General features: G+C 67.8%; 56 protein-coding genes (1 of these 56 running past the window's edge). 29 read left to right on the plus strand and 27 right to left on the minus strand.

Annotated features, from left to right (window positions below):
* Positions 1 to 428 precede the first annotated feature (428 nt).
* The 6 genes from tyrS to ACWF9G_RS24950 form a co-directional block, all read right to left on the minus strand.
* Entirely contained in the window at positions 429 to 1715 is a 1287-nt protein-coding gene (gene tyrS, locus ACWF9G_RS24925) for a tyrosine--tRNA ligase (RefSeq protein ID WP_379306856.1), read from the minus strand.
* A 70-nt stretch (positions 1716 to 1785) separates the two neighbouring features.
* Positions 1786 to 2634, minus strand: a complete 849-nt coding sequence (locus tag ACWF9G_RS24930; RefSeq protein ID WP_452518241.1) for an alpha/beta hydrolase — start codon at positions 2632 to 2634, stop codon at positions 1786 to 1788.
* Positions 2635 to 2822: 188 nt separating this feature from the next.
* Positions 2823 to 3251 carry a DoxX family protein gene (locus ACWF9G_RS24935; RefSeq protein WP_452518242.1) on the minus strand — a complete coding sequence of 143 codons (429 nt, stop codon included), beginning with the start codon at positions 3249 to 3251 and terminating at the stop codon, positions 2823 to 2825.
* A gap of 73 nt (positions 3252 to 3324) precedes the next feature.
* Complete coding sequence (locus ACWF9G_RS24940) at positions 3325 to 3960, minus strand: DNA-3-methyladenine glycosylase (protein ID WP_452518244.1); 636 nt, start codon at positions 3958 to 3960, stop codon at positions 3325 to 3327.
* 46 nt (positions 3961 to 4006) lie between these two features.
* Positions 4007 to 4885: an RNA polymerase sigma-70 factor gene (locus ACWF9G_RS24945; RefSeq protein ID WP_452518246.1), complete on the minus strand. Its 879-nt coding sequence runs from the start codon at positions 4883 to 4885 to the stop codon at positions 4007 to 4009.
* An 89-nt stretch (positions 4886 to 4974) separates the two neighbouring features.
* Entirely contained in the window at positions 4975 to 6153 is a 1179-nt protein-coding gene (locus tag ACWF9G_RS24950) for an NAD(P)/FAD-dependent oxidoreductase (protein ID WP_452518248.1), read from the minus strand.
* Between the two features lie 212 nt (positions 6154 to 6365).
* Here ACWF9G_RS24950 and ACWF9G_RS24955 point away from each other — a divergent pair, with 212 nt between their 5' ends.
* From ACWF9G_RS24955 to ACWF9G_RS24970, 4 genes are all read left to right on the plus strand, one after another.
* Positions 6366 to 7880 (plus strand): multicopper oxidase family protein, encoded by a 1515-nt coding sequence (locus ACWF9G_RS24955; RefSeq protein WP_452518249.1) that lies wholly within the window; start codon positions 6366 to 6368, stop codon positions 7878 to 7880.
* 73 nt (positions 7881 to 7953) lie between these two features.
* Positions 7954 to 8682: an ABC transporter ATP-binding protein gene (locus ACWF9G_RS24960; protein ID WP_452518251.1), complete on the plus strand. Its 729-nt coding sequence runs from the start codon at positions 7954 to 7956 to the stop codon at positions 8680 to 8682.
* A 5-nt stretch (positions 8683 to 8687) separates the two neighbouring features.
* The gene (locus tag ACWF9G_RS24965; RefSeq protein WP_452518328.1) at positions 8688 to 9446 is read left to right on the plus strand and encodes an ABC transporter permease; all 759 of its coding nucleotides are present in this window, start codon (positions 8688 to 8690) and stop codon (positions 9444 to 9446) included.
* A 21-nt stretch (positions 9447 to 9467) separates the two neighbouring features.
* Positions 9468 to 10097, plus strand: a complete 630-nt coding sequence (locus ACWF9G_RS24970) for a TetR/AcrR family transcriptional regulator (protein WP_379306872.1) — start codon at positions 9468 to 9470, stop codon at positions 10095 to 10097.
* Between the two features lies 1 nt (position 10098).
* Here ACWF9G_RS24970 and ACWF9G_RS24975 read toward each other — a convergent pair whose 3' ends face one another.
* The 4 genes from ACWF9G_RS24975 to ACWF9G_RS24990 form a co-directional block, all read right to left on the minus strand.
* Positions 10099 to 10905, minus strand: coding sequence for a class I SAM-dependent methyltransferase (locus tag ACWF9G_RS24975; protein WP_452518253.1), 807 nt, complete (start codon positions 10903 to 10905; stop codon positions 10099 to 10101).
* Positions 10906 to 11021: 116 nt separating this feature from the next.
* Positions 11022 to 11246 (minus strand): Trm112 family protein, encoded by a 225-nt coding sequence (locus ACWF9G_RS24980; RefSeq protein ID WP_378857006.1) that lies wholly within the window; start codon positions 11244 to 11246, stop codon positions 11022 to 11024.
* 9 nt (positions 11247 to 11255) lie between these two features.
* Entirely contained in the window at positions 11256 to 11699 is a 444-nt protein-coding gene (locus ACWF9G_RS24985; protein ID WP_452518256.1) for a GtrA family protein, read from the minus strand.
* Positions 11696 to 13930, minus strand: a complete 2235-nt coding sequence (locus tag ACWF9G_RS24990; protein WP_452518257.1) for a hypothetical protein — start codon at positions 13928 to 13930, stop codon at positions 11696 to 11698. The genes ACWF9G_RS24985 and ACWF9G_RS24990 overlap by 4 nt, the downstream gene beginning before the upstream one ends.
* 255 nt (positions 13931 to 14185) lie before the next feature.
* Between ACWF9G_RS24990 and ACWF9G_RS24995 the strand changes: the two genes are divergently transcribed.
* Both ACWF9G_RS24995 and rffA read left to right on the plus strand, forming a co-directional pair.
* The gene (locus ACWF9G_RS24995) at positions 14186 to 15220 is read left to right on the plus strand and encodes a glycosyltransferase (protein ID WP_379306880.1); all 1035 of its coding nucleotides are present in this window, start codon (positions 14186 to 14188) and stop codon (positions 15218 to 15220) included.
* Positions 15217 to 16353: a dTDP-4-amino-4,6-dideoxygalactose transaminase gene (gene rffA, locus ACWF9G_RS25000; RefSeq protein WP_452518259.1), complete on the plus strand. Its 1137-nt coding sequence runs from the start codon at positions 15217 to 15219 to the stop codon at positions 16351 to 16353. Before ACWF9G_RS24995 ends, rffA begins: the two co-directional genes overlap by 4 nt.
* 86 nt (positions 16354 to 16439) lie before the next feature.
* Here the strand turns inward: rffA and ACWF9G_RS25005 are convergent, their stop codons facing one another.
* Both ACWF9G_RS25005 and ACWF9G_RS25010 read right to left on the minus strand, forming a co-directional pair.
* A complete protein-coding gene (locus ACWF9G_RS25005) occupies positions 16440 to 19457 on the minus strand; it encodes an AMP-binding protein (RefSeq protein WP_452518260.1) in 3018 nt (1005 codons plus the stop codon).
* Positions 19458 to 19594: 137 nt separating this feature from the next.
* Complete coding sequence (locus tag ACWF9G_RS25010) at positions 19595 to 19759, minus strand: hypothetical protein (RefSeq protein ID WP_379306886.1); 165 nt, start codon at positions 19757 to 19759, stop codon at positions 19595 to 19597.
* A 336-nt stretch (positions 19760 to 20095) separates the two neighbouring features.
* Here ACWF9G_RS25010 and ACWF9G_RS25015 point away from each other — a divergent pair, with 336 nt between their 5' ends.
* From ACWF9G_RS25015 to ilvA, 9 genes are all read left to right on the plus strand, one after another.
* Positions 20096 to 21502, plus strand: a complete 1407-nt coding sequence (locus tag ACWF9G_RS25015) for a family 2B encapsulin nanocompartment shell protein (RefSeq protein WP_379306888.1) — start codon at positions 20096 to 20098, stop codon at positions 21500 to 21502.
* A 13-nt stretch (positions 21503 to 21515) separates the two neighbouring features.
* Positions 21516 to 22778: a family 2 encapsulin nanocompartment cargo protein terpene cyclase gene (locus ACWF9G_RS25020; protein WP_452518263.1), complete on the plus strand. Its 1263-nt coding sequence runs from the start codon at positions 21516 to 21518 to the stop codon at positions 22776 to 22778.
* Complete coding sequence (locus tag ACWF9G_RS25025; RefSeq protein ID WP_379306892.1) at positions 22775 to 23650, plus strand: geranyl diphosphate 2-C-methyltransferase; 876 nt, start codon at positions 22775 to 22777, stop codon at positions 23648 to 23650. Before ACWF9G_RS25020 ends, ACWF9G_RS25025 begins: the two co-directional genes overlap by 4 nt.
* Positions 23647 to 24216 (plus strand): isopentenyl-diphosphate Delta-isomerase, encoded by a 570-nt coding sequence (gene idi / locus ACWF9G_RS25030; RefSeq protein ID WP_452518265.1) that lies wholly within the window; start codon positions 23647 to 23649, stop codon positions 24214 to 24216. Before ACWF9G_RS25025 ends, idi begins: the two co-directional genes overlap by 4 nt.
* Before the next feature lie 180 nt (positions 24217 to 24396).
* Positions 24397 to 24765, plus strand: a complete 369-nt coding sequence (locus ACWF9G_RS25035) for a hypothetical protein (RefSeq protein WP_379306896.1) — start codon at positions 24397 to 24399, stop codon at positions 24763 to 24765.
* Between the two features lie 109 nt (positions 24766 to 24874).
* The gene (locus tag ACWF9G_RS25040; protein ID WP_379306898.1) at positions 24875 to 26053 is read left to right on the plus strand and encodes a serine hydrolase domain-containing protein; all 1179 of its coding nucleotides are present in this window, start codon (positions 24875 to 24877) and stop codon (positions 26051 to 26053) included.
* 227 nt (positions 26054 to 26280) lie between these two features.
* Positions 26281 to 26787 (plus strand): ATP-binding protein, encoded by a 507-nt coding sequence (locus ACWF9G_RS25045; protein ID WP_452518267.1) that lies wholly within the window; start codon positions 26281 to 26283, stop codon positions 26785 to 26787.
* Complete coding sequence (locus ACWF9G_RS25050) at positions 26768 to 27103, plus strand: STAS domain-containing protein (RefSeq protein WP_379306902.1); 336 nt, start codon at positions 26768 to 26770, stop codon at positions 27101 to 27103. The genes ACWF9G_RS25045 and ACWF9G_RS25050 overlap by 20 nt, the downstream gene beginning before the upstream one ends.
* A gap of 36 nt (positions 27104 to 27139) precedes the next feature.
* Positions 27140 to 28354 (plus strand): threonine ammonia-lyase, encoded by a 1215-nt coding sequence (gene ilvA / locus ACWF9G_RS25055; RefSeq protein ID WP_452518269.1) that lies wholly within the window; start codon positions 27140 to 27142, stop codon positions 28352 to 28354.
* Between the two features lie 69 nt (positions 28355 to 28423).
* Here the strand turns inward: ilvA and ACWF9G_RS25060 are convergent, their stop codons facing one another.
* The 3 genes from ACWF9G_RS25060 to ACWF9G_RS25070 form a co-directional block, all read right to left on the minus strand.
* Positions 28424 to 28747: a DMT family transporter gene (locus ACWF9G_RS25060; RefSeq protein ID WP_379074623.1), complete on the minus strand. Its 324-nt coding sequence runs from the start codon at positions 28745 to 28747 to the stop codon at positions 28424 to 28426.
* Positions 28748 to 28779: 32 nt separating this feature from the next.
* The gene (gene argH / locus ACWF9G_RS25065) at positions 28780 to 30198 is read right to left on the minus strand and encodes an argininosuccinate lyase (RefSeq protein WP_452518271.1); all 1419 of its coding nucleotides are present in this window, start codon (positions 30196 to 30198) and stop codon (positions 28780 to 28782) included.
* A 230-nt stretch (positions 30199 to 30428) separates the two neighbouring features.
* Complete coding sequence (locus tag ACWF9G_RS25070; protein WP_379306908.1) at positions 30429 to 31631, minus strand: argininosuccinate synthase; 1203 nt, start codon at positions 31629 to 31631, stop codon at positions 30429 to 30431.
* Between the two features lie 282 nt (positions 31632 to 31913).
* Here ACWF9G_RS25070 and ACWF9G_RS25075 point away from each other — a divergent pair, with 282 nt between their 5' ends.
* Positions 31914 to 32054, plus strand: a complete 141-nt coding sequence (locus ACWF9G_RS25075; RefSeq protein WP_189034092.1) for a hypothetical protein — start codon at positions 31914 to 31916, stop codon at positions 32052 to 32054.
* Positions 32055 to 32088: 34 nt separating this feature from the next.
* A complete protein-coding gene (locus ACWF9G_RS25080; protein ID WP_378854309.1) occupies positions 32089 to 32223 on the plus strand; it encodes a hypothetical protein in 135 nt (44 codons plus the stop codon).
* On the opposite strand, the gene ACWF9G_RS25085 is transcribed toward ACWF9G_RS25080, so the two are convergent.
* Positions 32224 to 32835 (minus strand): GNAT family N-acetyltransferase, encoded by a 612-nt coding sequence (locus ACWF9G_RS25085; protein ID WP_379306911.1) that lies wholly within the window; start codon positions 32833 to 32835, stop codon positions 32224 to 32226. It lies immediately after the preceding gene.
* 223 nt (positions 32836 to 33058) lie between these two features.
* On the opposite strand from ACWF9G_RS25085, the gene ACWF9G_RS25090 reads away from it, so the two are divergent.
* The 6 genes from ACWF9G_RS25090 to ACWF9G_RS25115 all read left to right on the plus strand — a co-directional run bounded on the left by ACWF9G_RS25090 (position 33059) and on the right by ACWF9G_RS25115 (position 40501).
* Entirely contained in the window at positions 33059 to 33214 is a 156-nt protein-coding gene (locus ACWF9G_RS25090) for a hypothetical protein (protein WP_379306913.1), read from the plus strand.
* 51 nt (positions 33215 to 33265) lie between these two features.
* Positions 33266 to 34069 (plus strand): aldose epimerase family protein, encoded by an 804-nt coding sequence (locus tag ACWF9G_RS25095; RefSeq protein ID WP_452518273.1) that lies wholly within the window; start codon positions 33266 to 33268, stop codon positions 34067 to 34069.
* Between the two features lie 51 nt (positions 34070 to 34120).
* Positions 34121 to 34966, plus strand: a complete 846-nt coding sequence (locus ACWF9G_RS25100) for a DUF4184 family protein (RefSeq protein WP_452518274.1) — start codon at positions 34121 to 34123, stop codon at positions 34964 to 34966.
* Complete coding sequence (locus ACWF9G_RS25105) at positions 34939 to 35409, plus strand: hypothetical protein (RefSeq protein ID WP_379306919.1); 471 nt, start codon at positions 34939 to 34941, stop codon at positions 35407 to 35409. The genes ACWF9G_RS25100 and ACWF9G_RS25105 overlap by 28 nt, the downstream gene beginning before the upstream one ends.
* A gap of 419 nt (positions 35410 to 35828) precedes the next feature.
* A complete protein-coding gene (locus tag ACWF9G_RS25110; RefSeq protein WP_452518277.1) occupies positions 35829 to 36029 on the plus strand; it encodes a hypothetical protein in 201 nt (66 codons plus the stop codon).
* A 74-nt stretch (positions 36030 to 36103) separates the two neighbouring features.
* Entirely contained in the window at positions 36104 to 40501 is a 4398-nt protein-coding gene (locus ACWF9G_RS25115; protein ID WP_452518278.1) for a WD40 domain-containing protein, read from the plus strand.
* Between the two features lie 8 nt (positions 40502 to 40509).
* On the opposite strand, the gene ACWF9G_RS25120 is transcribed toward ACWF9G_RS25115, so the two are convergent.
* The 8 genes from ACWF9G_RS25120 to ACWF9G_RS25155 all read right to left on the minus strand — a co-directional run bounded on the left by ACWF9G_RS25120 (position 40510) and on the right by ACWF9G_RS25155 (position 48953).
* Complete coding sequence (locus ACWF9G_RS25120; protein WP_452518279.1) at positions 40510 to 41718, minus strand: Fic family protein; 1209 nt, start codon at positions 41716 to 41718, stop codon at positions 40510 to 40512.
* Positions 41719 to 41828: 110 nt separating this feature from the next.
* Positions 41829 to 42335 carry an arginine repressor gene (locus ACWF9G_RS25125; protein ID WP_379306921.1) on the minus strand — a complete coding sequence of 169 codons (507 nt, stop codon included), beginning with the start codon at positions 42333 to 42335 and terminating at the stop codon, positions 41829 to 41831.
* Between the two features lie 34 nt (positions 42336 to 42369).
* Positions 42370 to 43302 (minus strand): ornithine carbamoyltransferase, encoded by a 933-nt coding sequence (argF, locus tag ACWF9G_RS25130; protein ID WP_452518281.1) that lies wholly within the window; start codon positions 43300 to 43302, stop codon positions 42370 to 42372.
* Entirely contained in the window at positions 43299 to 44537 is a 1239-nt protein-coding gene (locus tag ACWF9G_RS25135) for an acetylornithine transaminase (RefSeq protein WP_452518282.1), read from the minus strand. Before ACWF9G_RS25135 ends, argF begins: the two co-directional genes overlap by 4 nt.
* The gene (gene argB / locus ACWF9G_RS25140; RefSeq protein WP_379306927.1) at positions 44534 to 45421 is read right to left on the minus strand and encodes an acetylglutamate kinase; all 888 of its coding nucleotides are present in this window, start codon (positions 45419 to 45421) and stop codon (positions 44534 to 44536) included. The genes ACWF9G_RS25135 and argB overlap by 4 nt, the downstream gene beginning before the upstream one ends.
* On the minus strand, positions 45418 to 46644 hold the full coding sequence (argJ, locus tag ACWF9G_RS25145; protein WP_379306929.1) for a bifunctional glutamate N-acetyltransferase/amino-acid acetyltransferase ArgJ: 1227 nt from the start codon (positions 46642 to 46644) through the stop codon (positions 45418 to 45420). Before argJ ends, argB begins: the two co-directional genes overlap by 4 nt.
* Positions 46641 to 47699 carry an N-acetyl-gamma-glutamyl-phosphate reductase gene (argC, locus tag ACWF9G_RS25150; RefSeq protein ID WP_379306931.1) on the minus strand — a complete coding sequence of 353 codons (1059 nt, stop codon included), beginning with the start codon at positions 47697 to 47699 and terminating at the stop codon, positions 46641 to 46643. The genes argJ and argC overlap by 4 nt, the downstream gene beginning before the upstream one ends.
* Before the next feature lie 27 nt (positions 47700 to 47726).
* Complete coding sequence (locus tag ACWF9G_RS25155; RefSeq protein ID WP_452518285.1) at positions 47727 to 48953, minus strand: cation:proton antiporter; 1227 nt, start codon at positions 48951 to 48953, stop codon at positions 47727 to 47729.
* A 152-nt stretch (positions 48954 to 49105) separates the two neighbouring features.
* Between ACWF9G_RS25155 and ACWF9G_RS25160 the strand changes: the two genes are divergently transcribed.
* Both ACWF9G_RS25160 and ACWF9G_RS25165 read left to right on the plus strand, forming a co-directional pair.
* A complete protein-coding gene (locus tag ACWF9G_RS25160; protein WP_379306935.1) occupies positions 49106 to 49444 on the plus strand; it encodes a YciI family protein in 339 nt (112 codons plus the stop codon).
* Positions 49445 to 50680: an RNA polymerase sigma factor gene (locus ACWF9G_RS25165; protein WP_452518287.1), complete on the plus strand. Its 1236-nt coding sequence runs from the start codon at positions 49445 to 49447 to the stop codon at positions 50678 to 50680. It begins immediately after the preceding gene.
* A gap of 124 nt (positions 50681 to 50804) precedes the next feature.
* On the opposite strand, the gene ACWF9G_RS25170 is transcribed toward ACWF9G_RS25165, so the two are convergent.
* Positions 50805 to 51872, minus strand: coding sequence for an ABC transporter substrate-binding protein (locus tag ACWF9G_RS25170; protein ID WP_452518289.1), 1068 nt, complete (start codon positions 51870 to 51872; stop codon positions 50805 to 50807).
* An 84-nt stretch (positions 51873 to 51956) separates the two neighbouring features.
* On the opposite strand from ACWF9G_RS25170, the gene ACWF9G_RS25175 reads away from it, so the two are divergent.
* From ACWF9G_RS25175 to ACWF9G_RS25185, 3 genes are read left to right on the plus strand one after another with little or no spacing between them, the layout of a single operon-like run.
* Positions 51957 to 52985 (plus strand): FecCD family ABC transporter permease, encoded by a 1029-nt coding sequence (locus ACWF9G_RS25175; protein WP_379306941.1) that lies wholly within the window; start codon positions 51957 to 51959, stop codon positions 52983 to 52985.
* Positions 52986 to 52990: 5 nt separating this feature from the next.
* Positions 52991 to 54064 carry a FecCD family ABC transporter permease gene (locus ACWF9G_RS25180; RefSeq protein WP_452518330.1) on the plus strand — a complete coding sequence of 358 codons (1074 nt, stop codon included), beginning with the start codon at positions 52991 to 52993 and terminating at the stop codon, positions 54062 to 54064.
* Complete coding sequence (locus tag ACWF9G_RS25185) at positions 54064 to 54849, plus strand: ABC transporter ATP-binding protein (protein WP_379306943.1); 786 nt, start codon at positions 54064 to 54066, stop codon at positions 54847 to 54849. The genes ACWF9G_RS25180 and ACWF9G_RS25185 overlap by 1 nt, the downstream gene beginning before the upstream one ends.
* Positions 54850 to 54856: 7 nt before the next feature.
* On the opposite strand, the gene ACWF9G_RS25190 is transcribed toward ACWF9G_RS25185, so the two are convergent.
* Complete coding sequence (locus ACWF9G_RS25190; protein ID WP_379306945.1) at positions 54857 to 55348, minus strand: pyridoxamine 5'-phosphate oxidase family protein; 492 nt, start codon at positions 55346 to 55348, stop codon at positions 54857 to 54859.
* 63 nt (positions 55349 to 55411) lie between these two features.
* Between ACWF9G_RS25190 and ACWF9G_RS25195 the strand changes: the two genes are divergently transcribed.
* Positions 55412 to 56386 carry a helix-turn-helix transcriptional regulator gene (locus ACWF9G_RS25195; RefSeq protein WP_452518291.1) on the plus strand — a complete coding sequence of 325 codons (975 nt, stop codon included), beginning with the start codon at positions 55412 to 55414 and terminating at the stop codon, positions 56384 to 56386.
* Positions 56387 to 56461: 75 nt separating this feature from the next.
* Here the strand turns inward: ACWF9G_RS25195 and ACWF9G_RS25200 are convergent, their stop codons facing one another.
* Positions 56462 to 56489: the 3' portion of an FAD-dependent monooxygenase gene (locus tag ACWF9G_RS25200; protein WP_452518293.1), read on the minus strand. The gene runs 938 nt beyond the window's last position; the window shows 28 of its 966 coding nt (coding positions 939-966); its start codon lies beyond the right edge, outside the window; it ends in the stop codon at positions 56462 to 56464.

Consider the following 56489-nt stretch of genomic DNA (forward strand, 5'->3'; position numbering starts at 1 on the left):
CCTCAACCGGGGGGTATGAGAAGCGGAACCAATAATAATATTGGCACTGACATTCATCGACACACTATTGAGTTCTCAAAGAACACACGCACAAGGAGGACCACCGGCTCTCGTCCGATCTCCTCCAGGGCAACTGTTCCAGCCTAACCGTGCTTCCAGGCGATGTCAATCGTAACGCTGGTCACCCGATGAGGCAATGCCAGGCGCACCCCGTCCTACCTCGTTTTCCCTACGCCCGCTCGCCCTGAGGGCCAGCGTCTCGGCTCCGGGTTGGTGTCCGTGTCGCTCTGACTTCCAATAAGTTACGCGCCGGATAACTCCGCGTCAAATCGCCTGGACAGCACGGGATCTGCGCAGGTCAGCGCGTCGGACCCGGCCGCTGCGCCGGCCTGAATCACACGAATGTGATTCAGGCCTCCGCCGCGAGGTCAGGCTATCCGCCGGACGCCTGCCATGTTCTTCTTGCCCCGTCGCAGCACCAGCCACTCTCCGTGCAGGTAGTCGGCGTCGGACGGGGTCCACTCGATGTCGCTGATGCGCTCGTTGTTCACCGACGCACCGCCTTCGTTGACCACGCGACGCGCCGCTCCCCTGCTCTCGGCCAGACCGGACGCGACGAGCAGATCAACGATCGTGTTCGGTTCGCCCGGCACGACCTCGGCGACCTTGCCGTCGATCGCGGTTTCGCGCAGGGCGGCACCCAGCGTCGACTCCGGGAGTTCCCGCAGGTCACCGCGGCCGAACAGGGCCTGGCTCGCCAGTTCCACCGCGTGGGTCTCGGCTTCGCCGTGCACCAGTGTGGTCATCTCGGCGGCCAGGCGCTTCTGCGCCTCACGGGCGAACGGGCGTTCCGTAGTGGCCTGTTCGAGCTCGTCGAGTTCTTCCCTGCCGAGGAAGGTGAACCAGCGCAGGTACCGCACGACATCGGCGTCGGCGGTGTTCACGAAGTACTGGTACCAGGCGTAGGGGCTGGTCAGCTCAGGGTCGAGCCACAGGCTGCCACCGCCGGTGGACTTGCCGAACTTCTTGCCGTCGGCCGAGGTCACCAGGGGAACGGTGAGCGCGTGCACGTGCGCGCCGTCGACGCGGCGGTTCAGCTCGACGCCGGCGATGATGTTGCCCCACTGGTCGGAGCCGCCGACCTGCAAGGTGCAGCCGTATTCGCGGCGCAGCTGCAGGTAGTCGTTGGCCTGCAGCAGCATGTAGCTGAATTCGGTGTAGGAGATGCCGTCACCCTCCAGCCGCCGCTTGACGGTGTCGCGGGCGAGCATGACGTTGACCGAGAAGTGTTTGCCGACGTCGCGCAGGAAGTCGACGGTCGACAGCGAGCCGGTCCAGTCCATGTTGTTGGCGATCACCGCGCCGGTCGGCGAATCGTCGAGGTCGACGAAACGCTCGAGCTGGGAGCGGATGCGCTGGGCCCACTCGGCGACGGTGTCGGTGGAGTTCATCGTGCGTTCGCCGACGTCGCGGGGGTCACCGATCAGGCCGGTGGCCCCGCCCGCGAGGACGATCGGCCGGTGACCGGCCCGCTGGAACCGCTTCAGTGCCAGCAGCGGGACGAGGTGACCCGCGTGCAGGCTTGCCGCGGTGGGGTCGAAGCCGGCATACAGGGTCAGCGGCGCGGTAGCGGCTGCCGCCCGCAACTCGTCCAGGTCGGTGGACTGCGCGATCAGGCCGCGCCAGGTCAGTTCGTCGAAGATGTCGCCGGTCACGGTGCTCCATCTTTCCGTACTCGTTCCACCGCCCGCGCGCAGGCCGGGCGGTGTCGGGCCGACTGGGTGTTCAGACCCGCACGCGGGTGATCCAGGCGGCGAGCTCGGCTTCGACCTCGTCCCGGTTGACCTCGTTGAGCACCTCGTGGCGGGCGCCAGGGTAGATCCGGTACGTGATGTCGGTCAGGCCCGCGTCGCGGTAGCGCTGGACCAGCTGGTCGGACAGGCGTGTGCCGTCGTTGAGCGGATCCTGGTCGCCGACCATCACGTACATCGGCAGGTCGGTGCGCACGGTGCTCGGATCGTTCAGCCGCTGGTGGGCGGTGGCCGCGAGCTGCGCCATATTGGTGTCGTCGACGGCGAAGCCACACCAGGGGTCGGCGAGGTAGGCGTCGACCTGCGCTTCGTCGCTGCTGATCCAGTCCGCGTCGGTGCGCGTCGGCTGGAATCCGGCGTTGAAGAACGCGGTCAGGTCGCCGCCCGCGGCCGCGATGTTGTCGAAGAGCCCGTCCACCGCCGTCGACCCGCACAGCACGACCTCGTCGACCAGCGCGGAGTGGTCGAGAATGTACTGCTGTACCGCGAAGGAGCCGAGGCTGTGCCCGAACAGGGTGACCGGCAGCCCGGGATGACGTTCGCGCAGCAGTTCGGTCAGCGTCACCAGATCGGCGACCAGCAGGTTCCAGCCGTCGTCGCCGAGCTTTCCCGGCTCGGAGAACATGCTGTACCCGTGGCCCCGGTGGTCGCCGGCGTAGACGGCGTAGCCGAGGCCTGCGAGTGTCGTGGCCAGGTGGCTGTAGCGGTCGGAGTGTTCACCCATGCCGTGCGCGATCTGTACCACGCCCACCGGTTCGACAGCGACGGGCAACCAACTCCGGACGTGGATGGTGATGCCGTCACTGCTGGTGAAGGTGAACACGAATACTCCTGCGGAAGGCGTCGGGCATGTGGACATCGATCGTCGCACCGGAAGTGGCCCTGACCCCATAGGATTCGCCAACGAGTTCCGCGGCGCGACCTTGTGTCCGCGGACAAACCCACCTTGTCCGCGGACGCCGAAAATCGCCGGACCTGCTCGGCCCGGCGATGCTCAGCGCGGTCGGTGACTCACCGAACCAGCGAGGTGATGGTCTCGCGGCGCTCATAGCCGATCCAGGCGAAGATCGCGGCCAGCACCAGCGGGAAGATCGCCATCTCGGGCTTGTCGGCGATGAAGGCCTGCGTCGCGGCGGCGAGCACGGTGAGCACGGACAGACCCGCGGCGGCCAGGGCACTGAGCCGCGGCACCATCAGGCCGATACCGCCCGCGACCTCCGCGACTCCGATGAAGATCAGCAGCCCGAGCGGGATGGTCAGGTTTTCGGGCGGGTTGTCCATCAGCATGTTCGGGATGACGAGCTTCGGGCCGCCCGAGGCGATGATGAAGAACAGGCCGAGCACCACCTGCAGTGTCCACAGGACGCGGTTGCGGATCTTGCCGGGGCGGTGGACGGCGGCGCTGGAGAAGGTCGCGGAGGAGGTGGCGGTGGTGGTCATGTCGTGTCCTTCGGTTCGGTCGCGCTCGGTGGGTAGCGCGTTCACCAGATAGGACGTGGCCCGCGTTGCGAATTCATCGCCGCCGCGAAACTTTTCTCGCGACCGGTTCGGGCGCACGTGGACTGCGCCGGTAGGTGGACACCGCGGGTGAGGCGGGCAGCCAGAACCGCCACGCGACGTCGGCGGCCACACTCACCCCCACGCGCGGCCCCACGGCGATCTCGGCCTGCGGGACAGCGGGATTCAGCTCGAGCCGAATCTCGGAGTACGGGTCGAACAGCTCGGTGCCGTAGTCGTCGAAGGTGAAACCCAATGCGCTGCCGAGATTTCCGGGACCACGAGCCAGGTCGACATCGGCACGCGCGGCAGGGCGGCGGGCGCGGGCGAGATCATGACCCGCGATGACCTCACCCGCCCGGAGCAGCACCGCCGAGGCAGCACCGTCGAATCCGGTGGTCACATTCGCGCAGACGTGGATCCCGTACGAGCGGTACACGTAGAGCCGCCCGGCCGGACCGAACATCACCGCATTGCGGGCGGTCGGCCCCGGCCAGGAATGGGCGGCGGGATCGGGCCACAGCCCGGCCGGATCGCTGCCGTAGGCCTCGACCTCGACGATGCGCACGGCGACCGGCCCCGACGACAGGGTCGCGCCGAGCAACCTGCGCGCGGCGGTGGGTGGATCGACGGTGAGTTCCTGGGCGGACACGCTCGTCATTCTGGCCCATCCGGGCGTGCGGGCAGCGCAGCGGGATTCAGCCGAGCAGGTCGGTGCCGCGGTAGAGGCCGGCCAGCTTGCCCGGGTTGACCTGGAAGCGCAGGTTCTGGATGCGGCCGCCGACGAGGTCGAAGGTGAAGGCGGCGCCGGGGTTTCCGCCGAACGAGGCGAGGGTGCCCAGTTCGCCGTTGATCTCGGCGGTGCTGAGTTCGATGCCCGCCGAGGACGGTTTGGCCAGCACGCCGAGGATCCAGCGGGCGACGTGGTCGGGGCCGTGCAGTGGTCTGCGCGCCGCGGTGACGACGCCGCCGCCGTCGGACCAGCAGGTGACGTCGGGAGCAAGCAGGTCCATCAGCGCGTTCAGGTCGCCGCCGGAACAGGCTGCCATGAATTGTTCGGTGATGTGGGCGCGGGCGGCCTTGTCGGTGTCGAAGCGCGGACGCCGCGACTGGACGTGGTTCTTGGCGCGGTGCGCGATCTGCCGCACGCTCGCCTCGGTCTTGTCGAGCGCCTCGGCGATCTCGGCGTGGGTGTAGCCGAACACCTCACGCAGCAGGAATACCGCGCGTTCGACGGGGGTCAGGGTTTCCAATACCACCAGCATCGCGGTGGAGACGGTGTCGGCCAATGCGGCATCCTCGGCGATATCGGGTGAGGTCAGCACCGGTTCGGGCAGCCAGGGGCCGACGTAGGCCTCGCGGGTCACCCTGGCGGAGGTGAGCCGGTTCAGCGACAGGTTGGTGACGGCGCGGACCAGGTACGCCTTCGGGTGCTGAACCGCGGCGTGATCGGTGTCGTTCCATTTCAGCCAGGCGTCCTGCAGGATGTCCTCGGCGTCGGTGACGGTGCCGAGCATCCGGTAGGCGGTCGAGAACAACAGACGGCGGTGCTCGAGGAAGGGGTCCTGGTCCGGCATGGGTCAACCATGGCGCATGCTCCGTCACTGCGGCGAGTTCGGGCGCCGGTTCGCACGAAACCGGCGCGTGGGTGATGGCGGGGGCGGACTCACGCGTTCGCGCGAGTCGCCTTGCCGCCCTTGGACAACTGGACGCTCATGGTCATCCGCTTGCTCGCCTTGAACGTCGGCACCGGGCTGCTGCTGACCATCTCCTTGTAGGTCCTCGCCGCCCAGCCGGTCAGGTAGATGCGGCGCGGGGTGTCGTCGGCATGGGTGAACTGGATGACCGCGTCGCGGCGGCCCAGGCTCACCGGCTGATGGAAGTAGCCGAAGCGGAACGGCCGCACCGGCTTGCCGCGCAGCTCGGCCGCGATCGCGTCGGCGGCGTAGGCGGCGGTGGGCAGGCCGCTCTGGCAGGTGCCGTGGACCTGGCCCCAGGCCTGACGCACCGCGGCGGCGTCGCCGACGGCGTGAATCGTGGGGTGCGACACCGACTTCAGCGTGGGATCGACCGCGATCAGGCCGCGCCCGTCGGTCGCGATACCCGCCTCGGCGGCGAGCGGCGAGACCCGCACGCCGCTGGTCCACAGGGTGAGGTCGGCGTCGATCCTGGTGCCGTCGGCGAGTTCGACCGCGTCGGGCAGCACCTTGGTGACGCGCAGGCCGGTCGCCCGGACGATCCCGAGCCGGTCCATCGCCGTGTTCAGGTAGGCGCGGGCCTTCTCGCCCATCATCGCGCCCGGCTCGGTCGCGCTGATCAGGGTGACGCGCAGAGCGGGGTGGCTCTCGGCGATCTCGGTGGCGGCTTCGATGCCGGTGAGGCCGCCACCGCACACCGTCACCGTGCCGCCCGCGGCGGCGAGTTCGGTGAGCTTGCCCGCGAATTCGTGGGCGAGGCGCGGATCGTTGAGCGTCCACGCGTGCTCGGCGACACCGGGGACGGCGGTGGTGTCGGTGGTGCTGCCGAGCGCGTAGACCAGCGCGTCGTAGGGAAGCTCGCCGGAACCATCGACGTGCACACGCTGTGTCTCGGGGTCGATGGCGGTGGCCCGGCCCTGGACGAATTCGATGCCGGTGCCGTCGAGAAGTTCGGGGATGTGGTGGTTCGCGAGTTCCTGACCGGCGGCGATCTGGTGCATGCGCAGCCGCTCGGTGAACCGCGCCGACGGGTTGACCAGGGTGATCCGGACGTCGAGCTTGCGGGTGCGCCGGGCGAGGCGGATCGCGGCCAGCATGCCCGTGTAGCCGGCGCCGAGGACGACGATGCGGTGCGTGGTGGTGTTCATGGCGATGCTCCTTGTCGGTGGGATGTCGATAGGACAAACGACCCCGCCGGATCGTGACAACCACTCGATGTGACCCGCATCACATCACCGTCTGGGTGCGCGGAGATATGCCGCTACCTGCGGAAACATCGGCGCGATCAGGGTGCGAGCCAGGGTCCGATGGGGGGCGCTTCCCGATGTGCGACCACTGTCGGCCTCCCTACCGTCGGAGCATGGCTTCCCCTTCTCGACCCGGCCGCCTGCGCCGGGTACTGCTCGGCGCGGGCGCACTCGCTCTCACCCTGGTGCTCGCGATCGCGGGCCTGGTGACCTGGACCTGGGCCGGCGCCGACATCTCCACCGTCGGCACCACCGAATTCACCAGCCCGCTCGCGATCCCCCCGCAGGCCGCGTCAACCGTCGAACCCGACGGCACCCGCGTGTTCACCCTCGATATGCAGACCGGCACAACGGAATTCGAGCCGGGTCGCGCCACCGAGACCTGGGGTTTCAACGGCAGCTACCTCGGCCCGACACTGCGCGCCGCCCGCGGCGACAAGGTGCGGGTTCGCGTGCGCAACCAGTTGCCCGAGGCCTCGACGGTGCACTGGCACGGCATGCACCTGCCCGCGGCGATGGACGGCGGCCCGCACCAGATGGTCGAGGCGGGCGCGACCTGGACGCCGGAATGGACAGTCGCACAACCCGCTTCGACGCTCTGGTACCACCCGCACCCGCACGGCGCGACCGAGGACCACGTGCGCCGCGGCCTGGCGGGCATGTTCCTGATCGACGACGACACCGCGCTGCCGCTGCCCGACACCTACGGCGTCGACGACATCCCGGTGATCGTGCAGGACCTGCGCCTGCGCGGCAAACGCCTCGACGGCAGCCACACCGTCTTCCGCGATATCGGGTTCCTCGGCGACCGCACCATGGTCAACGGCACCCTCGCGCCGTACCAGGAGGTCGGTGACGAACTGGTCCGGCTGCGGCTGCTCAATGCCTCGACCGCGCGGATCTACAACTTCGCGTTCCGCGACAGCAAGCGATTCTCGCTGATCGCTTCCGACGGCGGCCTGCTCGAACGGCCCGAATCGCTCACCGCCGTGCAGCTTTCGCCCGGTGAGCGCGCCGAGATCGTGGTGCGCATGCAGCCCGGTGAGCGCGCGGTGCTGCGCAGCGAGCGGCTCGACGCGGGCCTGGATTTCTGGTCCAACCGGTTTTCCGGCGGCGACGACCGGTTCGATGTGCTCGAACTCCGGGCCGCCGACACTTTGCGCCCCTCCCCCGAGCTGCCCGCCGCACTCGTCGCGCCGTCGACGCCGGACGGCTCGGATGCCGCCGTGGAACGCACCTTCGATCTCACCCTCGCGGGCATCAACGGCTCCCCGATGGCGATGGATCGCATCGACGCGACCGTCACCCGCGGCACGACCGAGAAATGGATCGTCCGCAATGCCGACGGGATGCCGCACAACTTCCACGTCCACGACGTGCAGTTCCGGGTGCTCGACTACGCGGGCGCGCCGCCACCACCGGCGTTGACCGGACCCAAGGACACGATCTTCCTGCCGCCGAACACGACCGCCACGTTGGCACTGCGCTTCGACGGACCCGCCGATCCGGACACCCCGTACATGTATCACTGCCACCTGCTCTGGCACGAGGACGTGGGAATGATGGGCCAGTTCGTGGTCGTCGAGCCAGGTCAGCAGGCCACGGCGCCCCCACGGCACGCGCATTGACTCTTGCCACGCCGACCGGGCAGCGCTAAATTCATCATGTAGTGAATTCAACACTCGATGAATTGAGGCGACCATGTCGCACACCGCACCCCCGGCCATCCAGGTCGACGGCCTGACCGTCAAACGCGGGAAACGCACCGTTCTGCACGAACTGACGCTCCATATCCCACGCGGCTCGATCACCGGTCTGCTCGGCCCGTCGGGCTGTGGCAAGACCACCCTGCTGCGCAGCATCGTCGGCACTCAGATCGTGGAGTCGGGCACCGTCACCGTGCTCGGCGATCCGGCGGGCAGTGCGGGGCTGCGCCGCCGGGTCGGTTATGTCACCCAGGCGCCGAGCATCTACCCCGACATCAGCGTCCGCGAGAACGTCGCCTACTACGCCGCGCTCTACGGCCGCGACCGCGACGACATCGAATCAGCGCTCACCGCGGTCGGTTTGCGCGAGTACGCGGACCAGCTCGGCGATCAGCTCTCCGGTGGTCAGGAGACCAGGGCGTCGCTGGCCTGCGCGCTGGTCGGCAAGCCGGAACTGCTGGTCATGGACGAACCGACGGTCGGCCTCGACCCGGTCCTGCGGGTCGAACTGTGGAAGCAGTTCCGTGAACTGGCCGCGGCGGGAACGACATTGCTCGTCTCGAGTCACGTGATGGACGAGGCCGACCACTGCGATCGGCTGCTGCTCATGCGCGAGGGCAACCTGCTCGCCCAGCTCAGTCCCGACGAACTGCGCGAACGCACCGACGAGCAGAACCTCGAGACCGCCTTCCTCACCCTGATCACGATGGGAGAGAGCGCATGACCACCATGACCCTGCGCCCCTACACCGCCACCACCGGCCGGATCCTGCGGCAGCTGCGCAACGATCACCGCACCGTGGCCATGATCCTGGTGGTCCCTGCCCTGCTGATGACGTTGCTGTACTTCATCTATCAGGACGCGCCGCGCGCGCCGCACGCCCCGCTGACGATCTTCGACCGGGTCGGCATCACCATGCTCGGCATCCTGCCGTTCATCGTGATGTTCCTGATCACCGCCATCGCGATGCAGCGCGAACGCACCTCGGGCACGCTGGAGCGGCTGCTCACCACGCCGTTGCGCAAACTGGATCTGCTGGCCGGGTACGGCAGCGCGTTCTCGCTGGCCGCCGCGGCGCAGGCCGCCGTCGCCTGTCTGGTCTCCTTCTGGTTGCTCGGCATGAACGCCGCGGGCAATCCCGGCTGGGTGATGCTGATCGCCATGGTCGACGCGGTCTGTGGCGTGGCACTCGGCCTGCTCGCCAGCGCGTTCGCGCGCACCGAATTCCAGGCGGTGCAGTTCATGCCGGTGGTCGTGGCGCCGCAGATCTTCCTGTGTGGCTTGCTCGTTCCGCGCGATCAGCTGCCCGGGTGGCTGGAGGCGATCAGCAATGTGATGCCGTTGAGTTACGCCGTGGACGCGCTGCAGCAGGTGTCGCTGTATCCGGAGCCGACCGCGACCATGTGGCGCGATATCGCGGTGGTCGCCGGGTTCGCGGTCGTGGCCCTGTGCCTCGGTGCGGCTACCCTGCGTCGGCGGACGCCCTGAGGAACGAGGAGAGGGACACCCATGAGTGACGGCGAATCCGGTTCCGGCACAGCCAGATCCGGTCGCACCGGGCGCAGGCCCGGCAATACCGATACGCGCGCGGCGATTCTCGACGCGGCCCGGATCCGGTTCGCCGACACCGGTTTCGACAAGACCTCGATCCGGGCGATCGCCGGTGACGCCGACGTCGACCCCGCCCTCGTGCACCACTACTTCGGCACCAAACAGCAGTTGTTCGCCGCGGCCGTGGAGTTCCCCGTCGATCCGGAGGCGACGCTGAACGCGGTCGACCACGCGCCGCTCGACGAGCTCGGACAGACCATCGTGCGCGCGGTGGTCGGGGTGTGGGACTCGCCCGCCGGCCCCGGCATCGTCGCGATGGTGCGCAGCATATTCGGCGGCGGCGAGGTGAATCTGGCCCGCTCGTTCCTGCTCCAGGTGGTGCTGGAAAGGGTGCGGGCCCGGATCGCCACCCCCACCGACGACGGCAGGGCGCGGGTTGCGCTGGCGGCCGCGCAGATGGTCGGGGTGCTGACCGCCCGCAAGATCGTCGGGATCGAACCGCTGGCGTCGATGCCGATCGACGAGGTCGTGGCCGCCGTCGGCCCCTCGATGCAGCGCTACCTGACCGGTGATATCGGCGGTGCGTGATTCAGCGCGAACGCACCCGGACGATCGCGGGTGGGATGTCACGCAGGATCGGTAGCGCGGCGAACAGGGACAGGGTCGTGGCGAGCGGACCGTGCGCGGGTCCGTAGGAGCTCACCATCACCTCCTCGACCGCGGGACTCCACGACCGGAGCAGCGCGGCGATCTTGCTCCGCTCGACGCCCCACGGCATCCGCGGGGCGGTGTAGTCCGGCGTCTTGTGGAATCCGCGCATCGTCTTGCGGGAGAACCACGGTGGGATGGTGTCGAACATCAGCTCGACGCCGGGGAAGCGTTCGAGGATCACGGTGACAAGGCGGCGCACCTCGTCGGGTTCGAAGTACATGAGAAGTCCCTGCGCTGTGACGAATACGCCGTGCGTGGGATCGACGGCGTTGAGCCAGGTCAGGTCGAGCGCGCTGATCGGCAGGTACCGGCACCGCCGCGACGGCGGCAGGAATCGGCTGCGGATCTCGATCGCCTCGGGGACATCGACGCACAGCCAGCGCACCGAGCCGTCGTCGCAGCGCTGGAACTGGGTTTCCAGCCCGGCGGCGAGTTCGACGACGGTCGCGCCGGGATGGTCGGCCAGCCACGGGCGCAGCGCCTCGTCGAAGCGGGCCGACCGCACGGCGTGGGTGCCGTCGGGTGGGCCGAAGGATCGCTCGTAGTCGAAGGCGATGGTGTCGTAGACGCGTTCACAGTCGGGATCGGTCAGGACCGCGTCGGCGCGTTTCACCTCCGACCCGCGGTTGTGCAGGGTCCAGAGCATGGTCAGCGGAATGCCGCTCAGGGCTACATCGTCGGACATCGGAGGCACCTTCTCGCGCTCGCCGGATGAAATCGACGTCACCGCCACGGGACGGCGACTGAGGTAACCCTAACTCCGAAGCGGGGTGTTTGGGGACCCCAGGTTCGCCGCGCCGGTCAGGACTGGGCGGTGAAGAACTCGTGCTCGGCGTCGGTGACGTCGCGGGCCTCGTCGATCAGCAGCACCGGAATGCCGTTGTCGATCGGGTAGGCACGGCGCAGGCGCGGGTTGTAGAGCACGCTCGCGTCCGACTCGGTGCGCACCAGCTGCAGCGGGCCCTTGTCCTGGGGGCAGGCCAGCAGGCTGAGCAGGGTTGCGTCGATGGTGGATTCGTGCGCCATGTCCCTAACCTACCGCGCCCGCCGGAACGAGATGTAGCGGTGCCCGAAGAAGCTGAGCACCGCGACCAGACCCATCACGATCACCGACGCGGGTGCGGCCGGGAAGTCCAGCCCGGTCACCGCCACCTCCACCAGGACGACGTTGAGGACCAGGCCGCCCACGTTCACGCCGCAGAAGGCGACGAAGTCGCGCAGCAGGTGCCCGCGAACCCGGAACACCAGGGTGCGGTGCAGCACGAACGCGCCGACCGTGCTCACCGCATAGGCCGCGACCACAGCCAGACCGGGCCTGCCGTCACCGAACACACCCAGCCAGAACACGACCAGCGCCATGCCGAGCAGGGTGTTGAACCCGCCGACGATCGCGAACGCCAGCTCCTGGCGTTTGACGATCCGCAGCAGCGGGCCCGGCGTTTCGAGCACGCCGTGGGCGGGCGCCGCTTCGGCGGTCATCGCACCGCGTCCGCTAGCTCGGCGTCATCGGGGATCGACTCGGCCGCGGGCGCCGTCTGCTCGTCCTCGGGCTTGCGCCCGCGCACGTACAGCCACTGCAACAGCGCGAGGCCGAGCAGGCCTGCGACGATCGCCGCCCCGCCGATCTTCCAGCCCGGCGGACGCCAGGTCAGTTCGAGATCGCCGTTGCGGGTGCCCGCGGGGATGTCGACCGCGACGAAGCTCTTGGCGACGACCGTGAACGGCACGTCCTTGCCGTTGATGCTGACCCGGTAGCCCGGCCAGCCGAGACGCGCGAACACCACGCGGCCGCCGGTCTCGGAGCTGACCCTGACCCGGCTGGTGGTGTCGGTTTCCGACACCGAGACCGCGGTGCCGCCCTCGACCGCCGAGACGCGGCCGTTGCGGGTGGAGATCAGGCCGTTCTCGCGTTCGAGCACCGCGATGTACTTCTCGTGGCCGGGGTAGTCGACCCACTTCCAGCCTGCGGGCGCTTCCTGGTTGCGGGCGTCCGGGGAGAGCGCGCGCTGGAGTACGACGCGGTCGACGTTCATCAGATCGACGATCGTCTTGCCGGTGGACGGTTCCACCGCGAACGCGCGCCGATAGGCGTCGGGGCAGACGCTGGTGTCCCAGCGCATGCACAGCATGTCGCCGAACCAGAAGTGCCCGTTCGGGGTGTACCCGCTGACGTAGGTCAGCTCGAGATCCTTGGCGTAGTTGCCGAACACCAGCGAGCCGTACGCGCCGTCGAGCGTGCGCTCCCCCGGCTGGATCAGCGCGCGATCACCCAGCTGCAGCGTGGTGCCCGCGAAATCGGGGAACGCGGCCATCGCCGCGCCGCGGTCGCTGGGCAGGTTCCAGCTCATCGGGGTCGGTTGCGCGCGGTCGACCTGGAAGTACGCGATCGGGAACACCGCTACGATCGCCAGCGCGACCGCGGCCGAAATGCCCTTGTTCACCGCGAGCCACACCACCCCGGCGCCGAGCGCGGCGAGGACCAGCGCGGCCACTACGTGGACCACCCAGTTGTGCGGATCGGCCGAGAACGACCGCACCCACAGCAGCCCGATCAGCACCGCGGCGGCGATGCCACGCGAACGCCAGTCCTTGAACGTCGCGAAACGGCCGAGCAGCACGCACACCAGCAGCAGCAGACCCAGCGCCACCATCGGCAGCACACGGGCAGGCCAGCGTAGCGGTCCGATCGTGCCGGGACCGGCGGTCCACATGAGCGCGGCGATCGCGAACAGCGCGATCCCGCTGAGCTCACGCCACGCCTCCCGCGCCTTACCCCAGTCGATGAACGCCAATGCCGGGATCAGGAACCAGGCGATGTAGACCACCGGCAGCGGCTGCACATAGCCCCACCACGAGGTGAACGCGGGCAACGTCGATGGCAGGCTCGCGTTCAGCGATTCCGACCACGGCACGGTGAGGAACTGGTCGTTGTTGATCTGGGCGGTGCCGCGCCAGGTCACCTTGGCCGACAGCATGCTGGGCAGATAGGTCGCCAGCCCGGCCAGCGCGGCCAGACCCGAGACCAGCAGCAGTTTCAGCGAAGGCCGCCAGGTCTTCTGGTAGATCAGCTCGCCGACCGCGACCGCGCCGATCATCAGACCGGCCTCGACCGCGGGGAAGATGTACTGCACCGAGATCGCCAGATACAGGTAGACGAACACCGGGATCGGCCCGCCGCTACCGCGCGCGTAGCGCACCCCCGACGCCCACGCGTGCACCATCCACGCGGTGCCGGTGAACGCCGTCATCCAGCTGGCCTCGTCGAAGAACAGCAGCCAGCCCGTGAACGGGATCGACACGCCCGCCAGCGCCGCCCACTGCACCTTCGAGCCGTAGGCCAGGCAGATCCGGTAGACGCCCAAGCCGAGGATGATCGCGAAGATCAGCTTCACCACGGTCGCGTACAGCACGAGATTGCCGACCGACGGCGCGATCAGATCGATCAGCAGCTGCGGCGGATTCAGCAGTCCCGCTTCTTCGATCGCATAGTTTCCGGCCATCCAGTGCTCGGGCACCATGACCGGCAGATCACCGTCGCGCAGCCGCCTGCCGAGCATCACCCACAGCGGGACGTACTGGGATTCGGTGTCGTCGGTGTAGAAGTGCCTGGCGTTGGCGAGCAGAACCGCGCCATAGCCCGCGATCACTCCGAGGGAGGTGATCAGGCCCCACAGGTACACGGCACGACGGGGAGGGGTTCTACTTTCCACCACGAGGACCAGACCCTACAGGCAAGCGCCCACACCGGCACCGCCGCAGGGCACATCCGCCGCGGACCCGCGGCAGGCGCCCGAGCAGCGCCACGGGCCGCCATATACCGATGTTAAAGTGCGCTCACTGTTGGGTTTCTCCACGCGCTCGCCCTCATACACCGAAAGTCGACGATGCCGATTCCTTCCGCACATTCGTCCCGACCCGGCGCAGTCCTGCGTGCCGGTGCGCCCGCCCGCGACGGATCGCGCCCGGTGCATTCGGTGTCGGTGGTCGTCCCGGTGTATCGCGGCGAGGAGACGATCGCGGCGCTGGTCGCCGAGCTGGACCGGCTGACCGGCCCGTCCACCTCGACCAGCGGCGCCCGCTTCGCGGTCGAGGAGATCATCCTCGTGCACGACAACGGCCCCGACCGTTCGGATGTGGTGCTGCAAGAACTGGCAGGCGCCTATCCACAGGTTCGCCCGGTGTGGTTGAGCCGCAACTTCGGTCAGGACGCGGCGACGATCGCGGGAATGGCGGCGGCGCGGGGCGACTGGATCGTCACGATGGACGAGGACGGTCAGCACGACCCGGCGTTCATCGCCGATTTCCTCGACGCGGCGCTGGCCTCGCGCGCGGATCTGGTCTATTCGAAGCCGACCAATACCCGACCGCACGGTTTCCTGCGCAACATCACCTCGCGCGGCTCGAAGATCGTGCTGGCGACGGTGTTCGCTTTCCCGGATTCGACACGGTTCGAGAGCTTCCGGCTGATCCGCGGTGATATCGGCCGTCAGCTGGCCGAGGTCGCGGCCAACGGCGTGTACCTGGATGTGGCACTGACCTGGGTGGTCGGCAAAGCCGTTCAGGTGCCGGTGGTGTTGCGCGCCGAGGGCCGCGAGGAGTCCGGCTACAACTATCGCCGCCTCTTCTCGCTGTTCTGGAAGATGGTGCTGTGCAGCGGCACTCGCGGTCTGCGCCTGGTGAGCATGCTCGGGGTGACACTGGCGCTGGCCGGCGTGATCATGGCCGGGGTTGTCATCGTGCAGGCGCTGACGCAGGACAATCCCGAGGGCTGGGCATCGATCATCGTCGTGCTGCTGTTGTGCTCGGGGGCGACGCTGTTCTCGCTCGGCCTGATCGCGGAATATCTCGGTGTGGCCCTGCACATCCTGGTCGGCAAGCCGCTGTACCTGACCGTCGAGACCCCGACACCGCGCCCGGATACGATGCATGCGCCGGCCGTGAACCATCGAGTCGACGCCGCGGTACCGGCAGCCGCGACGGAGAAGGGTCACCACGAGTGAGCGACCGGATCATCTTCAGCAGGCCGTTCCGCGCCGCCGCTGAACGCGCCAATCTGCTGACCGTGCTCGAATCCGATCACAGTCACGGCGACGGTCAGTTCACCAAGTCGGCGACAGCCAAGATCAAGGCCATCACCGGCGCCGGGCACACGCTGCTCACCACGTCGTGCACGCACGCGCTGGAGCTGGGCGCGCTGCTGCTCGAGCTGGGCCCCGAGGACGAGGTGATCGTTCCGAGTTTCGCGTTCACCTCGGCGGCGACCGCGATGGCGCTGCGCGGTTCGACCTGCGTGTTCGTCGATATCGACGAGACCACCGGCAATATCGATCCGGCGGCCGCGGCCGCCGCGATCACCGACCGCACCAAGGCGATCGTCGTCATGCACTACGGCGGTGTCGCCGCCGACATGGAGCCGTTGCTCGCGCTGGCCGCCCAGCACGGTGTGGCGATCATCGAGGACAACGCGCACGGCCTCGGCGGCACGTGGCGCGGCAGGCAGCTGGGCACCATCGGCACCCTGGGCACGCAGAGCTTCCACGACACCAAGAACGTGCACTGCGGCGAGGGTGGCGCGCTGCTGCTCTCGGACGAGATCCTGATGGGCCGCGCGGAGATCATGCGGGAGAAGGGCACCGACCGCGCCCGTTTCCTGCGCGGCCAGGTCGACAAGTACTCCTGGCAGGACATCGGCTCCAGCTACCTGCCCAGCGAGCTGAACGCGGCCGTGCTGGACGCGCAGCTGGCCGAGTTCGACACCATCCAGCAGCAGCGTCACCGCGTGTGGGACACCTACGCGGCCGCACTGCCGGACTGGGCGGCCCGCAACGATGTGCGCCCGATGACGGTGCCCGCCGATCGCGGCCACACCGCGCACCTGTTCTACCTGCGGATGCCGACCGAGGAGAGCCGTGACGGCATCATCGGTCATCTCGCCGAGCGCGGCATCGTGGCGCCGTTCCATTACATTCCGCTGGATTCGAGCCCGGCGGGCCTGAAGTACGGCCGGACTCCGGTGCCGTGCACACGGTCTGCGAATTTCTCCGCGACGATCGTGCGGCTGCCGCTGTGGCCGCTGCTGAGCGAGACGCAGCTGACCCGCGTGATCGACGCCGTCACCGAATACCAGGTGTAGGCCCGGCTGAGCAAGGCAGGCCACGCACGGGTGAGCTGTCGCTCCGGTGGGGTGGCCGGCCGACCGCCGTCCACCCCACTCGCCCGTCAGTTACCGCCGAACAACCCGGCGGCAGCGGCGTCGGTGAGCACCTCGTAGACGTCGGTCTCCCGGTTGTAGATCCAGGTGTTCGGACCAGCCTTGGGCAGACCGGCGGCCTGAACCGCCGTGGCGGAGGGCCGGAAGCTGGTGCTGCGCGGGATCTCGTCGACGACGTAGACCAGATCGGGCCGCTGATCGCGGGCAAGTGCCCGCATCGCCTCGGTGACATCGCCCGGTTCGATCTTGAAGCCCTTGCGCACGCTCAGCGCGGCGGCGGCCAGGATGCCCGACGGGGTCTTCAGCCCGTACGCGACCTCCATGTCGACGGGGGTGATGTCGTTGAGCACGTCCACGATCGGCTGGGTGAACACCGGACCGCGGGCGGTGCGGATCACCGTGTCGCGGCGGTCGACGAGCCAGTAGTCGCCGTCGCTGTCGCGCCGGAACAGGTTCTCCGTCGGCCACCAGGCGTCGCCGGCCCGGAAGACCCCGCGCAGTCCGCCGTCGGACAGGTCACCGCCGTCGACCGACTTACCGAGCAGCAGCCCCGGCTCGTTGTCGGCGCAGCGCCGCGCGAAGCCGTCGTCGCCGACGTGGATCTGCTCGGTGACCGGGTCGTAGGCAACCAGTTCGACATGCGCGGTGCCCGGCACCGGCCTGCCCTTGGACCCGATCTTGGCGCCGGGCACATTGGCCAGCACCACGTCGCCGTCGATCGAGGCGTAGAACTCGAGCACCCTGGCCGGGGCGAACTGCTCGACGGTGCGCCGCCACAGCCCGGCGGGCATGCCGGAGCCGATGAACAGCCGGATCGGATGGTTGTGGCCCGCCGGGAAGACCTGCGCGTCGAGCAGGTCGCGCAGCATCGTCCAGGTGTAGGTGACGACGGTGACGCCGTAGCGGTGCACTTCCTCGGCGAAGCGGCCCGGCTCCATGTCCATCGGCCTGGCCAGCGCGATCCGGCTGCCACCGGCGATCGCCCCACCCAGACTCACCAGCAGGCCCGACGAATGATGCAGCGGCGCAAGGCAGTACACGGTGTCGCGGCGGTCGAGGTCGGCCGCGCTGGCGGTGCCGAACGCCGACAGCGCCCACCGATGGTTGGTGATGTACTTGGCCTCGAGGCGGTCACCGGTGCCGATGACGAGGATGAACGCGAGCTCGCGGGCCAGACCAGGATTCGGCCGGAACCAGGCAGGCACCCGCACCCGCGACGGATCGATCTGCTCGAGGTCGATCACCCGATCGCCGGTCGGCACCATCAGCTGCCTGGTGTCACCGCCGCCGAGCACCAGCACGCGCGCACCCGTCGCAGCGGCGGTGCGCAGGTTCTCCGGGTCGGTGATCAGCGTCTGCACGCCGGTCAGCTCCATGGCCCGGTCCAGTTCGGCGCCGGGCGCGAGCAGCACCGCGACAGCGCCGAGGCGCGAGAGCGCGGCGACCACGGCCAGCGCACTGGGCCTGGTCTCCATGACCACGCCGACCCGGTTGGCCGGCCGGATGCCGACGGAGATCAGCCCGCGCACGACATTGTCGATGCGGACCTCGACCGCGGCATTGGTGTGCACCCGGTCGTCGAAGAGGAACAGATCCTTCTGCGGCGCCCGCTTGGCGTGCTCGTTGAGCAGCTTGCCGAGTGAGATCCGGGTGTGCGGCTGGATCATCCCGAGCCGGGTCAGCCGCGGCAGGGCGCGCGCCGCCTCCCCCGCCATCTCGACCGAACCGCGAATCGTATTGCTGGCGAGGCCTTCCAGCGCCTTGCCGACGCCGGCGCCCGCCTCGGCCAGGGTGGCCGCGGTGTGCACGACCCGGGTCGCCGCGGTGCGGGGCGCGTTGCTCGGCACGTGCTCCTGCATCGGGACGACCTGCTCGGGCAGGGTGCCGTTGCCTTCCATCCACTCGATCCACTCGCGCACCATCGGCCACGTGTGGTTGGTCGCGATCGAACCGGCGACGAGCCCGAAATGCCCTGCCACCAAACTGGCTTCGTACACCTCGGCATTGGGCGCGGCCCGCACGATGCCGCGCACCGCGGCGGGCTGGCCGATGTCGTCGACCTCACCGACGAACGCCAGGATCGGGCACTTCAGCTCGGCGAGCGAGACCGGGTGATCGCGGATCACGAAGCCGCCCAGCATCAACCGGTTGTGCGCGACGAACTGCTTGAGCAGATCGGCGACCGCGGGACCCGAATACCCCACCCAGCCATCGTTGTTGAGGAAGCGGCGCTGACGCTCCTTGGGCAGCAGCGCTTCCCGGTCGTGCAGCTGCAGCAGGAAGTCGATCCGCGACTTGGCGGTCTTGACCGGGTCGAGCATCTGGAAGCCGATGCGCACCATCGATTCGGTGATCGGCAGCCGGTGCATCACGTGGTCGGCCAGGAAATCGGCGACCTCGGACACCACGCCGTAGGGCAGCCCGAACGGCATGCCCGCGACGATGTCGACCGGGCTGCCGAAGGTGACGATGGAGGCCACGCCCTTGCCGTACCGGTAGGCGGTGGTCTGGTAGGCGAACATGCCGCCCTGCGAATAGCCCATCAAGTGCACCTGCGCGCCGGTGGCCTCACAGACCGTGTCGATGGCCGAGTTCACCGCAAGCACATGGTCGGCAAGGTCACGTTCCCAGCCGCCCTCCTCGGTCGCGGGCGAACCGAAATCGATGACCCAGCAGTCGATTCCGCTCGCGTGCAGGATGCCGACGGCGCCGCCCGCCGCGTTCACGTCCCAGATGTCGGCGTTCACCATCAACGGCGGAACAAGCAACGCCACCGGACGGCCCGCCGACGTATCGTCGGGGAAGTAGTGACGCAACCGGTACATGCGTCTGCGCTCGACGACCTCGAAGGGCGAGGACTCGACATCGTGCGCCAATCCGCCGAAGCGGATCACCTCCAGCCCGTTCTGCGCGGTAGCCAGCAACCGCTGCATAGAACCGACCACACCTTTTGGACTGATATCCACCGTTCCCACCTGGCCTACCCTACTGAAAGTGACACACCTCACACACCCCGATGTGCTCATATGAGCTAACCACACCGGACCTCCATTATGTGTCGCCTGTGACAGGCCGCATGTTCCGGCGATTCGGGTCACACCCGCTGTTCAGCGGCCCGTCACGCTGACGTAGACACTGTCGAACGGCTCGCTGCTCACTCAGGTCACCGCGGAACGGATAATCCAGCGCGGCGATCAGGAAGATCCGCATCGTAGGACTCGTGGGTGGCCGCCGCGATCAGCCCGAGGAGCAGACCGTAGACCACGACGCCGACGATGAGCACCATCGCGACGGTCTCGTTCCAGCCGGGCTCGGGGCCGAAGAACATGATTCGACGATAACGACCATCCGCCGATCCGGCGCCTGTCGGTGATTCATCCCAGGACATTCGCCGCCACGCAATCGCCTCCCGCGCAACGGATCTCCCGGTCAGAGCCATGTTTTTCCGATTAGCCCGCACACGGTCGGCTCGACGCCCTACCATCGTTCTCGTCCGGAACACACTGGCACGCATCCAATTTCGCGTAACACCGTTTCACACGCCCGGCTTCTTCCGCGCAGGACCATTCGATTCACATCGTTACCCACCCCCAGCCTGTCGCGCATCGTCGCGCCGCACAGGCTGATCGGCCGTGCCGAAATCCGCCTCGAGGTGAGGAACTTCATGACCATCGAAATGCCGCTGCCCACAGACAATTCCGTTCGCAAGAGCCTCAGCACCAGCGCGGCGCAACAGCTGGCGCACACCACCAAATCCGAGCCGCAGATGCAGGGGATCAGCTCCCGCTGGCTGTCGCGCGCGCTGCCTTGGGTGCAGGTCGCGGGTGGTATCTATCGCGTCAACCGCCGGCTCACCCACACCGTCGGCAACGGCGAGGTCGAGTTCGTCGTCGACGGCTCGCGCGCCAGGGTGATCCCGCAGGAATTGCGCGAACTGCCCGCCCTGCGCACTGTCGACGACGACGAATTGCTGCGCCCGCTCGCCGATACTTTCGTGCAGTACGATCTCGATCCCGGCGCCGTCGTCGCCGAATTCGGCAATCCGATGGACCAGGTGATTCTGGTCGTCCACGGAAAACTCGCCCGGCTGGGTTCCGGTGAATACGGCGAGGCGACGAAACTCGGCATGCTCTCCGGCGGCGACTATTACGGCGAGGATATGCTCACCGACCCGTCGGCGATCTGGCCGGACACCGTGAAGACGGTGACCAAGACGACCATTCTCTGCCTGCCACGACAAGCATTCGAACAATTCCTCGACATGAATCCCGCATTGGCCCGGATCCGCACCGAGGCCGCCCAGACGCCACGTCGGACGCAGAATTCCAAGGGCGAGGCCGATATCGAGATCTCCTCCGGCCATTCCGGCGAACCGTTGCTCGAGGGCACCTTCGTCGACTACGACGCCAGCCCTCGCCAATACGAACTCAGCCTGGCCCAGAGCGTGCTGCGGATTCACACTCGCGTCGCCGATCTGTTCAACGACCCGATGAACCAGATCGACCAGCAGCTGCGCCTGACCGTCGAAGCGCTCTACGAGCGGCGCGAGCACGACCTGGTGAACAATCCCGATTTCGGCCTGCTGCACAACTGCGATCTCAAGCAGCGCATCACCACCGAATCGGGCCCACCGACCCCCGACGACATGGACGAGTTGCTGAGCATGCGCCGCGGCACCAAGTTCTTCCTCGCCCATCCCAAGGCGATCGCCGCGTTCGGCCGCGAATGTTCGCGCCGCGGACTGTATCCCGATCCGGTGGAGTTCCAGGGCTCTCGGGTTCCCGGCTGGCGCGGGGTGCCGATTCTGCCGTGCGGCAAGATCCCGGTGAACGGCACCCAGACGACCTCGATCATGGCCATGCGCATCGGTGAGAAGGACCAGGGCGTCGTCGGATTGCATCAGACCGGCATTCCCGACGAGTACGAGCCGAGTCTGAATGTCCGGTTCAAGCAGATCGACGATCAGTCGATCATGTCGTACCTGGTGAGCTGCTACTACTCGGCTGCGGTCCTGGTCCCCGACGCGCTCGGCGTACTCGACGACGTGCTCGTCGCGCGCCGGGCCGACTGATCGGCGCGGGCCCGTGTCGATCCTCACCAGGGCAGCGGCCCCGCACGCGGGCACCGCGCTCGCCGCGACGGTGGCGGCCCTGCTGCACGACGCGACGGCGCCTGCCGATCTCTTCCCCCGGCTCGGTACGGCGGCAGCCACACCCCCCCGCCGGATTTCGCCGCCGAAGCTGTCCGCCCCCGAACCGCGACACCTGCTCGGGCCCACCGGGATCGGCACGACCTCGCTCTGGCGCGCCACCCCACCCACCCCGCAAGCCGGTGCACGGCAAGCGATCCCGCCGCTCTACTGTCCACCACCCGAACGCGACGATCCCGCGCTGGCCGAGGCCGTGAATGTCGGCCTGCTCGCCTGGGCGGCCGAAATCGGCCTCTACGAGGGCCGTCTCGACGAGCTGGGCAAGGCCGACTTCGGCCGGCTGATCATGCTCGCCCATCCCGATTGCGACGACCCCGACCTGCTCCTCGGCGCCGCCCGCTGCGCGGTGTCCGAATGGTCGGTCGACGACTACTACTGCGAGGAGGACGCCCCTGGCGACACCGCACCCGACGGAACACCGTCCAGCGCCGCCGCCGAGCTCGGGCCGCGGCTCGAGCTCGCCGCCGCCGCGATGGATCCGGCTCATCTGCCCGCGCGGTACGCACCCCGGCTCGAACAGGCCATGCAGGCCGATCCGATCCTGCGCGCGTTCCGCACGTCGTTCGCGTGCCTGGCGGGGTACGCGAGCCCGGCGCAGCTGGCCAGGCTGCGCACCGAGATCGCGGGCTGGTTCATCGCGCTCGGCGCCGAGGCGGGCTGGCGCGCGGCGGATCGGATGCCACCGGTCTGGGAGTACCTGACCAACCGTCAGCCGCACAGTTTCCTGCCGTGCATGGCGCCGATCGACGCCGTCGGCGGCTACGAACTCGGTGCTCCGGAGTACACCGATCCGGCCGTCCGGCGGGTCGTCACCACTGCCGCACTGGCCGCGCAGATGGTGAACGACCTGTATTCGATGGCCCGCGAGGACCTTTCGGGAGGCAGGGAATTCAACCTGCCGACGGTCCTCGCCGCCGAGGAGGGCTGCAGCCGCGCCGACGCGGTCCTGCGGACCGCGCAGATCCACGACGAGCTGATGCACCGCTTCGAACGGGAAGCGGCCCCGCTCGCCGCAACGGGCTCACCCCAGCTGCGCCGCTTCCTGGCCGGCCTGTGGGCCTGGATGGGCGGCAATCGCGCCTGGCACGCCGACAGCCGCCGCTACCACGACATCGCACCAGGAGAGGACGACCGATGACCATCGCGAACCCCCGTACCGACCGCACCGTGCTGCGCACCACCTACCAGCGTTCCGTCGCGGCGTACTGGAACAACAACCCCAACGACGATCGGGTCAACACCAAGCTGGGCGAGGTCGACGGTCTCTACCACCACCACTACGGCATCGGCACGCCCGACTGGTCGGTCATCGAGGGCCCCGAGCAGACCAGGCAGGACCGCCTCGTCCGCGAACTGCACCGGCTCGAGACAGCCCAGGCCGACTACCTGCTCGACCATCTCGGCCCTATCCAGCCCGCCGACCGCCTCGTCGACGGCGGCTCGGGGCGCGGCGGCACCAGTTTCATGGCCGCGGAACGCTTCGGCTGCCAGGTCGACGGTGTCTCCATCTCCGAGTACCAGGTCGGCTTCGCCAACGACCAGGCCGAGACCCGCGGTGTCACCGACCAGGTCCGGTTCCACTTCCGCAACATGCTCGACACCGGCTTCGCCGACGAGTCGGTGCGCGGCATCTGGACCAACGAGACCACCATGTACGTCGATCTGTTCGACCTGTTCGACGAATTCTCCCGGCTCCTCGAACCCGGTGGCCGGTATGTGTGCATCACCGGCTGCTCCAACGACGTCACCGGTGGCCGGTCGGCCTCGGTCAGCTGGATCGACGCGCACTACGGCTGCATGATCCATCCACGCAGCGAGTACTTCCGCGCGCTGTCCGACAACGGACTGATCCCCACCACCGTCGTCGACCTCACGCCCGACACCATCCCGTACTGGGAGCTGCGCACCCATTCCGAGCTCGCCACCGGCGTCGAGCAGCCGTTCCTCACCGCCTATCGCGAGGGGAGCTTCCAGTACCTGCTGATCGTCGCCGATAAGGTAGCCAGGTGACCGAACAGCTCGCCGACCCGTCGACCGACCGCGAAGCCATGCCCGTCGAGGTGGTCGACGACAACGGTGTTGCGATCGGAGCGTGCTCGGTGGCCGATGCCCATCGGCCACCTGGCACGCTCCACCGCGCCTTCTCGGTGCTGCTGTTCGACCGGAACGGGCACGTGCTGATCCAGCAGCGCGCCGCGGTGAAGACCCGCTTCCCGCGGCAGTGGGCCAACACCTGCTGCGGGCATCCCGCGCCCGGTCAGCCGGTGCTCGAGGCGGCGGCGATCCGGCTGCGCGAGGAGTTCGGTCTCGCAGCCGACCTCGCCGAGGTCGGGACCTTCCGTTACCGCGCAGGCGACGAGACGACGGGCCGGGTCGAACACGAATACGACCACGTCCTGATCGGTGTGGTTGGCGATGTGACGCCGCAACCCGATCCGGACGAGGTGGGTGCGTGGGCGTGGATCACCCCGCACACCCTGCGGGCCGAGCTGGCCGACCACCCCGGCAGGTACACGCCGTGGCTGGCCGAGGTGCTAGACATCGCCGACCACGCGCACACCGCACACCGGGCGTAGCCTCTCCCTCCTTGCTGTTTTTCGACCGGCACATTGCCCATCCATCCCAGGAGGTACAAACAGTTTCAATGCGCATATCTATATCTGTCGATGTTTACGGTTCTTGGTGAAATCACAGGCTCGCCACAGTCGCCGACCAGGCCGAACGCGCATTCTGGACAGGGAACGATTCCGCAGCAGGTGAGTGAGGTAGCGATGGTCGAGGTCGAGATCAACGACGACACGGTGACGGTCCATGTACTCGGCGGACATCGACTGCTCGCGCTGCGCCAGCAGGTCGTGATCGACCGCGCCGCCATCACCGGCATCACCCCCGCCGAGGTGGACCTGCGCCCACCGTGGGTGCGCGCGCCCGGCACCTTCATCCCCGGTGTGATCGCCGCAGGCGTCTACCGGGGCAAGGGCCGGAAAGAGTTCTGGGACACCACTTTCGGTGGCAGCGCGGTGCGTATCGACCTCGACGGGCCCGATTTCACCCGCCTGGTCGTCGATGTCGACGACCTCGACGGCGTGCTGAACGCGCTGACCGGGCAATCCGTCCGCGCCTGAACCGCCCCTCCCCGTTCCGCGCGAACGGCGGCGTCACGACCGCTCCCCTCCCCCGGCGAAACGATCACCGTACCGACCGGTCCCATGCGCGGGGTGGCATGCTCGAACGATGGGAGTTTCGACAACGCAGTCGGTGGATCGCCGTTTCGTCAGCTTGGTCGCGATGTTCGATCGCCTCTTCCGCAAGCCGTCGCACGGCGGTGGCGCCCTGTGCGTGTACCTGCACGGTGAGCCGGTGGTCGATGTGTGGGCAGGCTACGCGAGCCCCGGCGTGCCCTGGGCCGCGGACACGGTGGCGCTGGCCTTCTCCACCGGAAAAGGCGTGGCCTCCACGGTGATCCATCAGCTCGCCGAGCGCGGGCAGCTCGACTACGACACCGCGGTGGCCGAATACTGGCCCGAATTCGCCGCGGCGGGCAAAGCGCACATCACGGTGCGCGACGTGCTCACCCATCGCGCCGGTCTGCACCGGCTGCGCGGCCTGCTGCCCGGCCCCGTCGACCGCTTCCTCGACGACGAGGCCGTCACCGCCGCGCTGGGCGCGGCCACCCCCGACCCCCGGCACCGGATCACCAGCGGCTACCACGGCATCAGCTACGGGCATCTGGCCGCCGAGCTGGTGCGGCGGGTGACCGGGCGCGAGTTCGTCGACGTCGTCCGCACCGAACTCGCCGAACCCCTTGGCGCCGAAGAACTCTGGTTCCGGGTGCCGAAAGAGGAAAGGCATCGCATCGCCACCACCTTCCCGCGTCTGCGGGCGGCGGGCATGGAGTGGGACCGGGGTTCGGACCTGCTCACCCGCACCAGGTACGCCGCCGCCGCGGAAACCACGCCCCGCGGTTTCGCCGACCTCATCGTCGACCCGCGCGTGCACGATTCGGTGATGCCTGGCGTGAACGGCGTCTTCTCGGCCCGCGCCCTGGCCCGCGTCTACGCCGCACTCGCCAACGGCGGCGAACTCGACGGCACCCGCATCCTCGACCCCGGCTCGATCCGCCGTGTCGCCACCCGCCAGGTCTTCACCCCGGATTACGTGCTGGCGTTCCGTATCCCGTGGGCCCTCGGTTTCCACGGTGTTCCGATGAAACCGTCCAAGGCCGACCCGATTTCGGCCTTCGGCCACTTCGGTCTCGGCGGTTCCGGCGCCTTCGCCGACCCCGAGACCGGCCTGTCCCTCGCCTTCGTCACCAACCGCCTCGGCGGCAAACTCACCCCACTCGGCGACGCCCGCCTGACTCGCCTCGGCACCACCGCCCACAACATCGCGAAGGCCGACGGGCACCGCTGAGACCCGGTGCATCGCCACACCTCCACTCGCCCGCGCCCACCGCGCTCGAAACACCGCGACACGACCCGTAACCGGCTGACCAGGCTGTTGTGATCGGGTTCTTGGCTGTAGCCTTGTGCGTGCTTTCTGATGATTGTTCTCGACTCTGACACCTTCGACTCGAGGAGTGCACAGATGGCGAACGACCAGCAGGGCTCAGCGGCTGACAGAGCAACTCGGCATCTCCGGTGACACGCTCGGCATATCGAGTCGATGCCGGCGCCACACTGCCGCTGTGTGTCGTCATCGGTAGTCGACACGAGCAGATCGAACGAGCGCACGCCCAACTCACGCCGATCCTGCACGGCCTGTGGGGCGACGATTCCGCGGTCTGGCCGATCGAACTCGCAGTACACGAAGCGGTGGTCAACGCGATCGAACACGGTGGCGCCGGTATTCCGGACGCCACGGTCGGGATCACCCTCGATATCGAGGACGACGAACTACTGATCGAGATCAGCGACCAAGGACCGGGATTCGACCCTGATACCGTGCCCGATCCGCGCCTCCCCGACAGCGTGCTCCGCGCGTCGGGGCGGGGTGTGCTTCTCATGCGCGCAGTCGTCGATTCCCTCGAGGCCGCCCACGGTCCGAACGGGCGGTTCACACTCACCCTGCGTACCAAGCTCCCCCGCTCCGTCGCGGAGGGAGTACCACCACAAAGAGGAGGGTTCCATGGAGATCAAAGAGCGTAGCGTCAACGGCGTCACCATCCTGGATCTGACCGGGAATCTCGACATCGGTGTGGGCGACGTTCAGCTCAGGGAGAAGATCCGGCATCTGATCGACACCGGGAAGAACCAGATCCTGCTGAACCTCGCAGCTGTGCGTCGCATCGATTCCTCTGGACTCGGCGAATTGGTAGCGAGCTACACGACCGTCACCAACAACGGCGGGACACTCAAACTGGTCAGCTTGCCCGACCGTGTTCGGGATATCCTCATGATCACCCAACTCATCACGGTGTTCGAAACCTACGACATCGAGCAGGAAGCTATCAACTCCTTCTGACCTCGCCGGCGACACTCAGGGCGGTACGTTCGGCCCATGGAGATCGTCGGGCTCGAGCGGATCGAGGCGGCCGCGCGGCTGCTCGCACCCGTGATTCGGCGTACGCCGACTGTGTGGTCGCGGGTGTTGTCGGAGCGGGTCGGTGTGCAGGTGCTGCTCAAATGCGAGAACCTGCAGCGCACCGGGTCGTTCAAGCCGCGCGGCGCCTACAACCGGATCGCGAACCTGCCCGCGGCCGAGCGGGCGCGCGGTGTGGTGGCGGCCAGCGCGGGCAATCACGCGCAGGGCGTGGCATGGTCGGCGGCGGAGCTCGGGATCACTTCGACGGTGTTCATGCCGGTCGGAGTGTCGCTGCCGAAGCTCGTCGCGACGCGCGCCTATGGCGCCGAGGTGCATCTGGCGGGCGACTCCATCGACGAATCCCTGCTCGCCGCACAGGAATTCGCCGAGCGCACCGGGGCGACGCTGATCCACCCGTTCGATCATCCCGATATCGTCGCCGGACAGGCGACGGTCGCCCTGGAAATCCTCGAGCAGGTTCCCGATGTGGGCACGGTCGTCGTGCCGACCGGTGGTGGTGGACTGCTCGCGGGTGTCGCGGTGGCATTGCACGCGGTGGCGCCGCGGGTTCGGGTGATCGGTGTGCAGGCGGCCGAGGCGGCCGCGTGGCCGGATTCGCTCGCGGCGGGCAAGCCGATTCGGGTGCCGCGCATGTCGACGATGGCCGACGGTATCGCGGTCGGGCAACCGGGTGCGGTGCCGTTCGCCCACGTCGCCGAGCTGGTGTCCGAGATCGTCACCGTCGACGAGGACTCCCTGTCGAAGGCGCTGCTGCTGTGTCTCGAACGGGCCAAACTCATCGTCGAACCCGCGGGTGCGGCGGGTGTCGCCGCGCTGCTGGCCACCAACCTCGGCGACCTGCCCGGCCCGGTCGTCACCATCTTGTCCGGCGGAAATATCGACCCGCTGCTGCTCACGCGAGTGATCGGCCACGGTCTCAGCGCGGCGGGCCGCTATCTGGCCATGCGGGTCACCATCGCCGACCGCCCCGGCGCACTGTCCGCACTGCTCGGCGTCGTCGGCCGCGCGGGCGCGAGCGTGGTCGACATCGTCCACTCCCGCACCGGCATGTGGCTGGCTGTCGACGAGGTCGAGGTCTCGCTCACCGTCGAAACACGCGGCCCGGCCCACCGCGACGACGTCCTGGACGCGCTCCGCGACGCCGGATTCCGAGTCCACGCGGAGCTATAGCCGCCGGTTGCCTCGGCGACCCGAGGGGGCCGCAGCGCCGCCTTCCCGAGACAGCGCACGACTCCAGAATCAGTGCGCGCCACCGAGTTCCAGAGCGAGCACCCCGAGGATCACCAGCCCGATTCCCCCGACCTGGATCAGGGTGAGCCGCTCCCCGAGGAACAGCACACCGATCGCCGCGATCGCGGCGACCCCTACCGCCGACCAGATGCCATAGGCGACCCCGATCGACATCCCCCGCTTCAACGCCTGGGACAGGAAGAAGAACGCGGCACCATAGCCGATCACGACGACGATCGAGGGCACCAGTTTCGTGAAGCCTTCCGACAGTTTCAGCGACACCGTCGCCGTTACCTCGGTGGCGATGGCCAGCGCCAGGAAGAGCAGGGTCATGGCCGCAGACTAGCCAACCAGCCGCCCAGTAGTCAGCGCAGCCAGGCGCGGGCGTCTTCGGCGTTCTTGCGGACCTCGTCGAGCTGCTCGGCGACGCGGACGCCTGCCGTGCCGCCGCGGGCATTGCGGGAGGCGATCGAGCCCTGCACGGTGAGGACGTCGCGGACGCCCGCGGTCAGGGACGGGTCGACGGCGGCGAACTCCTCGTCGGTCAGCTCATCGAGGCCGACACCACGTGCCTCGGCGGCCCGCACGCACGCACCGGCAGCCTCGTGGGCGACACGGAACGGAACGCCTTGGCGCACCATCCATTCCGCGATGTCGGTGGCGAGAGTGAATCCGGCGGGAGCCAGCTCGGCCATCCGGTCGGTGTGGAAGGTGAGGGTGCCGACCAGGCCCGCGATCGCGGGCAGCAGCAGTTCGAGCTGGGCGACCGAGTCGAACAGGGGTTCCTTGTCCTCCTGCAGGTCCCGGTTGTAGGCCAGCGGCTGCGCCTTCAACGTGGCCAGCAGACCGGTCAGGTTGCCGATCAGGCGGCCCGCCTTGCCGCGGGTCAGCTCGGAGACGTCCGGGTTCTTCTTCTGCGGCATGATCGACGACCCGGTCGACCACGCGTCGGCCAGGGTGACGTAGCCGAATTCCGGTGTACTCCAGATGATGACTTCTTCGGCCATCCGGCTCAGGTCGACGCCGATCATGGCGAGCACGAAGGCGGCCTCGGCGGCGAAATCGCGCGAGGAGGTGGCGTCGATCGAATTGGCCGCCGACGCAGCGAAATTCAGCTCGGTGGCGATCTGCTCGGGATCGAGGCCCAGCGAGGAACCGGCCAGTGCGCCCGAACCGTACGGCGAGATGGCGGCGCGCTTGTCGAAATCGCGCAGGCGTTCCAGGTCGCGCAGGAGCGGATGCGCGTGGGCGAGAAGGTGATGCGAGAGCAGCACCGGCTGCGCGGCCTGCAGGTGGGTCTTGCCCGGCATCACCGCGTCCGGGTGGGCGGCGGCCTGGGCGACGAGCGCGTCGACCACGTCGAGCACACCGGCGGCGACCCGGCGCACACCGTCACGCAGCCACATCCGGAACAGGGTGGCCACCTGGTCGTTGCGCGAACGGCCTGCCCGCAGCCGACCACCGAGCTCGGTGCCGACCCGCTCGATCAGGCCACGCTCGAGCGCACCGTGCACGTCCTCGTCGGAGTCGGCGGGACCATAGGCGCCCGAGGCGACGTCGGCGGCGAGCGCGTCCAGGCCGGTCAGCATGCCGGTCAGGTCGTCGTCGGAGAGCAGACCTGCCTTGTGCAGCACCCGGGCGTGCGCCTTGGAGGCGCGGATGTCATAGGGAGCCAGCGCCCAGTCGAAATGGGTCGACTTGCTCAGCGCCGCCATCGCCTCGGCCGGGCCGGACGCGAATCGCCCACCCCAGAGCGCACCTTTGTTGGTTCCACTGTGGGTCATCGTGTGCCCTCTCCTGGGTGTCGGCGGTTACGGCGCAGAACGGCTGCCGCGCACAGAAGGGCAACCGCATCGAGCCTACGGTTGCCGCCTGATCTAGCGAGAACATGGGTAACTCACCGGGTACGCCCGAACAGGCGCGGCGCTTCAGGTGAGCCCGATAGGAAGAGCGGCCGCCTCCCCACGACCGGCAAAGTCACGGGGAGGCGGGGGAGCCTTGCTACTTCCTACTTTTACTTCTGGTTGAGGTCGCGGCGGGCGGCGACCTTGGAGGACAGGCCGTGGATCTGCACGAAGCCCTTGGCCAGCGACTGGTCGAAGGTGTCGCCCTCGTCGTAGGTGGCCAGGTTGAAGTCGTAGAGCGACTGCTCGGAGCGGCGTCCGTTGACGACGGCCGAACCGCCGTGCAGCACCATCCGGATGTCGCCGGTGACATGCTGCTGGGTGTCCTGCACGAAGGCGTCCAGGGCGCGCTTGAGCGGGGAGAACCACAGGCCGTCGTAGGCCAGCTCGCCCCAGCGCTGCTCGACCTGGCGCTTGTAGCGGCCCAGCTCGCGCTCGATGGTGACGTTCTCCAGCGCCTGGTGCGCGGTGATCAGCGCGATGGCGCCCGGCGCCTCGTAGATCTCGCGGCTCTTGATGCCGACGAGCCGGTCCTCGACCATGTCGAGGCGGCCGACGCCCTGGCGACCGGCGCGGGTGTTCATCTCCTCGATGGCCTGCAGCACGGTGACGGGACGGCCGTCGATGGCGACCGGCACACCCTTGTCGAAGGTGATGATGACCTCGTCGGGCGCCTCGAAGTTCACCGTCGGGTCGGCGGTGTAGTCGTAGACGTCCTTGGTCGGCGCGTTCCACAGGTCCTCGAGGAAGCCGGTCTCGACGGCGCGGCCCCACACGTTCTGGTCGATGGAGAACGGCGACTTCTTGGTGACGTTGATGGGCAGGTTGTTCTGCTCGGCGAAGGCGATGGCCTTCTCGCGGGTCCAGGCGTAGTCGCGGACCGGGGCGATGACCTCCAGGTCGGGCGCCAGGGCGCCGATGCCGACCTCGAAGCGGACCTGGTCGTTGCCCTTGCCGGTGCAACCGTGCGAGACGGTGGTCGCGTTGTGGAACTTCGCGGCCTCGACCAGGTGCTTGACGATCAGCGGGCGGCTGATGGCCGAGACCAGCGGGTACTGCCCCATGTACATGGCGTTGGCCTGGATGGTGGGCAGGCAGTACTCGTCGGCGAACTCGTCGCGCGCGTCGACCACGATGGCCTCCACGGCGCCGCAGTCCAGTGCGCGCTGGCGCACTACGTTCATGTCCTCGCCACCCTGGCCCAGATCGATGGCCACGGCCACCACCTCGGAACCGGTCTCCTTCGCGATCCAGCTGATGGCGACGGAGGTGTCAAGCCCACCGGAGTAGGCGAGTACGACGCGATCGGACATGTCTGTTGTGCTCCTCGAAGTGTGTACGTCATCTGCACGGGCTGCCTCGAGCAGTATGAATGCTCCGGCCGCCGGTTCGGCTCGCGCCGCTGCTGCAAATGATTATGCACGATAATGCAATCTCATTCATACCCGGGGGTAGCGCCGCCTCGAATCGCGCCGGGCATCCCCACTGAAATCGCCCGCCACCTGCGGATACATTGCAGCAGCAACTTGGCAGCAAGCACCTTCTGTGAGACGCTGGTCACACAACCAGCCATCGGTCGGGGTCGAGGAGTGAACATGCAGCAGCTACGTGATTTCGCCGAGGCGAACTATGACCTGATCGGGGCCGTTGTCATCGGACTCGGCAATTTCGGGTTGACGGTCGCCAAGCTGGTCATCGATCTCGGTACGCCGATCCTCCAGGGCTACTTCGCCTGACCCGCCGAGTCCGTACCAGCACAGGGAGCACATCATGGAGGACGCGATCCTGCAATTTCTGTCCGACCACTACGAATCCGGCGCCACCGCCGGCCTTGCCATCGGGCGGGTCCTCTTCGATCTCTCCGCACCCCTGGCGCTGGCGATCCTGAACTTCCTCGCTTCCTGATCACCGGGTCGATTGCAGGCGGCTGTCGAGCGACGCCCGCACCCGGGGCCAGTCCTCGCTGGTGATCGAGAACAGCACGCTGTCACGCACGGTGCCGTCGCTGCGGCGAAAATGTCGGCGGAGGGTGCCCTCGTAGCGGGCGCCGAGCCGTGCGATCGCCTGCTGCGAACGCTGGTTGCGCACATCGGTTTTCAGCTGCACCCTGCCGACGCCGAGAGTATCGAAGGCATACGCCAGCAGCAGCAGTTTGGTTTCCGGATTGACCGCGGTGCCCCAGACAGACGGCGTGTAGACGGTGAAGCCGATCTCGAGCCAGGCATCGCGCTGATGGACGTCCAGGTAGGCGGTCACGCCGATGACCGCTCCGGCCGGCCGGTCACCGATCGCCCGGCAAGCACGCACCGTCCACAGCTGCCACTCACCCGATGCGCCCAGGTCACGCAGGATGTCCTCGAAGTGGCGGGGATCGCGCGGCCGCCCTGGAACATGCGCCCACGCCACATCGTGGTCCAGCGCTGCGAAGAGCTCGCCGGCATCGGCTTCGGGATTCGTGACGGTCAACTGCACGATGTCACCGGCGAGCACCGCATCGGCGGGCACGGGCCATGCCATCTCCGGCCACACCTCATCGGAACTTCTTGGGTCGGGTATCGGCTCGAAGCGGTCCGGATCGAAAGTTTGTGGCACACCGGGAATATACGGCCCGAACTGCGCGTAGCCCGGTGCAAGAACTTTTCGGCGCCACCTCGGATCGCTCGACACCCGACACCGTCGCGTCCACGTGTGGCACTCTGGGAGAGCACTATTCGGCTCGCCACAAGTGAGGACGAACAAGATGCTCCACTACATCGCGCAGGAATTCTCCACCCTCGGCAACGGCGTGCTCGATGTCGGCCGTGCCGTCGTCGAACTGGTGCAGGACATCATCGACATCGCGACTCCGAACAATCCGGGCGGCGGCGCCGGCGGCGGTCAGTACCCGTTCAACTGACCCGGCGTGGGCTCCCGCCACCGACCTGAGCGTGCCGCTAGTCTCCCCGGCATGGCCGACGACGACGTGCAGCTCGACGCAGGCAAGGCAGGACTCGTCATCGCACCAGGGGACGGCGGCGCGCTGCACAGTCTCACCGTCGACGGCACCGAACTGCTGCGGCAGGACCCGGGGACCGGCTGTTTCGTCATGGCGCCATGGGCGGGCAGGCTGGGGTACGGCGCCTTCACCGTCGGTGACCAGACCTACCGGATGCCGATCAACCATCCGCCGCACAGCATCCACGGCACCGCCCGCGACGGCGCGTGGGAGGTCGTCACCGCTTCGGCTACCGAGGCGACGCTGCGGCACCGGCTGACCGACCCATGGCCGTTCGCGGGCACCGTCACCCAGACGTTCGCCCTCACCGACACCGGTCTCACGCTGTCGCTGCACATCGCCACCGACCACGAGCCCTTCCCCGCACAGGGCGGCTGGCATCCGTGGTTCCTGCGCGAGGTGCCGCCTGCCACCGGACCGCTCGCGCTCGAATTCCGGCCGGACTGGCAGTACGAGCGCGGCGCGGACTACCTGCCCACCGGCCGCCGCATCCCGCCGACCCCGCCACCGTGGGACGACTGTTTCGGCATGCCCGACGGTGTCCTCGTTCGCCTGACCTGGCCCGGCTTCCTCGAATTCACGATCACCAGCCGGGTTCCCGACGTGGTCGTCTGGACCCTGCCGGAGGAATCGCTGTCGGTGGAGGCCCAATCCGGCCCGCCCGACGGCGTGAACACCGACCCCAGGATGGTCACCCCCGACTCACCGCTCGACATCCGCGTCGACTGGACCTGGCGGCGGTTGTCGCCGAACTGAATTCGGCCACCTCACCCGGCATCGTCGCGCGGCGCGACAAACTCTCCGCACGTGCGCCACAGCATCTCCGCATTCGCCGAATACGGTGAGCCGGTGCCGTTCACGCTCGCCCATCCGCTGGTTGTGCTGCCGTTTCGCCGATTCCTTCCATTGCCGGCGTTGATCGCCGGATCGGTGGCCCCGGATGTCGTCTACTATCTGCCGATTCCGGTCAGCGGCAGCATGACCCACTCGCCGCTCGGCGTGCTCGGCTGGGATCTGGTGATCGGGCTGGCGCTGCTGTCGGCCTTCCGGCTCTCCGCCGGGCCTGCTGCCGCCCTTCTCCCCTGCCGAGCAGTACTGCCCGCACCGGTTCATTCCGGCACCTGGGGTCGAGCATCGTCGACGATCATCGCTCTCGTTCTCGGCGCGATGACCCATATCGTGTGGGATTCCTTCACCCAGACAGCAGGTTTCGCGGTCCAGCACTGGGATCTGTTGCGCGCTCCGGTTCTCGAACCACACAAGGCTTACAACGTGCTCGGCTACGCCTCGTCGCTGGTCGGCACGGCAGTGCTTGCCTGCCTCCTCGTTCGCCGTACTCGCCGGCACCCACCCACCATGCCCGCCCCGTGGCGCCGCGCGGTCCTCACCGTTCTTCTCCTCGCACCGGTAGCCGCTGCCGCCTCGGCCGTCGACGACCCGGTCGCCCGAACCAGCACCTACGACCTCATCCGACACACGATCGTGGGTGCAGCCCAGGGCCTGGGCTGCGCCTGGACGATCTATCTGCTGCTCTGGCATGTCGGGACGGCCGTTTTGTCACGTGCTGGCCGATCCACGGACCAGCGCTCCGACACCAACCGTCGGGCACCCGGCATGATGGGCGAATGCGGATCAGCGTCACCGGACACATGAACATCAGCGCCGCCACCGAACCCCTGGTCCGGGACGCCCTGTCGGCCCTCCTCGCCGATATCCCCGACCTGGTCGGCATCACCTGCCTCGCCCGCGGCGCGGACTCGGTCTTCGCGGAGGCGGTACTGCACCTCGGCGGCCGCCTGGAGGTAGTGCTGCCCTCCCGAAACTATCGAACAGCCCAGGTGAAGCCCGACGACCTCCCCCGCTTCGACGAACTCCACGCCCAGGCCGACACGGTGCGCGTGATGGACTTCGACGACGCGGGCCGAGTGGCTTACGAAGCAGCCAACCGCGTCCTCCTCGAAGACTGCGACCGCCTGATCGCAGTCTGGGACGGCGACCACGGCGCCCGCGGCGGCACCGCCACCGTCGTCGCCCTCGCCCGCACCCTCGACATCCCCGTCGACATCATCTGGCCCCCTGGCGCTACCAGGGAATAGCGATTGGCGCCGTCACCCGATCAGCAGGAGCACGTACGCCAGCGCGAATATCACCGGCACGCTACGTTCCACGTGCGTCATCGGCGCGGCCTCCACCGATCGCGGCCCACTCCGCCTTGACCCAAGGCCCAGCAGGAAGAACGTGCTCCAAAGCCGCTGTCGGACATCCGCGGTGGAAATCGGTGTGCGAACGAAGAAGGAACGGTTCCACGTTTGCAAGCTGATGGGACGGACTATGCCGTACCGGCCACGCATCGCGATCACCTTCCTTCATACCGACCAAGCGGATTGTTTAAGCCCTGAGCAGGCGAATAGAGTTGCTGGACAACCTCTTTGCTGCATGACCGCAACTTCTGCATGCATTGACACGATGTACTTTGTTACGACACCTTCGGGACCGATCAGACAGGGCAGCGGCGATGCGCATCGAACCGACTATCGCTACCACTCGGCTGCGTGAACTCGGCGGATGGGAAGCCGACGACAACCTACGCCGCGCTGTGCGACTCGGCGAGCACATGGGCGAGCGCGACGAGGTCGGTGTTGCCGAGGCACTCGACGTGATCCACCCCGGTGGTACCAGGGAGGCGAAGCGAAAACCGCGACGCTGCATCTGGTAGTCGATGCGGTCCGCGACTGTGTCGCAGACCTCGAACTGGTGATCACACCCGACCACGGCCCAGACGGCCGGCGCGTGAGTTTCACAGCCGAGCATGTCGCCGCTTCCGAGGCTCGACTTGTCGAATTGGGCACAGTCGGTGAGAAATTCGTCGAACGTCAGTCCGCCACCGTCCGGCGGGACGGCAAGCCGGTCGTCCGAATCTTCCTCAGCTACAGCGCCGATGATGCCAGGGCGGCGGCCGAATTATGGAAACTGCTGGGCGAACACGCGGCGATCGACAACAAATACCACTTCGAATTCTGGGACTTCAAACAGAGTCTCCTACCCGGTGATGAGTGGCACAAGCGCACCACCGACGCGATCGAGGCAGGCGATCTCGGAATCTTCGCGGTAAGCAGGCACTTCCTCGCCAGCAGCTACATCCACCAATACGAACTTCCGAACTTCGTCAAGCGAAATGCCGCGATCCCGGTGCTGCTGGAATCCCTGGACTTGACCAAGGTGGACCGGAAGGGCCTCGATGGTTTGCAGATATTCCGGCCCGAACAGCGCGCGTTCGACAGTGTTCGCGGCAACAAGCGGAACCTGTGGGTCCAGCAGTTGCGCAACAATATTCGCGAACTTCTCGAACGCCAAAGCGATACCGACGATGCACGGACTGCTGCGCCGGCGGAGTGCGCGGCCCCGGTCGAGGACGAACCAGGCGAGCGCGCCAGGACCAGCGACCTGGATGCCGCAAGGCCCTACCTGACACATACTTTCGGCCACTCGGGCAAGCTGTCTCGAACCCCGGACCTGTCGACGCCGAGCAGCGGATCCCGGGTCAATGCCGTCGACCATCTTGTCCATTGGGCAGGTAGCGCGTCCGCTCCCCTCGCCGCCGTGCTCGGCGAATACGGCGTCGGCAAAACCATCACCTGCCAAGCGCTGATGCGCGAGCTGCAACGCCGACGGCGAAACGGCGAGACCAACCTGCCTGAACCGCTGTACTTCGACCTGAGGAACCTCAGTGGGTTGCGCAGCCGAGCAGTGCCGACCCTGACCGAGATTCTCGACGAGTGCGTCCAACGTGGTTGGAGCCCAGGAGAATCTGGTCGGCCCACGGCTCGAGCATTGCTCGATCGCGCCGAAACCCGCCCGACCTTGTTCATTGTGGATGGTCTAGACGAGGCGCTGGTCCACCTCAACAGCTCCGACGGCACCATCTTCACCAAGGAGCTGCTGAGCCTGCGCCCTTCCCGCGCCGGCCATTCCGTGGCCGGGCGAGACACCAAGGTATTGCTGTCGTGCCGTACCCACTACTTCCGTACCGTCGCCGAACAGTACGGTCAGTTCACCGGCCAGCATCGCGATGTAGCCGACGCCGAGGACTTCGAGGCCCTCCTGCTCCTCCCGTTCACCGACGACCAGATCCTGCACTATTTGTCGCGAGCCGTGCCCGATCACGACTCCGGCCAGGTCTTCGAGATGCTGGCGAGCCTGCATGATCTCAGCGACCTGACCAGCAGGCCGGTCACCCTCAAGCTGGTCGCGCAACAGGTTTCCTTCATCGAACAGCGTCGCGCGCAGGGTCTTCCGGTCCATGCAGCCGACATCTATCTCCGCGTTGTCACCGATTGGCTCGAGCGCGATAAGGGCAAGGAACAATTTCGCGCCCAGGACAAGCTCACTCTCACTGCACGGCTGGCCGCCTGGATGTGGAAGCGCAATGAGCGAACCGTCGATCTGACCAGGATCGAGGTATGGCTTCATGAGCAAGTCCAGGACGATCCGGCGATGCGGCGATACAAGGGGGTCCAGGCAGAGCTGCTCGAAGAGGACCTCCGCACCGCTACTTTCCTGGTGCGCCAGGACTCCGACGACGGCTCGAGCACCGAGGGATTCCGGTTCGCCCATACCTCGTTCCAGGAGTTCTTCGTCGCGCAGTACCTGCTGGCCGCGATCGAAGACAACCGGCCCGAGGACTGGGCGATCTTTCCGAGCCCTGAAACATTGGACTTCCTCGGACAGCTGTTGCACGGTCACCGACGCCAACAGGAACTGATATCGACACTGGGAAGCTGGCGGCACACATATCGCCCGATCACCAGCGAGATGCTCATCCAATACGCAATGTACGCAACCGAATGCGGGTGGAGCGGTCCCATCTTGACTGGAATCGATCTCACCCGAGCGAACCTACGCGGTATTCAGTTGTCCGGATCCCCGACTGCACTGCTGGATATGTCGGGCGCGCGATTAAGGTGGGCGAACCTCAGCGATGCCACCCTCGATTTCGTAGATCTCAGCGGAGCAGACCTATCGTCAACCCGGTGGGAGCGAGCAGTCTTGCACCACTGCACACTGACCGGGGCCGACTGCTCGGACGCATACTTGGCCCACGCCTTCGTACACGAATGCGAGCTCTCTTCTGCGCGGCTCGATGGCGCCGACGTCACCGGCCTGCGACACGTCAACAGCGGCTCCGATCTCCCTGCCCCGCCGAGGGCGTTCAGAACTGCACTGACGGGACTCGGCGGTCACACAAGCATAGTGTCGGCGGCCGCCTGGTCACCCGACAACACCCGGGTAGTCACAGGAGGCAGCGACAACGCTCGAATATGGGACGCCAACACGGGCGAATCTCTCCTCACCCTCGCCGATCACACAGATGCGGTGAACTCGGCGGCTTGGTCACCCGACAACACCCGCCTCATCACCGGCAGCAATGACCAGACAGCTCGAATATGGAACGCCGATACCGGCGAAACACTCCTCACTCTCACCGACCACACCAGTGCTGTCATGGCGGTGGCATGGTCACCCGACAACACCCGTGTTCTTGTCAGCAGTGACAGTTTTCGGATCTATGACGCCATCACGGGCGCAACACTGGTCACTCCTACCGACCTCGTCGTTGATCGGATGATCGCGGCGGCTTGGGCACCCGACAACACCCGCATCATCACCGGTTTCGTCGACCGTTCTGCCCGAATATGGGACGCCCATACCGGAAGAGTTTTGCTCACCCTCATCGGCCATGCAGACGCAGTGACGTCGGCGGCATGGTCACCCGACGGCACCCGCGTCCTCACCGGCAGCAGGGACCTCACGGCTCGAATATGGAACGCCGACACCGGCGAAACACTCCTCACACTCACCGACTACCACAGCCCGGTGAACTCCGTGGCGTGGTCACCCGACGGCACCCGTGTCCTGGCAGGCTGCGAGGACGGGACCACGTTGATTTCGAGTGTCATCACCGGCGAAACACTCCTCACTCTCACCGAAAGCCCGGGACAAGCGAAGGCAGTGGCCTGGGCGAGTACTCGTATACTGATCGGAGGCATAGGCGACTGTCGAATCTGCGACGGCGACACGGGCGAAGTACTCTTCATCCTCACGCGGCACACCAGTTGGGCAAACGCGGTGGCTTGGGCGCCGGATAATACGCGCACTCTGACAGGCAGCTTCGGCTATTCTCGAATCTGCGACGCCGACACCGGCGAAACACTCCTCACCCTCACGAATTCAGCGACGACCCTGGCCTGGTCATCTGACGGTACCCGCGTCGTCACCGGAACCTACGACAATCCTGCCCGGATATGGGATGCCAGCAATGGCGACCACCAACTCGACCTCTTGGGCCACACCGGATGGGTGAACGCGATTGCCTGGTCACCCGACAACACCCGCGTTCTAACCGGCAGCGAGGACCACACAGCTCGAATATGGAACGCAGACACCGGCGAAATGGTCCTGACACTGACCGACCATGCGAACCCAGTGAACTCGGTAGCGTGGTCGCGGGACGGAACCCGCACCATCACGGGAAGCGTCGACACCACAGCTCGAATATGGAACGCCGACACCGGCGAAACACTCCTCGCTTTCACCGACAACGTCAATCCGGTGACGTCGGTGGCATGGTCGCCCGACAACACTCGCGTATTTGTTGGAACCTTTGACAACAACCAGATCCGTGACGCCGAAACCGGCGAACTGCTGCTCACCCTCGACAGCGATGACAGCTCTGTGTACTCGGTCGCGTGGTCACCGGATGGCACTCGTATTCTCACCGCCGGCCTCGACAATTTTGCCCAGATCTGGGATGCCCTGACCGGAGAGGCGATTCTCACGCTTACCGGCCACACAGGCTGGGTGAACTCGGTCGCTTGGTCACCCGACAACACCCGGATCCTCACGGGTAGCGATGACGGAACGACCTGCATCTGGGACGTTCGAGGTGCACTCTTGGTCCATTCACTGTCCTTCTCCGCCAGTGAATCAGCCAGTTGGGCGCCCCGGGAGAATCGGTTGCTTTCTGTCACTCCGGGTGCCTGGCGATTCCTCCGCGCTGCAATGTTTGACCCGGATGGAAAAATGCTTGGTTTGCAACCCTACGAACGGTATTACGTCGTCCAGCCTGTGCCACCGGGGATCCGTGGTGCTGAGCAGCCGCGTGATTCTCAGACTCGAACTCGGCGCTGACGATTCTCTCAACCGCGGACTCGGCGAACTCCCGCCGCGAAATCGTCAAGGGCGGTGAGTATTCCGTCGGCTTGCCAGACACGATTACGCGCGCGCTGCGAAACCTCGCGCAGCACTCCGCATTCCACCAGGCGATCGATAGCCCGCTGCGCGGCGACGCCGCTGATCCCGAAGGACTCCACGACGTAGGTGCTGTTCACCACCGGTTGCGCGATGAGCCGATCGATCAGCTTCCACGCTGCGGAATCCGCACGCGCGGTGGTCTGTTCGCGATACGCGGCACGGACGGAACGGAGTTCGTCGACGAGTCGGCGGCCGCTGCCGATGGCGTAGAAGGTCGCGTCGACGAACTGGCGCACAATTGGTTCGGGGTCACCGGATCGATACCGGGTCAGGGCATCGAAGTAGCTCCCGGTGTTCACCAGCAGGCCTGCCGAGATGGGCACGGTGATGTGCCTGGTCAGCTGCCGACCGCTCAGCATCGCGTGGACGAGAGCTCGGCCGGTTCGGCCGTTGCCGTCGGTGAACGGATGGATCGTCTCGAAATGCGCATGGGCGAGCGCGGTGTGCGCCAAAGCGGGGACATCGGTGCGGTTGACGAACCGGATCAGGTCGGCGATCGCGGTGGGGACTCGATCATGGTGTGGTGGAACGAAATCAGCCAGGTGCGGGCCGATGTTGCTACCGCCGATCCACACCTGCTGGTCGCGCCAGCGCCCGGCCTGGGTGGGATCGGACTCGCCGAGCAGGGCACGGTGCATCGCCAGGATCGAGTCCGCATCGACTGCCCGGCCGAGGTCTAGTGCCGCTTCCATGGCGCGCACATTGGCGGTGACGATGCGTGCGTTCCTGTTGGTGTGCTCGCCGAGCTCGGCCATCGCGAGCTGCCGGGCGCCCACGGTGAGGTTCTCGATCTGCGACGACGCGGAGCTCTCGGTGCGCAGCAGCACGGAGCTCATCGGCCCGAGTTCGCAGTCGGTACCGAGCTCGGCTGACAAGTGCGCGTCGAATCGCACCAGTTCCTGCGCGGCCTCGTCGGCCTCGGCCAGCAGGCCGACGGGCAGTGCCACTGATTGCTCGGCGATGCCGGACAGCACCGCTGCGGAGTAGGGCCCCGCGTGTCGACGCAGTTGGGTGCGCGACACGTAGGTATCACGCACCGCCCACGGGTGCTGCTCGTATCGAACGGCAGGCCACCCGGCCGGATCGTTCGTCATCAGCCCATCTTACCTACGGCTGAGCAGTTAACGTTAACTAAGCAGCATCATTACTTAACTTTATGCGTCCATCGTTGGATATCAGGACCAGCTGCGAAACCCTGTCGCGATCAGGCTAGGCGTTCAATTTCCGCGGCTAGTTCGGCGCCGGTGAGGGGCTCGCGGGCGATGACGGCGATGGTGTCGTCGCCGGCGATGGTGCCGACGATGTAGGGCAGGGCGGCGCGGTCGAGGGCGCTGGCGAGGAAGTGGGCGGCGCCGGGTGGGGTGCGCAGGACGGCCAGGTTGCCGCTGGCGTCGGTGGAGACCAAGAGGTCGCCGAGGAGTTTGGAGAGGCGGCCGGTGCCGCCGGTGACGCCGCGGACGGGGCTGCCGTCCTCGGGGACGACGTAGACGCCCGCGCCACCGTCGGCGGCACGCAGTTTCACCGCGCCGAGTTCGTCGAGGTCACGCGACAGGGTCGCCTGGGTGGTCTCGATGCCCTCGGCGGCCAGCAACGTCGCGAGTTCGGTCTGGCTGCGAACCGAATGCGCGGACAGCAGTTCCACGATGCGCGATTGGCGGCCGGCGCGGGTACGGGCGATGGCGGGCGAGCCCTTCTCGGGTGCCGTGCTCATCGCCGGGCCTCCGCGCCGGCCCCGGTTCGCGGTCTCACGCGGCGGCTTTCGCGAGCAGCCAGACCAGCAGCGCCTTCTGGGCGTGCAGCCGGTTCTCGGCTTCGTCCCAGACCACGCTGTGCGGGCCGTCGAGCACCTCGTCGGTAATCTCCTCACCACGGTGCGCCGGAAGACAGTGCATCACAATGGCTTCCGGATCGGCGGCGGCGAGCAGTGCCTCGTTGACCTGGAACGGCCGGAACGGGCCGACGCGATCGAGGCCGTCGTTCTCCTGGCCCATCGAGGTCCAGGTGTCGGTGACGAGCACGTCGGCGCCCGTCGCACCGGCCACCGGATCGTGGGTGACCGACACGGTCGCCCCGGTCTCGGCGGCCCGCTTGGCGGCGGCGTCCAGGATCCACGGCAGCGGCTCGAACCCGGCGGGGGCGGCGACGGTCACGTTCATGCCCGCCGTCACGCCGCCGAGCAGCAGCGAATGCGCCATATTGTTGGCGCCGTCACCGAAGTAGGTGAGATTCAGGCCCGCGAGAACGCCCTTGCGTTCGGTGATCGTCTGCAGATCGGCGAGCACCTGGCAGGGATGGAACTCGTTGGACAGCGCGTTCACCACGGGAACTGTCGCGGTGAAAGACATCTCGTCGAGACGGGACTGCTCGAAGGTCCGCCACACGATGGCGTCGACATAGCGCGACAGGACACTGCCGGTGTCACCGAGGGTTTCCTCGCGGCCCAGCTGGGTGTCACGGCCGTCGACGACGACCGCGTGCCCGCCGAGCTGGGCGATGCCGAGCTCGAACGAGAACCTGGTGCGGGTGGAGTTCTTCTCGAAGATCACCCCGACGCCGCGCGGGCCGTCGAGCGGCCGGTGCGCGAACGGGTCTTTCTTCAACTCCGCGGCGATGGCGAGGATTTCGGCCTGTTCGGCCTGGGTCACGTCGTCGTCGCGCAGAAAGTGGCGCAGGGTCACTTACTCGCTCCCTTCGCATCCGGGCTGCGGTGCTGCTCGGCTCGTTCGTTGGCATCGGCGGCGGCCTTGTCGAGAATCTCGGGCAGGTCGGCGACGAAGTTGTCGGCCTGGGTTTCGGTGAGCACCAGGGGCGGAGCCAACCGGATCACGTTGGGCTTGGCGGGGTTGATCAGGTAGCCCGCCTCCCGCGCCCGCTCGTCCACATAGGCCGAGATGTCGTTCTTCAACACGATGCCGATGAGCAGACCCGCGCCACGCACATGATCGATCTCGGGGTGCTCGAGCAGCGCGATACCGTCAGTGAGCTTCTTGCCGACCCATTCCACATGGGAGAGAAGGCCTTCGGAGTCGATCGTGCGCAGCACCGCCAGCGCCGCCGCGGCGCACACGGGGTTGCCACCGAAGGTCGTCCCGTGCAGGCCGGGGGTGAGCAGTTCGGCGGCCCGGCCCTGCGCCAGTACGGCGCCGATCGGCAGGCCACCGCCGAGGCCCTTGGCCAGGGTGATCGCATCGGGCACGATGCCCGCCGCCTGATGCGCGAAAAACGTTCCGGTGCGGCCGATTCCGGTCTGCACCTCGTCGAGGATCAGCAAAGCGCCCGCCCGCGAGGTGATTTCCCGCGCCCGCGCCAGGTAGTCGAACGGCGGGACGACCACGCCGCTCTCGCCCATCATCGGCTCGAGGAACACCGCGGCGGTGTCGGCGTCGACGACCCGCTCGAGCGCGTCCGCGTCACCGTAGGGCACGTGCACGACGCCGGGCGGCATCGGCGCGAACGGCTCCCGCTTCGACGCCTGACCGGTCAGCGCGAGCGCTCCCATGGTCCGGCCGTGGAAGGCCTCCTCCGCGGCGACGATCTTGGACCGGCCGGTCAGCCGGGCCATCTTGAACGCGGCCTCGTTGGCCTCGGTGCCGGAGTTGCAGAAGAACGCCTTGCCCTCACCGTCGCCGAAGTGCGCGAGCAGCTTCTCGGCCAGCTCGATCACCGGCTCGCTGGCATAGATGTTCGACACATGGCCGAGCGTGCCCAGCTGCTGGGTGACCGCTTCCAGGATGGCCGGGTGGGCGTGGCCGAGGCTGTTCACCGCGATGCCACCGAGGAAATCGACGTAGCGCTTGCCGTCGGCGTCGTAGACCACCGCGCCGGCGCCACGCACCAGCGCGACCTTCGGGGTGCCGTAGTTGTTCATCATCGCGGCCGACCACCGCTGCTGCAGCTTCTCTACTTCACTCATGCGGTCACCATCGTTCCGATTCCTTCTCCGGTGAACAACTCCAGTAGTACCGAATGCGGCACCCGTCCGTCGATGACGTGGGCGCTGGGCACCCCGCCCTGGACGGCGCGCAGGCACGCTTCCATCTTCGGCACCATGCCCGCATCCAGGCGCGGCAGCAACTCCGCCAGCGCCGTCGCGTCGATCTCACTGGTCAGCGAGGCGCGGTCGGGCCAGTCGGTGTAGAGGCCCTCGACGTCGGTGAGGACGACGAGCTTCTCCGCGCCGATCCCCTCCGCCAGCGCGGCGGCGGCGGTGTCGGCGTTGATGTTGTGGACCACGCCGTCGGCGTCGGGGGCGATGGTGGAGACCACCGGGATCCGTCCCGCGTCGATCAGGTCGAGCACCGCACCCGGGTTGACCTCGGTGACGTCACCGACCAGCCCGATGTCGGTGGCGACACCTTCGACGGTGACGGTGCGCCGGGTCGCGGTGAACAGGTGCGCGTCTTCCCCGGAGATGCCGACCGCGTACGGCCCGTGCGCGTTGATCAGCCCGACGAGCTCGCGCCCGACCTGGCCGAACAGCACCATCCGCACCACGTCCATCACCTCGGGGGTGGTGACGCGGAAGCCGCCGCGGAACTCGCCCGCCATGCCGAGCTTCTTCAGCATCGCGTTGATCTGCGGGCCACCGCCGTGCACGACCACCGGGTGCACGCCGACGGTGCGCAGGAACGCCATGTCGGCGGCGAAGGCGGCCTTGAGTTCGTCGTCGACCATGGCGTTGCCGCCGTACTTCACGACCACGACCTTGTCCCGGAACTTCTGCAGCCACGGCAGCGCGTCGGCGAGCACATGCGCCTTGTCCAGCGCCGAAAGCGACTGCACCACACCGCTGCTCATGAGCTGTACGCCGAATTCTCTTCGACGTAGGCGTGCGAGAGATCCGTGGTGCGCACCATCGCGGTGCCGTCGCCGACATGGAGTTCGATCAGCACGTCGATGTCCTCGCCGGACAGGTCGACCTCGCGGGCGCCGGGCGCGCCGACACTGTCGACGCAGACCGGATTGCCGTTGAACGACACCGCGATCCGGTTCGGGTCCAGCGTCACCGGGGCGATGCCGACGGCGGCGAGCACCCGGCCCCAGTTCGGGTCCGAGCCGAACAGCGCGGTCTTGACCAGGCTGTCGCGGGCGACGGCGCGGGCGACGGTCAGCGCCTCCTCCTCGGAGGCCGCGCCGGTGACGGTGACCCGCACCCGCTTGGTGACACCCTCGGCGTCGGCCATCAGCTGGGCGGCCAGGTCGTCACACACGGTGAAGACGGCGGCGTCGAGGTCCTCCTGCGACGGGGCGACGCCGCTGGCGCCGTTGGCCAGCAGCAGCACGGTGTCGTTGGTGGAGCAGGAACCGTCGACGTCGAGCCGGTCGAAGGTGTATTTGGTGGCCTTGCGCAGCGCCTGGTCGAGCTGGTCGGGGGTTGCCACGGCGTCGGTGGTGAGCACGACGAGCATGGTGGCCAGCGACGGCGCGAGCATGCCCGCGCCCTTGGCCATGCCGCCGACGTTCCACTTGTCCTCGTGGTGGAACGCCGATTCCTTCGGCACGGTGTCGGTGGTCATGATGGCGTGCGCGGCATCGGAGCCGCCCGACATGCCGCCGCCCATCTCGTGCACGATCTCGGTGACGGCGGGGATGAGCTTGTCCATCGGCAGCCGGTCACCGATCAGGCCGGTCGAGCAGACCGCGATCTCGCCCGCGCCGGTCTCGGTGCCCCAATTGCTCAGTGCCGCAGCGAGTTCCTCGGCAGTGCGGTGGGTGTCCTGGAAACCGCCGGGGCCGGTGCAGGCATTCGCGCCGCCCGAGTTCAGGATGACCGCGCGCACGCGACCGGACGTGAGCACCTGCTGCGACCACAGCACCGGCGCGGCCTTCACCTGATTGCTGGTGAACACTCCCGCCGCGGCGTATTCGGGGCCCTCGTTGAGCACCAGCGCGAGATCGGGCTTGCCGCTGGCCTTGATTCCGGCCGCAATGCCCGCGGCGCGGAAGCCGAGCGGGGCGGTGACGCCCTGGGTGTGGATCAAATTGCCATGGTCCGTCGTGTGCGGATCAGGGGTCGTCACGGTGCCACTCCTACGGTGGAAAGTCCTGCGGTCTCGTCGAATCCGACGGCCAGATTCATCGATTGCACCGCGGCGCCCGCGGTGCCCTTGGTCAAGTTGTCGATCGCGCCGATCACCACGAGCAGCCCCGCGTCGGTATCGACCGCGACCTGCAGGGTGATGGCGTTGGAGCCGAGCACCGAACCCGTCTGTGGCAGTACGCCTTCGGGCAGCAGATGCACGAACGGCTCGTCGGCGTACGCCTTGTCGTAGACCGCGCGCGCCTCGGCCTCGTCCACCTTCACCGGGGCGGTACAGGTCGCGAGGATGCCGCGCGGCATCGGGGCGAGAACAGGGGTGAACGACACCGCGACGTCGACGCCGCCCGCCGCCTTCAGGTTCTGCGCGATCTCGGGGGTGTGCCGGTGCGCGCCCGCGATGCTGTAGGCGCGGACGCTGCCCATCACCTCGGAACCGAGCAGACCGACGTCGAGCTTGCGGCCCGCGCCGGAGGTGCCGCTGATGGCGACCACGTTCACGGTCGGCTCGATGATGCCCGCGGCGATGGCCGGGGCCAGCGCGACGCTCGACACGGTCGGGTAGCAGCCGGGCACGGCGATGCGCCGGGCGCCGGTGAGCGCCGCCCGGCCGCCGGGCAGCTCGGGCAGGCCGTAGGGCCAGCTCCCCGCGTGCGCGCTGCCGTAGTACTTCTCCCAGGCGGCGGCGTCGGTGAGCCGGAAGTCGGCGCCGCAGTCGATGATCACCGTCGACTCGGGCAGGGCCTGTGCGATGGCGCCGGACTGACCGTGCGGCAGGCCGAGGAAGACGATGTCGTGGCCCGCCAGAACCTCGGGGGTGGTTTCCTGCAGGATCCGGTCGGCCAGCGGCAGCAGATGCGGCTGGAGCGCGCCCAGCGCGGTGCCCGCGTTGGATCCGGCGGTCAGCGCCCCGATCTCGAGGCGCCCGGCTCGGTATTCGGGGTGGTTCAGCAGCAGACGCAACACTTCGCCACCGGCGTATCCACTCGCACCGGCAACCGCCACCCGCAAGGCGGGTCCTCCCGACGAATCAACCATGTGATGATTATGCACGACTATGCAAGCTCATTCATGAGCAGGTGCGGTCACGACGAGCGTCTTTGGCCCGATCAGCCGTGCGACCAGGGGAAACACCAGAACCGTCGTCGCTCCGGCAGCGACCAGGACCGAGGCGGTGTCGCCGGTCATCAGCTCCGTCGAGACCGCCACCTGGGTGACGGCGACGATGATCGGCAGGCCGGTGGCCGCGAACAGCGCGAGCTGGGCCCGCTCGCGCGGTGACTCCAGGTTGCGCCCGTGCGGGACGTACCGTTCGCTCAGCCAGACCGGCAGGCCGCGGGCGACGGCGATGGCGACCACGAACGATGCCCACAGCAGCGGCTGTCCCGCGACCGCCGACATATCGATCCCCATCCCCGACACCACGAAGAATACCGGGATCAGCAGGCCGTAGCCGATGGTCTCCAGCTGCTCGTCGACACGTGGATGACCCGCCGCGATGAGCCTGCGCAGCACCATGCCCGCGGCGAACGCGCCGAGCACCACGTCCAGATCGAAGCGTTCGGCCACCACCATGAGCACGAGCAGCAGCAGGATCGACCCGCGCACCGGCAACTGGGAAGTGCCGCCGTCCATCCTGGCCAGCGCTGCGCCGAGATCGGGGACGCGGCCGAACAGGCGCACCGGGATCAGCCCGACCAACAGCGCCGCCACCACGAACAGGGCCAGCACGACGAGCGCGGCGACGACATTGCGGCTGCTCAACAGCACCGACATGGCCACGATCGGGCCGAGTTCGCCGACCGCGCCGTGCGCGAGCACCGCGCGGCCCAGTGGGGTGTCGAGCAGTCCGGCCTGTTTGACGATCGGCAGCAGGGTGCCCAGCGCGGTGGAGGTCATCGCGATGGCGACGGCGATGTGGTTGGTGGTCGATTCGCTGCTCGCCAGCACGGTGACCAGCCCGAACGCGAACACCAGACCGGCCAGCCATACCAGCCAGGCCACCCGTCCCGAGCGGCCGCCGAGCAGTCTCGGGTCCAGTTCGTAGCCTGCCAGCAGGAACAGCATGCCGAGGCCGAGTTCCTTGATCAGGTCGACGCCGCCCTCGGCGGTGGCCCAGCCGAGGGCGAACGGTCCGAGAATCGTGCCCGCCACGAGCAGGATCACCACGTCCGGCACGAATCCGCGCACTGCGCGGGAGAGCAGCGGAGCCACCACCGCGACGAATGCGATCCAGAACAGCGACACGATCGGCGACGGACCGGCCACGGCGGCGGAGGCGAGCAGCTCCATCGCCTCATCGTGGCACAGCGGATCGGCCGATCCTGGAAACCTCGCTGGCGTCCGGACGAGAATCAACTCACCCACGCTGTCGATTCGGCGGCATCGCGTTCGTATAGGAGATGAACCGGTCGCGCACCGGAACCATCGACGAAAGGACGATCATGAAGCGGTACCTGCTGTCCATCTATCAGCCCGACGGACCCGCGCCGGACGACATCGACGCGATCATGGACGATCTCGCGGCCCTGAACGACGACATGCGCGCCGCCGGGGCGTGGGTGTTCGCGGTCGGACTGCACGAGCCGAGCACCGCGACCGTCGTGCGGGCGAAGGAGGGTGACGTGCTGCTCACCGACGGGCCGTATGCCGAGGGCACCGAGCACATCGGCGGCTTCACCCTCATCCAGGCCTCCGATCTGGACGAGGCACTGGAGTGGGCGGGCAGGCTGGCCGCGGTGCTCGCCTTGCCGATCGAGGTGCGACCGGTGGCGCACAGCTAGATGGACACCGCGGTGATCGAGGCCGTGTTCGCCGAGCACTACGGCCGTGCGGTCGCGTCCCTGATCCGCGTCTTCGGTGACATCGGACTCGCCGAGGACGCGGTGCAGGAGGCATTCGCGGCCGCGGTCGTGCGCTGGCCCGGCGACGGCGTCCCGCCGAGCCCGGCGGGGTGGATCATCACCACCGCGCGCAATCGCGCGATCGATCGGCTGCGCCGCGAGGCCACCCGCGCCGACAGACACGCCGAAGCCGCTCTCCTGCACCCGGATCCCGACCAGCCCACCGACAGCTTCCCCGACGACCGGCTGCGCCTGATCTTCACCTGCTGCCATCCGGCACTGGCCCCGGCCGCGCGGGTGGCGTTGACGCTGCGACTGCTGGGCGGTTTGACCACCGCCGAGATCGCACGTGCGTTCCTGGTCTCGGAATCGACTATGGCGCAACGGCTCGTCCGCGCCAAGGGCAAGATCCGCGCAGCGGCAATCCCCTACCGGGTGCCCGCCGACGCCGAACTCCCCGCGCGACTGCCCGCCGTCCTGGCGGTCGTGCATCTCGTTTTCACCGAAGGCTATTCGGCCACCGCGGGCCCGCAACTCGCCCGCGCCGACCTGTGCGCGGAAGCGATCCGGCTCGGTCGCCTGCTCACCCAGCTCATGCCCGGCGAACCGGAGGTCCTGGGGCTACTCGCCCTCATGCTGCTCACCGAATCCCGCCGCACCGCCCGCACCGACGGCGACCACCTCGTGCTTCTGGCCGACCAGGACCGCACCCGCTGGAACCGTGACCTGATCACCGAAGGCCAGTCCCTGCTCCGGGAATGCCTGCGCCGCAACACCCCCGGTCCCTACCAACTCCAAGCCGCCATCAACGCCGTTCACGCCGACGCCCCCACCGCAGCCGCCACCGACTGGCTCCAAATCCTTACCCTCTACAACCATCTCCACCTCCTCACACCCACCCCCATCGTCGCCCTGCATCGCACCGTCGCCCTCGCCGAAGTCCACGGCCCCACCCCTGCCCTGCGCGAACTCACCACCATCGGCCTCCCGAACCACCACCTGTTCCACGCCATCCGCGCCGACCTCCTCCGCCGCGAAGGCAATCTCACCGAAGCCGCGGCCGCCTACGACGCGGCGATCGCGCTCACTTCCAACGAGGTCGAACGCGAATACTTGTGCAGCAGAAGGAATTCGCTGCCCAATTCCCGCACCGATCGCGGGATATCGGCGACGTAGCAGTCGTCGAGCTTCCGGCCGTGGATGTCGACACCGGTGTCGCCGAACAGCTTCCGAGCGAACCGGACGGAACACCGCGCTGCGCGCCCGGTGCGCGCAGCGCAGTGTTTCCGGCGATCGCTCGCTACTTCGCCGGGTCGACCCCGAAGGTCTCGGCGATGTCGTCCAGCACCGCGTTGGCGCCGGTGAGGCCGACCGACGTCAGCCAGACCAGGTCGTCGACCGGGGTGATCTTGCCTTTCAGCTGATTCCACAACGGGTTCGCCGCGGCGGCTGCCTTGCGCTGGGCGGCGGCGTCCTCACCGTTGCTGGTGAGGAAGATGTAGTCGGCGTCGGCGTCCAGCAGCCGCTCGGGACTCAGGGCGAGCGCGAAATCGTTCTTCGGATCGTCGGACTTGTCGAGCTGGTTCAGGCCGGTGTCGGCAAAGATGTCGCCGACGAAGCTGACCCGCTGCATCAGCCGGTCCTCCTTCGGCAGGAAGCGCAGCAGCGAGACGCTCGGGGCGGTGCCACCGTTCTTGGCCTTGATCGCCGCGCCGATCTTGGCGGCGCGGTCCTGGTACGCCGTGAGCTTGGCCTGGGCTAGCGACTCCTTGTCGACCGCCTTGGCGAGCAGCAGCAGATTCTCCTTCCAGGTGGCGCCGGTCGTCTGACTGAACACCACCGGCACCGTGCCCGAACCGAGCTTGATGCCCTTGAACTGCTCGTACTGCTTCTCGTGACGCACCTGCGCCGACACGATCAGGTCCGGACGGGCGCCGGCCAGCTTCTCGATGTCGGGAGTCTGCAGGTTGCCGATGTTGACCGCCTGTCCGGCGCAGGTCTGCGCGGCCGCACCGAGGAACGCGGGCAGCTTCTCGCCCATGCTCTGGTAGGTCGTGTACGCGACCAGTTCGGTGTCGAGCACCAGGGCGGCATCGACGAACGTCTGATCGAGAGCGGCGATCCGTACCGGCCGGGTGGTGATGGTGGCCGGGTCTACGACGGTGCCGACATTCGCGCCCGCCTTGTCCCTGACCGCGCCCTTCTCGATGGTGCGCGGGTAGGCGCCGCCGTCGAGGTTGCCCGCGGTATCGCAACCGCTTCCGGTGGCACCGGTGGTGGTCTGGCCCTGGCCACACGCGGACAGGCTCAAGACGGCTGCGGCGACCACAGCGGCAGCGGCGAGCCGGCGGCTCGTTGGGGTGTACATTGACGTCCTCCAGGGTGGGTTACGATGGCTAGGCTTCGCTAACGTAGCGAAGGCTTACCTAATAACCTAACCGGAAGGGGGGCAGTGACCGCATCGCCCGGAATCGTGCTCACCCGCACGCGGTCTCGCAGGTTGCTGCTCGTTGCCGGACTGCTGGCCGCGGTGTTCGCGGCCATCCTGCTCAGCCTGGCCGTAGGCACCAAATTCATTCCGCCCCTTGATGTTCTGCACGCGCTCGGCGGCACCACCGACACCGAGACCGGCGCCATCGTCAACGGCCTGCGCATGCCGCGCACCCTGCTGGGGATCCTCGCCGGCCTCGCGCTCGGCGTCGCGGGCGCGGTGATCCAGGGCCACACCAGGAACCCCCTCGCCGACCCGTCACTGCTCGGAATCACGCAGGGCGCGGCCCTCGGCATCGTCCTGGCCGTGATGATCGGGGGCATCTCCAGCCTGTTCGGGTATGTGTGGTTCGGGTTCGCCGGTGCGCTGATCGCCACCATCACCGTGTTCGTCATCGGTGCGACAGGCCGTGGCGGACCCACCCCGGTCACCCTCGCCTTGGCCGGGGCCGCCGTCAGTTATCTCCTGCAGGGCCTGATCTCGGCGGTGGTGCTCTTCGACACCGATGTCACCGATATCTACCGCTTCTGGAAGGCCGGTTCCCTGGTCGGCTCCAACCTCGGCCTCCTCGGCAAAGCCGCACCGTTCGTGATCGTCGGGATAGTCCTGGCACTGGCCAACACTCCCGCGCTCAACGCCCTCGGGCTCGGTGAGGACACCGCCCGCGCGCTGGGCCATCGCGTCTTCCTGGCTCGCACCGTCGGCATCGGTTCGATCGTGCTGCTGACCGGCGCGGTCGTGGCGATCGCCGGGCCGCTGGGCTTCGTCGGGCTCGTCGTCCCGCACCTGGCGCGTGGCATCACCGGACCCGACTACCGCTGGCTCGTTCCCGTCGCCGGACTGCTCGGCGTGGTCATGGTGCTGGTGGCCGACACCGCGGGACGGCTGATCCTGGACAAGGGCGAACTACCCGCGGGCATCATGCTCGCCCTCGTCGGCGCCCCGTTCTTCATCGTGCTGGTCCGCCGCCGCAGGCTGGTGAGCATTTGAGTACCGTGCCCGCGGTCCGGCTGGGACCGGTGTCATGGCAGCTGCGGCTACGGACGATCACCGTGCTGCTGGTCGGTCTGGGTGTGCTGGGCGCGACGAGTTGCGTCGCGCTGGCGCTGGGCACCTACACGATGCCCGACGGAGGTCCGGTCACCCCGTGGGATGTGCTCGCGGTGCTGACCGGTGGCGGCGACGACGGCCTCGCGTACGTGGTGTGGGACCTGCGCCTGCCCAGGATCCTGACCGGCGCGCTGGTCGGCGCCGCGCTGGCGTTGTCGGGTGCGATCACGCAGGGCATCGCCCGGAATCCGTTGTCCAGTCCCGATATTCTCGGCGTCACCGCGGGCGCGAACGTGGCCGCGGTCGCGGTGATCGCCCTGTCGGGCAGCCAGGGTCAGATCAGCGGCGCCGCCGCCGCGATCGGGGTGCCCGCCGCCGCCATGATCGGCGGATTGATCGCCGCGCTGGCCGTTTTCGTGTTGGCGTGGCGTCGCGGCATCGAAGGATATCGGCTCGTGCTCGTCGGCCTCGGCGCCGGTTCGGTGTTGTCCAGCGTCACCTTCTGGATGCTCAGCGTCGGCGAAGTCGACGTCGCGGCGCGAGCGGTGACCTGGCTGACCGGCAGCCTCAACGGCAGTGGCTGGATCCAGGTGACACCGGTGGCGCTCGCCCTGGCGATCCTGGTGCCGGTGGTGCTGGCGGGCACCCACCTGCTCGGCGCACTGCACTTCGGCGACGACACTGCCCGCTCGCTCGGTGTGCGGCTCAACGCCGCCCGCCTGACGCTGCTGGTCCTCGCCGTACTGCTGGCCGGGGTCGCCACCGCGTCCGCGGGCGCCATCATCTTCGTCGCCCTCGCCGTGCCCCAGGTGGCACTGCGGCTCACCGGCTCAGCACAACCGCCCCTGCTGACCTCGGCAGTGCTCGGCGCGGCCTTCACCGTCGCCGCCGATCTCGTCGCCCGCACCCTGCTGCCCGCCGGGGAACTCCCTGTCGGTGTGATCACCGCCGTGCTCGGCGCACCCTATCTGATCTATCTGTTGATGCGGCGCAATCGTGCCGGGAAAGTGGGCGCGTGATGACCGTGCGGCTGCAGGCCAGCGACCTGACCCTCGGCTACGGACCGCTGACCGTCGTCGACGGCCTGAGCCTGGACATCATCAGCGGCACCGTCACCGCGGTGATCGGGCCCAACGGTTGCGGCAAATCCACGCTGCTGCGCGCGATGGCCCGGCTGCTGCGCCCCAGCGGTGGTTCCGTGCACCTGGACGGCCACCGCATCGACCGCATGTCGACCAAGGAGGTGGCCCGAGTCCTCGGCATCCTGCCCCAATCACCGCAGGCCCCTGAAGGACTCACCGTCGCCGACCTGGTTGCCCGCGGTCGGCACCCGCACCAGCGCTGGTACCGCCAGTGGTCCGCCGACGACGAATCCGCCATCGCCGAGGCCCTGTCCTGGACCGACATGGCCGAGTTCGCCGATCGCCCGCTCGACGAGCTGTCCGGCGGGCAACGCCAGCGCGCCTGGATCTCGATGGCGCTGGCCCAGAACACCGACCTGCTCCTGCTCGACGAACCAACCACCTTCCTCGATCTCGCCCACCAGATCGAGGTTCTCGACCTCGTCCGCCGCCTGCACCTCGAAGCAGGCCGGACCGTGGTGATGGTGCTGCACGACCTGAATCTCGCCGCGCGATACGCGCATCGGCTGGTCGCGATGCGGGCAGGCCGGGTGGTCGCCGCGGGAACGCCCGCCGAGGTCCTCACCGAAGAACTGGTGGCGGAGGTATTCGGTCTACGGTCGAAGGTGATCGAGGACCCGGTCACCGGAACGCCGCTGGTAGTCCCGGTCGGACCAGCCTGACCCGTGCTCAGTCTTTGCGGACGACCCGTTCGCCCGCGCCCGGCTTCCACACGGTGATGTTGAGGTGATCGTCCTCGACTTCGACCGTCGACGCGCCGGTGAGATCGGCGACGTAGAAGTGATCGAACTTCATGCCGCGGATATCGAAACCGTTGTCGTCGAACAGTTTCTGGGCGAAGCGGGCGTGGACGGCTTCGTCCGGGAGGTCGGTGACGGTGCCGAACAGTTTGGCGTCGCCGTCGGCGACCTTGGTGTCGACGGTGGCGGTGTGCAGGCAGAAGCGAGGGTCGCGGGCGAGGTCGTCGAACTTGCGGGTGTTCGGCATGCCCGCCAGGACGAGCATGTCCTCGAAGACCGTCGGCTCGATCGGGCTGATCCGCGGTGATCCGTCGGCGCGGAGGGTGCCGAGCATGCACAGATTGCCGGTTGCCTGGTGCCTGCGCAGGAACAGGGCGGAGATACTCGGCGCTTCCTCGGTGAACTGGCTCCAAGTGGTCATGGTTCGAACGGTACGACCAAATGCTGACATCCTGTGTCATGTTCTGCGGCTAGTCTCGAGAACATGCGAGCGAGCAGGCTGGTGCAGCTGCTGCTCCTGTTGCAGGCCAACGGCGGGGCGACCGCGGCCGAGCTGGCACGGGAGCTGGAGGTGTCGGTGCGCACGGTGTACCGCGACGTCGAGGCACTGTCGTCGGCGGGCGTTCCGGTGTACAGCGAGCCGGGGCGCGGTGGTGGCGTCCGGCTGATCGACGGCTACCGGACCCGGCTCACCGGCCTCACCTCCGACGAGGCCGACGCCGTCCTGCTGGCCGGGCTGCCCGGCGCCGCCGCCGACCTCGGACTCGGCACCGTGCTCGCCACCGCCCAGCTCAAGATGCTCGCCGCGCTTCCACCCGAGTTGCGCGGGCGAGCGACGCGCATCGCCGAACGCGTCCACATCGACATGCCGGGATGGTTCCACCGCCCGGACGAAACGCCGACGCTGGCCACGGTCGCCGATGCGCTCTGGCACGACCGCCGACTGGCGATCGGCTACCGCAGGCACGACAAGACCGTCGAGCGCACCCTCGACCCGCTCGGCCTGGTCATGAAGGCGGGCACCTGGTATCTGATCGCGCGCGACCGGTCCGATATCCGCTCCTACCGGGTGAGCCGGATCGCCACCGCCGTGCCGACCGGCGAATCCTTCACCCGCCCTGCCGATTTCGACCTCGCCGCGCACTGGCAGGAGTCGGCCGACGAGTTCGCCCGGTCCATCCTGCGCGTCAGCGCACAGTGCCGGATCTCGGCCGACCACCTGAACTTGCTCCGGTTGATGAACGACCCTGCCGCGGTGCGCCAGGCGCTCACGTCCATCGGCGCACCGGATGCCGACGGCTGGGTGGACATCACCGTTCCCGGTGAGTCCTACGAGATCCTCGCCCACGCACTGCTGCCCATCGGCGAATACATCGAAGTCCTCGATCCGCCCGAACTACGCATCGCGATGGCGGGTACGGCGGCCGCGATGTACGCGCGCTACCACCCGTCGGCCTGACCGGCATGGTCCGCGTATCAGCTTTCGCACTGCCAGATCGCGGACGCCCCACGACGATCCGGCCCCCTGCAACGATCAACATGTCCAGTCGAGAATCTCGTCC

The sequence above is a fragment of the Nocardia sp. NPDC055029 genome (assembly GCF_053608525.1).

Excerpts from the sequence above, each read along its gene's own strand:
- ACWF9G_RS25080 (WP_378854309.1), top strand. The coding sequence starts at position 32,089 with ATGGAGGACGCGATCCTGCAATTTCTGTCCGACCACTACGAATCCGGC.
- argC (WP_379306931.1), bottom strand. The coding sequence starts at position 47,699 with ATGGTTGATTCGTCGGGAGGACCCGCCTTGCGGGTGGCGGTTGCCGGT.
- ACWF9G_RS25040 (WP_379306898.1), top strand. The coding sequence starts at position 24,875 with ATGGGAGTTTCGACAACGCAGTCGGTGGATCGCCGTTTCGTCAGCTTG.
- ACWF9G_RS25160 (WP_379306935.1), top strand. The coding sequence starts at position 49,106 with ATGAAGCGGTACCTGCTGTCCATCTATCAGCCCGACGGACCCGCGCCG.
- ACWF9G_RS24945 (WP_452518246.1), bottom strand. The coding sequence starts at position 4,885 with ATGCCGGACCAGGACCCCTTCCTCGAGCACCGCCGTCTGTTGTTCTCG.
- ACWF9G_RS25085 (WP_379306911.1), bottom strand. The coding sequence starts at position 32,835 with ATGGCATGGCCCGTGCCCGCCGATGCGGTGCTCGCCGGTGACATCGTG.
- ACWF9G_RS24980 (WP_378857006.1), bottom strand. The coding sequence starts at position 11,246 with ATGGCGCACGAATCCACCATCGACGCAACCCTGCTCAGCCTGCTGGCC.
- ACWF9G_RS25135 (WP_452518282.1), bottom strand. The coding sequence starts at position 44,537 with ATGAGTGAAGTAGAGAAGCTGCAGCAGCGGTGGTCGGCCGCGATGATG.
- ACWF9G_RS25125 (WP_379306921.1), bottom strand. The coding sequence starts at position 42,335 with ATGAGCACGGCACCCGAGAAGGGCTCGCCCGCCATCGCCCGTACCCGC.
- ACWF9G_RS25120 (WP_452518279.1), bottom strand. The coding sequence starts at position 41,718 with ATGACGAACGATCCGGCCGGGTGGCCTGCCGTTCGATACGAGCAGCAC.
- ACWF9G_RS24975 (WP_452518253.1), bottom strand. The coding sequence starts at position 10,905 with ATGTCCGACGATGTAGCCCTGAGCGGCATTCCGCTGACCATGCTCTGG.
- argB (WP_379306927.1), bottom strand. The coding sequence starts at position 45,421 with ATGAGCAGCGGTGTGGTGCAGTCGCTTTCGGCGCTGGACAAGGCGCAT.
- ACWF9G_RS25050 (WP_379306902.1), top strand. The coding sequence starts at position 26,768 with ATGGAGATCAAAGAGCGTAGCGTCAACGGCGTCACCATCCTGGATCTG.
- ACWF9G_RS25090 (WP_379306913.1), top strand. The coding sequence starts at position 33,059 with ATGCTCCACTACATCGCGCAGGAATTCTCCACCCTCGGCAACGGCGTG.
- ACWF9G_RS24970 (WP_379306872.1), top strand. The coding sequence starts at position 9,468 with ATGAGTGACGGCGAATCCGGTTCCGGCACAGCCAGATCCGGTCGCACC.
- ilvA (WP_452518269.1), top strand. The coding sequence starts at position 27,140 with ATGGAGATCGTCGGGCTCGAGCGGATCGAGGCGGCCGCGCGGCTGCTC.
- ACWF9G_RS24935 (WP_452518242.1), bottom strand. The coding sequence starts at position 3,251 with ATGACCACCACCGCCACCTCCTCCGCGACCTTCTCCAGCGCCGCCGTC.
- ACWF9G_RS24950 (WP_452518248.1), bottom strand. The coding sequence starts at position 6,153 with ATGAACACCACCACGCACCGCATCGTCGTCCTCGGCGCCGGCTACACG.
- ACWF9G_RS25060 (WP_379074623.1), bottom strand. The coding sequence starts at position 28,747 with ATGACCCTGCTCTTCCTGGCGCTGGCCATCGCCACCGAGGTAACGGCG.
- ACWF9G_RS25015 (WP_379306888.1), top strand. The coding sequence starts at position 20,096 with ATGACCATCGAAATGCCGCTGCCCACAGACAATTCCGTTCGCAAGAGC.
- argH (WP_452518271.1), bottom strand. The coding sequence starts at position 30,198 with ATGACCCACAGTGGAACCAACAAAGGTGCGCTCTGGGGTGGGCGATTC.
- ACWF9G_RS25190 (WP_379306945.1), bottom strand. The coding sequence starts at position 55,348 with ATGACCACTTGGAGCCAGTTCACCGAGGAAGCGCCGAGTATCTCCGCC.
- ACWF9G_RS25165 (WP_452518287.1), top strand. The coding sequence starts at position 49,445 with ATGGACACCGCGGTGATCGAGGCCGTGTTCGCCGAGCACTACGGCCGT.
- ACWF9G_RS25170 (WP_452518289.1), bottom strand. The coding sequence starts at position 51,872 with ATGTACACCCCAACGAGCCGCCGGCTCGCCGCTGCCGCTGTGGTCGCC.
- ACWF9G_RS24965 (WP_452518328.1), top strand. The coding sequence starts at position 8,688 with ATGACCCTGCGCCCCTACACCGCCACCACCGGCCGGATCCTGCGGCAG.
- ACWF9G_RS25195 (WP_452518291.1), top strand. The coding sequence starts at position 55,412 with ATGCGAGCGAGCAGGCTGGTGCAGCTGCTGCTCCTGTTGCAGGCCAAC.
- ACWF9G_RS24985 (WP_452518256.1), bottom strand. The coding sequence starts at position 11,699 with ATGACCGCCGAAGCGGCGCCCGCCCACGGCGTGCTCGAAACGCCGGGC.
- ACWF9G_RS25110 (WP_452518277.1), top strand. The coding sequence starts at position 35,829 with ATGCGCATCGAACCGACTATCGCTACCACTCGGCTGCGTGAACTCGGC.
- ACWF9G_RS24960 (WP_452518251.1), top strand. The coding sequence starts at position 7,954 with ATGTCGCACACCGCACCCCCGGCCATCCAGGTCGACGGCCTGACCGTC.
- ACWF9G_RS25105 (WP_379306919.1), top strand. The coding sequence starts at position 34,939 with ATGCGGATCAGCGTCACCGGACACATGAACATCAGCGCCGCCACCGAA.
- ACWF9G_RS25025 (WP_379306892.1), top strand. The coding sequence starts at position 22,775 with ATGACCATCGCGAACCCCCGTACCGACCGCACCGTGCTGCGCACCACC.
- ACWF9G_RS25095 (WP_452518273.1), top strand. The coding sequence starts at position 33,266 with ATGGCCGACGACGACGTGCAGCTCGACGCAGGCAAGGCAGGACTCGTC.
- ACWF9G_RS25010 (WP_379306886.1), bottom strand. The coding sequence starts at position 19,759 with ATGTTCTTCGGCCCCGAGCCCGGCTGGAACGAGACCGTCGCGATGGTG.
- ACWF9G_RS25075 (WP_189034092.1), top strand. The coding sequence starts at position 31,914 with ATGCAGCAGCTACGTGATTTCGCCGAGGCGAACTATGACCTGATCGGG.
- ACWF9G_RS24955 (WP_452518249.1), top strand. The coding sequence starts at position 6,366 with ATGGCTTCCCCTTCTCGACCCGGCCGCCTGCGCCGGGTACTGCTCGGC.
- ACWF9G_RS25070 (WP_379306908.1), bottom strand. The coding sequence starts at position 31,631 with ATGTCCGATCGCGTCGTACTCGCCTACTCCGGTGGGCTTGACACCTCC.
- ACWF9G_RS25155 (WP_452518285.1), bottom strand. The coding sequence starts at position 48,953 with ATGGAGCTGCTCGCCTCCGCCGCCGTGGCCGGTCCGTCGCCGATCGTG.
- ACWF9G_RS25185 (WP_379306943.1), top strand. The coding sequence starts at position 54,064 with ATGACCGTGCGGCTGCAGGCCAGCGACCTGACCCTCGGCTACGGACCG.
- ACWF9G_RS25005 (WP_452518260.1), bottom strand. The coding sequence starts at position 19,457 with ATGAGCACATCGGGGTGTGTGAGGTGTGTCACTTTCAGTAGGGTAGGC.